This is a genomic window from Roseomonas indoligenes, assembly GCF_017813365.1.
Classification (GTDB): Bacteria; Pseudomonadota; Alphaproteobacteria; order Acetobacterales; family Acetobacteraceae; genus Roseomonas; species Roseomonas indoligenes.
This window is the reverse complement of sequence record NZ_JAGIZA010000004.1, coordinates 220,040-273,150: the sequence shown is the minus strand read 5'-3', so window position 1 is coordinate 273,150 and position 53,111 is coordinate 220,040. Positions and strand designations below refer to the sequence as shown.

At 70.0% G+C, this 53,111-nt stretch carries 61 protein-coding genes and 4 tRNA genes (2 of these 65 running past the window's edge); 29 read left to right on the top strand and 36 right to left on the bottom strand.

Features of this window, described 5'->3' with window-relative positions; all coding sequences use genetic code 11:
- A protein-coding gene (locus J5Y10_RS08700; RefSeq protein WP_209372708.1) for a hypothetical protein crosses the window boundary here: on the bottom strand, positions 1–323 show its 5' portion. 322 nt of this gene lie to the left of the window's left edge; 323 of the gene's 645 nt are visible here — the first part of the coding sequence; it begins with the start codon at positions 321–323; the stop codon falls past the left edge of the window.
- Positions 324–487: 164 nt separating this feature from the next.
- On the opposite strand from J5Y10_RS08700, the gene J5Y10_RS28890 reads away from it, so the two are divergent.
- The 13 genes from J5Y10_RS28890 to J5Y10_RS08635 all read left to right on the top strand — a co-directional run bounded on the left by J5Y10_RS28890 (position 488) and on the right by J5Y10_RS08635 (position 7,028).
- Complete coding sequence (locus J5Y10_RS28890; protein ID WP_209372706.1) at positions 488–994, top strand: helix-turn-helix domain-containing protein; 507 nt, start codon at positions 488–490, stop codon at positions 992–994.
- An 88-nt stretch (positions 995–1,082) separates the two neighbouring features.
- Positions 1,083–1,328, top strand: a complete 246-nt coding sequence (locus tag J5Y10_RS08690) for a hypothetical protein (protein ID WP_209372704.1) — start codon at positions 1,083–1,085, stop codon at positions 1,326–1,328.
- Entirely contained in the window at positions 1,328–1,849 is a 522-nt protein-coding gene (locus tag J5Y10_RS08685; protein WP_209372703.1) for a hypothetical protein, read from the top strand. The genes J5Y10_RS08690 and J5Y10_RS08685 overlap by 1 nt, the downstream gene beginning before the upstream one ends.
- Entirely contained in the window at positions 1,846–2,217 is a 372-nt protein-coding gene (locus J5Y10_RS08680; protein WP_209372701.1) for a hypothetical protein, read from the top strand. The genes J5Y10_RS08685 and J5Y10_RS08680 overlap by 4 nt, the downstream gene beginning before the upstream one ends.
- Positions 2,214–2,588: a ProQ/FINO family protein gene (locus J5Y10_RS08675; protein ID WP_209372699.1), complete on the top strand. Its 375-nt coding sequence runs from the start codon at positions 2,214–2,216 to the stop codon at positions 2,586–2,588. The genes J5Y10_RS08680 and J5Y10_RS08675 overlap by 4 nt, the downstream gene beginning before the upstream one ends.
- Positions 2,581–3,231, top strand: coding sequence for an MT-A70 family methyltransferase (locus J5Y10_RS08670; protein WP_209372697.1), 651 nt, complete (start codon positions 2,581–2,583; stop codon positions 3,229–3,231). Before J5Y10_RS08675 ends, J5Y10_RS08670 begins: the two co-directional genes overlap by 8 nt.
- Positions 3,224–4,054: a DUF5131 family protein gene (locus J5Y10_RS08665; protein ID WP_209372695.1), complete on the top strand. Its 831-nt coding sequence runs from the start codon at positions 3,224–3,226 to the stop codon at positions 4,052–4,054. Before J5Y10_RS08670 ends, J5Y10_RS08665 begins: the two co-directional genes overlap by 8 nt.
- Positions 4,051–4,377, top strand: coding sequence for a DUF4031 domain-containing protein (locus J5Y10_RS08660; RefSeq protein ID WP_209372693.1), 327 nt, complete (start codon positions 4,051–4,053; stop codon positions 4,375–4,377). Before J5Y10_RS08665 ends, J5Y10_RS08660 begins: the two co-directional genes overlap by 4 nt.
- Positions 4,370–4,597 (top strand): hypothetical protein, encoded by a 228-nt coding sequence (locus J5Y10_RS08655; protein WP_209372691.1) that lies wholly within the window; start codon positions 4,370–4,372, stop codon positions 4,595–4,597. The genes J5Y10_RS08660 and J5Y10_RS08655 overlap by 8 nt, the downstream gene beginning before the upstream one ends.
- A gap of 317 nt (positions 4,598–4,914) precedes the next feature.
- Positions 4,915–5,283, top strand: coding sequence for a DUF4326 domain-containing protein (locus J5Y10_RS08650; protein ID WP_209372689.1), 369 nt, complete (start codon positions 4,915–4,917; stop codon positions 5,281–5,283).
- Complete coding sequence (locus tag J5Y10_RS08645) at positions 5,276–5,608, top strand: hypothetical protein (protein ID WP_209372687.1); 333 nt, start codon at positions 5,276–5,278, stop codon at positions 5,606–5,608. Before J5Y10_RS08650 ends, J5Y10_RS08645 begins: the two co-directional genes overlap by 8 nt.
- An 80-nt stretch (positions 5,609–5,688) precedes the next feature.
- Positions 5,689–5,928, top strand: coding sequence for a transcriptional regulator (locus J5Y10_RS08640; RefSeq protein WP_209372685.1), 240 nt, complete (start codon positions 5,689–5,691; stop codon positions 5,926–5,928).
- A 122-nt stretch (positions 5,929–6,050) separates the two neighbouring features.
- Positions 6,051–7,028 carry a tyrosine-type recombinase/integrase gene (locus J5Y10_RS08635; protein WP_209372683.1) on the top strand — a complete coding sequence of 326 codons (978 nt, stop codon included), beginning with the start codon at positions 6,051–6,053 and terminating at the stop codon, positions 7,026–7,028.
- Between the two features lie 13 nt (positions 7,029–7,041).
- On the opposite strand, the gene J5Y10_RS08630 is transcribed toward J5Y10_RS08635, so the two are convergent.
- From J5Y10_RS08630 to J5Y10_RS08560, 15 genes are all read right to left on the bottom strand, one after another.
- The gene (locus J5Y10_RS08630; RefSeq protein ID WP_209372682.1) at positions 7,042–7,674 is read right to left on the bottom strand and encodes a hypothetical protein; all 633 of its coding nucleotides are present in this window, start codon (positions 7,672–7,674) and stop codon (positions 7,042–7,044) included.
- Positions 7,675–7,678: 4 nt separating this feature from the next.
- A complete protein-coding gene (locus J5Y10_RS08625; protein ID WP_209372680.1) occupies positions 7,679–8,281 on the bottom strand; it encodes a hypothetical protein in 603 nt (200 codons plus the stop codon).
- A gap of 151 nt (positions 8,282–8,432) precedes the next feature.
- Positions 8,433–8,509, bottom strand: a tRNA-Arg gene (locus tag J5Y10_RS08620).
- Positions 8,510–8,531: 22 nt separating this feature from the next.
- On the bottom strand, positions 8,532–8,843 hold the full coding sequence (locus tag J5Y10_RS08615) for an ETC complex I subunit (protein ID WP_209372678.1): 312 nt from the start codon (positions 8,841–8,843) through the stop codon (positions 8,532–8,534).
- A gap of 47 nt (positions 8,844–8,890) precedes the next feature.
- Positions 8,891–8,964: transfer RNA gene (locus J5Y10_RS08610), tRNA-Pro, on the bottom strand.
- A gap of 61 nt (positions 8,965–9,025) precedes the next feature.
- Entirely contained in the window at positions 9,026–10,300 is a 1,275-nt protein-coding gene (serS, locus tag J5Y10_RS08605) for a serine--tRNA ligase (RefSeq protein ID WP_209372677.1), read from the bottom strand.
- A 10-nt stretch (positions 10,301–10,310) separates the two neighbouring features.
- Positions 10,311–11,060 (bottom strand): twin-arginine translocase subunit TatC, encoded by a 750-nt coding sequence (tatC, locus tag J5Y10_RS08600; RefSeq protein ID WP_209373004.1) that lies wholly within the window; start codon positions 11,058–11,060, stop codon positions 10,311–10,313.
- Positions 11,061–11,120: 60 nt separating this feature from the next.
- Positions 11,121–11,765 (bottom strand): Sec-independent protein translocase protein TatB, encoded by a 645-nt coding sequence (tatB, locus tag J5Y10_RS08595; protein ID WP_209372676.1) that lies wholly within the window; start codon positions 11,763–11,765, stop codon positions 11,121–11,123.
- A gap of 147 nt (positions 11,766–11,912) precedes the next feature.
- Positions 11,913–12,728, bottom strand: a complete 816-nt coding sequence (gene scpB, locus J5Y10_RS08590; RefSeq protein WP_209372675.1) for an SMC-Scp complex subunit ScpB — start codon at positions 12,726–12,728, stop codon at positions 11,913–11,915.
- Positions 12,718–13,479 (bottom strand): segregation and condensation protein A, encoded by a 762-nt coding sequence (locus tag J5Y10_RS08585; protein ID WP_209372674.1) that lies wholly within the window; start codon positions 13,477–13,479, stop codon positions 12,718–12,720. The genes scpB and J5Y10_RS08585 overlap by 11 nt, the downstream gene beginning before the upstream one ends.
- Positions 13,476–14,165, bottom strand: a complete 690-nt coding sequence (locus J5Y10_RS08580) for a site-2 protease family protein (RefSeq protein ID WP_209372673.1) — start codon at positions 14,163–14,165, stop codon at positions 13,476–13,478. The genes J5Y10_RS08585 and J5Y10_RS08580 overlap by 4 nt, the downstream gene beginning before the upstream one ends.
- Before the next feature lie 31 nt (positions 14,166–14,196).
- Positions 14,197–15,210 carry a beta-N-acetylhexosaminidase gene (nagZ, locus tag J5Y10_RS08575; RefSeq protein ID WP_209372672.1) on the bottom strand — a complete coding sequence of 338 codons (1,014 nt, stop codon included), beginning with the start codon at positions 15,208–15,210 and terminating at the stop codon, positions 14,197–14,199.
- A complete protein-coding gene (locus J5Y10_RS28715; RefSeq protein ID WP_209372671.1) occupies positions 15,207–16,130 on the bottom strand; it encodes an SPOR domain-containing protein in 924 nt (307 codons plus the stop codon). The genes nagZ and J5Y10_RS28715 overlap by 4 nt, the downstream gene beginning before the upstream one ends.
- Positions 16,127–17,896: an arginine--tRNA ligase gene (argS, locus tag J5Y10_RS08565; RefSeq protein ID WP_209372669.1), complete on the bottom strand. Its 1,770-nt coding sequence runs from the start codon at positions 17,894–17,896 to the stop codon at positions 16,127–16,129. Before argS ends, J5Y10_RS28715 begins: the two co-directional genes overlap by 4 nt.
- An 8-nt stretch (positions 17,897–17,904) precedes the next feature.
- Positions 17,905–19,110, bottom strand: coding sequence for a deoxyguanosinetriphosphate triphosphohydrolase (locus tag J5Y10_RS08560; protein ID WP_209372666.1), 1,206 nt, complete (start codon positions 19,108–19,110; stop codon positions 17,905–17,907).
- 114 nt (positions 19,111–19,224) lie between these two features.
- On the opposite strand from J5Y10_RS08560, the gene J5Y10_RS08555 reads away from it, so the two are divergent.
- Together J5Y10_RS08555 and J5Y10_RS08550 are read left to right on the top strand one after the other, a co-directional pair.
- Positions 19,225–19,566 carry a HesB/IscA family protein gene (locus tag J5Y10_RS08555; protein ID WP_209372664.1) on the top strand — a complete coding sequence of 114 codons (342 nt, stop codon included), beginning with the start codon at positions 19,225–19,227 and terminating at the stop codon, positions 19,564–19,566.
- Between the two features lie 8 nt (positions 19,567–19,574).
- Entirely contained in the window at positions 19,575–20,345 is a 771-nt protein-coding gene (locus J5Y10_RS08550) for an exodeoxyribonuclease III (RefSeq protein WP_209372662.1), read from the top strand.
- On the opposite strand, the gene J5Y10_RS08545 is transcribed toward J5Y10_RS08550, so the two are convergent.
- From J5Y10_RS08545 to J5Y10_RS08495, 11 genes are all read right to left on the bottom strand, one after another.
- Positions 20,342–21,052 carry a 2OG-Fe dioxygenase family protein gene (locus J5Y10_RS08545; protein WP_209372660.1) on the bottom strand — a complete coding sequence of 237 codons (711 nt, stop codon included), beginning with the start codon at positions 21,050–21,052 and terminating at the stop codon, positions 20,342–20,344. The genes J5Y10_RS08550 and J5Y10_RS08545 overlap by 4 nt on opposite strands.
- A complete protein-coding gene (locus J5Y10_RS08540; protein WP_209372658.1) occupies positions 21,049–21,780 on the bottom strand; it encodes a pyridoxine 5'-phosphate synthase in 732 nt (243 codons plus the stop codon). The genes J5Y10_RS08545 and J5Y10_RS08540 overlap by 4 nt, the downstream gene beginning before the upstream one ends.
- The gene (pdxA, locus tag J5Y10_RS08535) at positions 21,777–22,787 is read right to left on the bottom strand and encodes a 4-hydroxythreonine-4-phosphate dehydrogenase PdxA (protein WP_209372656.1); all 1,011 of its coding nucleotides are present in this window, start codon (positions 22,785–22,787) and stop codon (positions 21,777–21,779) included. Before pdxA ends, J5Y10_RS08540 begins: the two co-directional genes overlap by 4 nt.
- Before the next feature lie 69 nt (positions 22,788–22,856).
- Positions 22,857–24,581, bottom strand: a complete 1,725-nt coding sequence (gene ilvD / locus J5Y10_RS08530) for a dihydroxy-acid dehydratase (protein WP_209372654.1) — start codon at positions 24,579–24,581, stop codon at positions 22,857–22,859.
- An 81-nt stretch (positions 24,582–24,662) separates the two neighbouring features.
- On the bottom strand, positions 24,663–25,223 hold the full coding sequence (locus J5Y10_RS08525; RefSeq protein WP_209372653.1) for a 3'-5' exonuclease: 561 nt from the start codon (positions 25,221–25,223) through the stop codon (positions 24,663–24,665).
- Entirely contained in the window at positions 25,220–26,545 is a 1,326-nt protein-coding gene (locus J5Y10_RS08520; RefSeq protein WP_209372651.1) for an MFS family transporter, read from the bottom strand. Before J5Y10_RS08520 ends, J5Y10_RS08525 begins: the two co-directional genes overlap by 4 nt.
- A gap of 144 nt (positions 26,546–26,689) precedes the next feature.
- Positions 26,690–26,875, bottom strand: a complete 186-nt coding sequence (locus J5Y10_RS08515; protein WP_209372649.1) for a hypothetical protein — start codon at positions 26,873–26,875, stop codon at positions 26,690–26,692.
- Positions 26,875–29,571: a valine--tRNA ligase gene (locus J5Y10_RS08510; protein ID WP_209372647.1), complete on the bottom strand. Its 2,697-nt coding sequence runs from the start codon at positions 29,569–29,571 to the stop codon at positions 26,875–26,877. The genes J5Y10_RS08515 and J5Y10_RS08510 overlap by 1 nt, the downstream gene beginning before the upstream one ends.
- A 74-nt stretch (positions 29,572–29,645) precedes the next feature.
- Positions 29,646–30,203 carry a DUF2497 domain-containing protein gene (locus J5Y10_RS08505; RefSeq protein ID WP_245214452.1) on the bottom strand — a complete coding sequence of 186 codons (558 nt, stop codon included), beginning with the start codon at positions 30,201–30,203 and terminating at the stop codon, positions 29,646–29,648.
- Between the two features lie 9 nt (positions 30,204–30,212).
- Entirely contained in the window at positions 30,213–31,676 is a 1,464-nt protein-coding gene (locus J5Y10_RS08500; protein ID WP_209372645.1) for a TolC family outer membrane protein, read from the bottom strand.
- Between the two features lie 150 nt (positions 31,677–31,826).
- Complete coding sequence (locus J5Y10_RS08495; protein WP_209372642.1) at positions 31,827–32,489, bottom strand: protein-L-isoaspartate O-methyltransferase family protein; 663 nt, start codon at positions 32,487–32,489, stop codon at positions 31,827–31,829.
- A 182-nt stretch (positions 32,490–32,671) separates the two neighbouring features.
- On the opposite strand from J5Y10_RS08495, the gene J5Y10_RS08490 reads away from it, so the two are divergent.
- Positions 32,672–32,745, top strand: a tRNA-Cys gene (locus tag J5Y10_RS08490).
- Between the two features lie 109 nt (positions 32,746–32,854).
- Positions 32,855–32,930: transfer RNA gene (locus J5Y10_RS08485), tRNA-Asn, on the top strand.
- A 2-nt stretch (positions 32,931–32,932) separates the two neighbouring features.
- On the opposite strand, the gene phnF is transcribed toward J5Y10_RS08485, so the two are convergent.
- Positions 32,933–33,721, bottom strand: a complete 789-nt coding sequence (gene phnF, locus J5Y10_RS08480; protein WP_209372640.1) for a phosphonate metabolism transcriptional regulator PhnF — start codon at positions 33,719–33,721, stop codon at positions 32,933–32,935.
- A gap of 100 nt (positions 33,722–33,821) precedes the next feature.
- On the opposite strand from phnF, the gene J5Y10_RS08475 reads away from it, so the two are divergent.
- The 6 genes from J5Y10_RS08475 to J5Y10_RS08450 all read left to right on the top strand — a co-directional run bounded on the left by J5Y10_RS08475 (position 33,822) and on the right by J5Y10_RS08450 (position 40,468).
- Entirely contained in the window at positions 33,822–34,961 is a 1,140-nt protein-coding gene (locus J5Y10_RS08475) for an alpha-D-ribose 1-methylphosphonate 5-triphosphate diphosphatase (RefSeq protein ID WP_209372638.1), read from the top strand.
- The gene (locus J5Y10_RS08470) at positions 34,958–35,656 is read left to right on the top strand and encodes a DUF1045 domain-containing protein (RefSeq protein WP_342452871.1); all 699 of its coding nucleotides are present in this window, start codon (positions 34,958–34,960) and stop codon (positions 35,654–35,656) included. Before J5Y10_RS08475 ends, J5Y10_RS08470 begins: the two co-directional genes overlap by 4 nt.
- A 59-nt stretch (positions 35,657–35,715) precedes the next feature.
- On the top strand, positions 35,716–36,876 hold the full coding sequence (locus J5Y10_RS08465; protein WP_209372637.1) for an acyl-CoA dehydrogenase family protein: 1,161 nt from the start codon (positions 35,716–35,718) through the stop codon (positions 36,874–36,876).
- Complete coding sequence (locus tag J5Y10_RS08460) at positions 36,876–38,003, top strand: CaiB/BaiF CoA transferase family protein (RefSeq protein WP_209372635.1); 1,128 nt, start codon at positions 36,876–36,878, stop codon at positions 38,001–38,003. The genes J5Y10_RS08465 and J5Y10_RS08460 overlap by 1 nt, the downstream gene beginning before the upstream one ends.
- Positions 38,000–38,782, top strand: a complete 783-nt coding sequence (locus J5Y10_RS08455; RefSeq protein ID WP_209372634.1) for an HpcH/HpaI aldolase/citrate lyase family protein — start codon at positions 38,000–38,002, stop codon at positions 38,780–38,782. Before J5Y10_RS08460 ends, J5Y10_RS08455 begins: the two co-directional genes overlap by 4 nt.
- Before the next feature lie 96 nt (positions 38,783–38,878).
- Entirely contained in the window at positions 38,879–40,468 is a 1,590-nt protein-coding gene (locus J5Y10_RS08450) for an ABC transporter substrate-binding protein (protein WP_209372633.1), read from the top strand.
- A gap of 42 nt (positions 40,469–40,510) precedes the next feature.
- Here J5Y10_RS08450 and J5Y10_RS08445 read toward each other — a convergent pair whose 3' ends face one another.
- From J5Y10_RS08445 to J5Y10_RS08430, 4 genes are all read right to left on the bottom strand, one after another.
- Positions 40,511–42,190 carry a thiamine pyrophosphate-dependent enzyme gene (locus J5Y10_RS08445; protein WP_209372632.1) on the bottom strand — a complete coding sequence of 560 codons (1,680 nt, stop codon included), beginning with the start codon at positions 42,188–42,190 and terminating at the stop codon, positions 40,511–40,513.
- A gap of 95 nt (positions 42,191–42,285) precedes the next feature.
- On the bottom strand, positions 42,286–42,837 hold the full coding sequence (locus tag J5Y10_RS08440) for a DUF2937 family protein (RefSeq protein ID WP_209372631.1): 552 nt from the start codon (positions 42,835–42,837) through the stop codon (positions 42,286–42,288).
- 56 nt (positions 42,838–42,893) lie between these two features.
- On the bottom strand, positions 42,894–43,367 hold the full coding sequence (locus J5Y10_RS08435) for a nucleoside deaminase (protein WP_209372630.1): 474 nt from the start codon (positions 43,365–43,367) through the stop codon (positions 42,894–42,896).
- Between the two features lie 5 nt (positions 43,368–43,372).
- Positions 43,373–44,413 carry an ABC transporter substrate-binding protein gene (locus tag J5Y10_RS08430; RefSeq protein WP_209372629.1) on the bottom strand — a complete coding sequence of 347 codons (1,041 nt, stop codon included), beginning with the start codon at positions 44,411–44,413 and terminating at the stop codon, positions 43,373–43,375.
- 251 nt (positions 44,414–44,664) lie between these two features.
- On the opposite strand from J5Y10_RS08430, the gene J5Y10_RS08425 reads away from it, so the two are divergent.
- The 3 genes from J5Y10_RS08425 (at position 44,665) to J5Y10_RS08415 (ending at position 45,557) form a co-directional block, all read left to right on the top strand.
- The gene (locus J5Y10_RS08425; protein WP_209372627.1) at positions 44,665–44,919 is read left to right on the top strand and encodes an Lrp/AsnC family transcriptional regulator; all 255 of its coding nucleotides are present in this window, start codon (positions 44,665–44,667) and stop codon (positions 44,917–44,919) included.
- A 129-nt stretch (positions 44,920–45,048) separates the two neighbouring features.
- Positions 45,049–45,300, top strand: a complete 252-nt coding sequence (locus J5Y10_RS08420) for a hypothetical protein (RefSeq protein WP_209372626.1) — start codon at positions 45,049–45,051, stop codon at positions 45,298–45,300.
- Complete coding sequence (locus J5Y10_RS08415) at positions 45,297–45,557, top strand: YMGG-like glycine zipper-containing protein (protein ID WP_209372624.1); 261 nt, start codon at positions 45,297–45,299, stop codon at positions 45,555–45,557. Before J5Y10_RS08420 ends, J5Y10_RS08415 begins: the two co-directional genes overlap by 4 nt.
- A gap of 1 nt (position 45,558) precedes the next feature.
- Here J5Y10_RS08415 and J5Y10_RS08410 read toward each other — a convergent pair whose 3' ends face one another.
- From J5Y10_RS08410 to J5Y10_RS08395, 4 genes are all read right to left on the bottom strand, one after another.
- The gene (locus J5Y10_RS08410; RefSeq protein ID WP_245214451.1) at positions 45,559–46,548 is read right to left on the bottom strand and encodes an alpha/beta hydrolase family protein; all 990 of its coding nucleotides are present in this window, start codon (positions 46,546–46,548) and stop codon (positions 45,559–45,561) included.
- 7 nt (positions 46,549–46,555) lie between these two features.
- Positions 46,556–48,052: an amidase gene (locus J5Y10_RS08405; RefSeq protein WP_209372622.1), complete on the bottom strand. Its 1,497-nt coding sequence runs from the start codon at positions 48,050–48,052 to the stop codon at positions 46,556–46,558.
- Between the two features lie 65 nt (positions 48,053–48,117).
- The gene (locus J5Y10_RS08400) at positions 48,118–49,728 is read right to left on the bottom strand and encodes a gamma-glutamyltransferase family protein (RefSeq protein ID WP_209372620.1); all 1,611 of its coding nucleotides are present in this window, start codon (positions 49,726–49,728) and stop codon (positions 48,118–48,120) included.
- A gap of 111 nt (positions 49,729–49,839) precedes the next feature.
- Positions 49,840–51,759 carry a bifunctional sugar phosphate isomerase/epimerase/4-hydroxyphenylpyruvate dioxygenase family protein gene (locus J5Y10_RS08395; RefSeq protein WP_280855176.1) on the bottom strand — a complete coding sequence of 640 codons (1,920 nt, stop codon included), beginning with the start codon at positions 51,757–51,759 and terminating at the stop codon, positions 49,840–49,842.
- Between the two features lie 57 nt (positions 51,760–51,816).
- Between J5Y10_RS08395 and J5Y10_RS08390 the strand changes: the two genes are divergently transcribed.
- The 3 genes from J5Y10_RS08390 to J5Y10_RS08380 all read left to right on the top strand — a co-directional run.
- Positions 51,817–52,188, top strand: coding sequence for a tRNA-binding protein (locus tag J5Y10_RS08390; protein ID WP_209372618.1), 372 nt, complete (start codon positions 51,817–51,819; stop codon positions 52,186–52,188).
- Positions 52,189–52,214: 26 nt separating this feature from the next.
- A complete protein-coding gene (gpt, locus tag J5Y10_RS08385) occupies positions 52,215–52,724 on the top strand; it encodes a xanthine phosphoribosyltransferase (RefSeq protein WP_209372617.1) in 510 nt (169 codons plus the stop codon).
- Between the two features lie 108 nt (positions 52,725–52,832).
- Positions 52,833–53,111, top strand: partial view of a DoxX family protein gene (locus J5Y10_RS08380; RefSeq protein ID WP_209372616.1) — the 5' portion only. It continues 141 nt past the right edge of the window; 279 of the gene's 420 nt are visible here — the first part of the coding sequence; the start codon lies at positions 52,833–52,835; the stop codon falls past the right edge of the window.

Sequence of the window (53,111 nt, the reverse complement as noted above, 5' to 3'; positions counted from 1 at the left end):
AGGATCGTGTATCCGCACATCAACGCAATCTCGCGCAGCAGAGACGGATCGGATGCGCGCACGACGAGGTCCACCAACACGTCCACAGGCATGTAGATGTCCGGCTTGTGGGGATTGGCGTAGTCGGAGAGTTGCGACTTGCCGACGCGGGTCACGGAATTCGATGCGAGACCGCCGCCGACGTAGTGGATCAGGTTGCCGGTTGCCGTCTTCAACGCGGCGAGACGTTCGGACGTGCAGTGACGGACCGGATTAGTTCCGGGTGCATTGCGGCCCTGCAGCGCGCAGCATCGGGAGCGCAATTGCGAAAAGCCGGGCATCATGCCGCCTTCCTTGAACTGCCACTCCTGCGTCGACGTGCTCTCGGCGGTTCGAATGCCTCCAAGATTTCCGCTGCGCTGACCTGCCCATCGGTCAAGCGCGATATGCCGACCGCGAGCCGCAAGCTCGCTCGCTTCTTTCCATTCACCACCCGGTAGATGGTCGAATGATGCACGCCCAGATCCGAAGCCAGATCGAGCGGCGCGGTCTTCGTGGCGCGAAGCCATTGGAGGAGCGTCATACAACGGTTGTGCCTAATGGGCACATTGGTAGTCAAGACCCGCGTGCCTTGCAGGCCATGGAGAGTTACAGCCGCCGCAGCGACATTGTGCCTATGCCTGCTCGCTCCCCCTCTGCCCCTGCGGCATTCCAGACTCTCACGCAATGGCGAGAATACCGTGGATTGACCCAAGAACAAGTGGGGAACAAACTTGGGGTCGGCTCACAGGCGGTCCACAAGTGGGAGGCTGGCAAAGTGCTTCTAACGGTGGATAGGCTCCGCCAACTCGCTGAAATTTATGACACGACTGCTGATGCGCTCCTGTTTCCACCTCAGGAGGAGGACCAAGCAACTCGTTTACGGCGTGCGAATCGGATCTTGCATGGCATGACGCCAGAGCAGGCCGAGCGTTGGCTCAGCTTCGCAGAGGAGATGCTGCCCAAAAAGGGCTAGCACAGAATCTTTGCCCAATGGGCACATTTGCACTTGATCGGCTTGTGCCTGATGGGCACACATATCCCGTCCAGCACGGGAGGCCGATGTGCCGAACATTCCGCACCAACTCACCAGGGCGTGCAACGCACGCCGTGTCAGCAGTTCACGGCTAAACGACAAGCGTACTGAGCCGGTCCGGGAACTAGACCACGACCTGCGCGTCGAGAACGGCGGCGGCGGCTCCGTCCGCCTCGTCATCAACGGCACCGTCGAGGCGCTGACCGCGAACGAGGCCGCCCGCTTCGGCGCGATGATCGTCGAGACGGCGCGTCGCGCCGGGGCGGTCGGCTGATGCGCCTGACCTGTTCCACCACGGCCCGGGACGAGTTCCTGAAGGCCAACTGGTCGAATCCCGAGCTCACGCTCGGTGATCTCGCCGATCGCATGAACGCCATGGTGGGGCCGCCGATCGCCGGCGGCACCACCGTCAACTCCATGCGCAAGCGGCTCGGCCTGCCCGCCTGCCGTCGTCTCGCGCCCTCGGCGCCGCGCCCCTCGCAGATCCGCGCCGAAGTCGCGGCCGCGCCCGGCCCCTCCCTGCACGGCGTGAAAGGCGTGCAGGGTACTTCCCTCGCCACTCCCGACGGCGGCGCCTACCTGCCGGCGGACAACGGCGACCGCACGAAGGCCGAGGAGCTCTTCGCTGAGGGCATGTTCACCCGCGCCGTGGCAGCCACGCTGCAGGTGGACGTCGGGCTGGTCAGCTGCTGGTACTTCGCCTGGAAGAAGCGGCAGCCCGCGCCGGCGGCCAGCCTGATGGACGGAGGCGCCCTCCCCGGCGCCGCCCCGGCCAGCGGGAGCATCGCCGCATGATCGCACAGGACCTCGTCCAGGCGGCCGAACTGGCGCTCTCGATGCTCAATCACCGGCCCAACCTGCTGCCCGTCGCCCTCGACCGCCTGGCGGATGAGACCGACCGGCTCCTCGAGTTCGAGGGCTCCCCCGCCGCGCCCTTCCGGGATGCTGGCAAGCGCATCGCCAACCACCTCATCGTGGCTCGTGCCTATCTCCGGGTGTCGCCGGATCAGGTGCTCGGCGCCCTGGAGGACTGCCTCCGACAAGCCACGCTGGTCCTGCGGCTCACCGAGGTGCTGCCGCTCCTGCCGCCGCCTCCCCTCCCCGCCGCCTGGTGCACCCCGGCGCGGCCGCGCCTCGCCGTCATCCAGGGGGGCCGGCCATGAGGAAGCGCTTCCACGAGGAGTGGAGGGCCGACCGCGCGCGCCTCACGGCGGCCTATCCCATCGCCTTCCCGGCGCGGAACAAGCCCCGCCCTGCGCTTTCGCGCAGGATCCGTGACCAGCTCGTGGCGGCCGGCATTATGGACCGCCGCCAGGCCGGCCTCTTCCTCTCGGCCTGGACCTGCCGCCCCCGGTACCTGCAGGCGCTGGTCGAAGGCGGCAGGCGCGTCCACCTGGACGGCTGCCCGGCCGAGCACATCACTGCGGGCGACCAGCGATACGCCGCCCGCGCCCTCGAGCAGCTCCAGGGCGGCGCGCTGGCCATGGTCCGCCCGGGCCGCGCCGCGCCGGCGAGGGAGGCAGCCCATGCTTGAAGGACACGCCTCCGACAGCCGCGCCCTGGCCTACACGCCCGATCTGCTGAACGAGTCTGGCCTGGGGACATGGCCCTTCGGGGAACTCCGCCGCGGCTGGTACCGCACCATCCTCGCGGACCCGCCCTGGGCCTATCGTCTCTACTCCGAGGCCGGGACGCAGAAGAGCCCGCAGCAGCACTACGCCTGCATGGACCTGGGCGACATCCAGGCCCTGCCCGTCGCCGAGCTCGCCCACCCGGACGGCTGCGCCCTGGTGATGTGGGCGACGGCGCCGATGATGCCGCAGGCCATCGAGACCCTCGCGGCCTGGCGCTTCGGCTTCAAGACGATGGGCACCTGGGCGAAGCAGAGCCGGACCGGCAAGGCCTGGGCCTTCGGCACCGGCTACGTGTTCCGCAGCGCGGCGGAGTTCTACCTCGTCGGCACGCGCGGCCGGCCGGAGCTCGGCGCCCGCAACGTCCGCAACCTCCTCATCGCCCCTACTCGGGAGCACAGCCGCAAGCCCGACCAGCTGCGCGCTGACGTCGAGCGACTCTTCCAGGCGCCGCGTGCCGAGCTCTTCGCCCGTGAGGCAGCGCCCGGTTGGGACGCCTGGGGCGACCAGCTCGGCAAGTTCAGCCCGGAGGCAGCCCATGGCTGAGGAAACCGGCATCAGCTGGGCCACCAGCACCTTCAACCCGTGGATTGGCTGCACGAAGGTCAGCCCGGGCTGCGACAACTGCTACGCCGAAACCCTGGCCACCACTCGCCTGGGCGCTGAGTGGGGCCCGCGCGCGCTCCGCCGCCGCACCAGCCCGGGCAACTGGGCGAAGCCGCGCGCCTGGAACCGCAAGGCCGAGAAGACGGGTCAGCCCTGGCGCGTATTCTGCAGCAGCCTCGCCGACGTTTTCGACAACCGGGCGCCGGAAGGCGCGCGCGAGGACCTCTGGGAGCTGATCCGCGCCACTCCGGCGCTTACCTGGATGCTGCTGACGAAGCGGCCGCGGAACATCCCCGGCATGTTGCCGGCGGACTGGGGCGACGGCTGGGCGCACGTCTGGCTGGGCACGAGCGTCGAGAACCAGGTCGAGGCGGAGCGGCGGATCCCGGCTCTCCTCGATGTGCCGGCCGCCCTGCATTTCCTGTCCTGTGAGCCGCTCCTGGCGCCGGTGGACCTCTACCGCGTCGCCGAGGGGAATGGCTGGATCCGTGACGCCCTGGTCGGGATGCGCTGGCACCCTGGCCGGACGGCCGATGTTCGCCAGGGCTGCCGCTCGGAGGGACACCGCCGAATCGGGTGGGTGATCGCCGGCGGCGAAAGCGGGAACTGTGCCCGGCCGCTCGAGGCTGCCTGGGCTCTCACCCTCCGGGACCAGTGCGACGCGGTCGGCATCCCCTTCCACTTCAAGCAGTGGGGTGGCCCCAGCCCGAAGCTCGCCGGGCACCTACTGGACGGCGCCGAGCGCCTGGCGGTGCCGGCATGACCGTGTACGTGGACGACATGCGGGCGCGGCTGGGGAAGATGATCCTCTGCCACATGATCGCCGACACCGACGCCGAACTCCACGCCATGGCGGCCCGAATCGGCGTCTCCCGGCGCTGGCACCAGGCGCCGCCGGAGCACGACAGCCACTACGACATCGCGCTCAGCAAGAAGGCGCTCGCCATCCAGGCGGGTGCCGTTCAGGTCCCCATGCGCGAGCTGGTGGCCATGCTCATCGAGCGCCGGAAGACAGGCCAGCTGACCCGCCAGTCTGCCGCGCCCCTGCGGGATCCTCGCACCCGGGAGCACTCCGCCCATGTCTGATCGAATCGGCGAGTACGCCCCGACGCCCGTCACTGTTCCCAGCGCGCCCGCGTGGCCCGAGGCTGCAGTGCAGGGCCTCCTGGACGAGATCGGCCTCTCAGCCCTCACCCCGACGCACACGCACGAGCAGCGGGTGGAGCTGGTGAAGCACATCGGCGCGCGCTGCCAGGCCGTGCTGTCCACCCTGCCCCAAGCGACGGAGGCCACGACCAATGGCTGAGCACCTGACAGGGGGGGAACACGCTGATCGGGACGTGCCCACTCAGGCGGCGCCCTTCAATTGCCCCTCCCCCCGCATGTCCTGGCCTGCTGCGGCTCTCCGCATTGGCCTCCTCTCCATCGCTGGCTGGACGCCGATCGTCCTCGCCGTCCTGTGGGTGTCGGGCCGATGAACCCCGATTGGTACCGCGACAGCCGGCGGGCGGCCCAGGGCCTGAGCGCGCACGAGATTACGCAGGGCTGTGTGCTGGGTGTCAGCAGCGGGGTGCTGCTAGCCGTGCTGCTGACGGCCATCTGTGTCATCGCGGGGAGCGGCGCATGACACCTTCCCGCATCCGGCTCTCCCGGCGCCCGGGCTGGACCATGCCGCCCCAGAGCAGGTCCGTGGCGCGCCCGCACCGCTGGGGAAACCGCTACAGCGTCGGCCCGGTCTTCTCGGCGGCCGAAGCCGTCAGCCTGCACCGACAGGACGTGGAGGAGCGTCTGAACGGCCCCTACGCCGCCCGCATGGCCGAAGAGCTCGAGCAGCTCCGCGGCTGGAACCTGGGATGCTGGTGCGCCCTCTGCCCAGACCACCAGGCCGGGAAGCCCTTCAGCGCGGCCTGCGCAGCTTGCGCTCCCTGCCATGCCGACACCCTCGGGGAGCTGGCGAACGCGCCCCTGACCTGCGAGGCCGTCCATGCCTGATTTTAGCGCCCAGATGAGGGAACGCGAAGATTCGGAGAGCGAGCTGTTCAATCAGCTCGTCCCGATCCTGGCACGGGGCCCATCCCCGACCATCAATGCGACAGTGCTGGCCAAGCTTCTCGGCGCGGCCATCGGCGGCTTTTACCGTCCCGAGGCTCACGACGCCGTAGCGCAGACCCTGTTCGAAGTAGCGCGCCGGGCGATGAAGCGCGCCCACGACTGCCGGGAAGGGCTGCCGGCAGCGATTGCTCTGCTGCGCGCGACTGGCCTGCCCGAGAGCGAGATCAACGCCATCCTCAGGCGGGGGCCTAGTCCATATGGCTGATCGGCCAGACGCTCGCTGGGGCGTACTTGCGGCCTCCAGGATGAACACCGGAACGGCCCGAGCTCAATCGGAGCTGCCACATGCCTGATGGCGGGCGCATGCCGCACTGGCCGCCACTGATGAGCGAGCAGCTGGCGGCCGACTACTGCGGGCAGCTTTCGGTTGGAACCTTCCGGACCGTCGTTGTGCCGGAGTGCCCGGCCGTCGCGCTCTCAGCCCGACGGGTGGCCTGGGCGAAGGAGGACCTGGATGGCTGGATTGCTCGGCGGCGGGGCGTCGTGGCAGCGTCTGAGGAGAAGAACCCCTGGGACCCCGCGTGACCGTCTTCCGCCTCAAGCACGTCCAGCGTTTTAAGGACAGGCACGGAAAGGTCCGCCATTACCTGCGGCTCCCAGGGTTTTCCCGGGTGCCCCTCCCCGGCGTTCCCGGGTCCGAGGAGTTCATGGCCGCCTACAATCGCGGCTTGGCGGAGGCGAAGACGCGCCTGCCGGCCGGTGCGGCCAAGGTTGTCCCGGGCAGTTTCGATGCCCTCGCGGTCATCCTCTACGATTCGCCGGACTTCCGCGCGCTGCGCCAGAGCACGCAGCTCACCTACCGCCGCATCATCGAGAGCCTCCGCGAGAAGCATGGTACCAAGCCGGTGCGCCTCATGGAGCCGCGCCACATCAAGCCCATCATGCTGGGGGCCAAGGGACCCACGGCTGCGAACCATCGCCTGAAGGTTCTGCGCCTCCTCCTCCGATTCGCCGTCGAACTCGGCTGGCTGAAGGCGGATCCCACCCGAGACGTGAAGCGGGTGAAGCACAAAACGAAGGGCTACCCGGCCTGGACCCAGGAGATGGTGGATGCCTACCGGGCGCGCTGGCCAAGCGGCACCATGCAGCGCCTCGCGCTGGAGCTGCTCTTCCACACCGGCCAGCGCAAGTCGGACGTGGTGCTAATGGGTCCCGAGCACCTTCGGGACGGTGTCCTGAGCCTGACGCAGGTGAAGACGTTGGAGGACGTTACGATGCCCCTTCATGCTGAGGCTGCAAAAGAGATTGCCCTCCTCCCGGTCGCTGAAAGGAAAACCTTTCTTCAGACCGTTTATGGCCAGCCAATCTCGGTGAAAGGCTTCTGGGCATGGTTCCGGAAAGCCTGTGACGCAGCCGGCATCCCTCCGGGGTTCAGCGCGCATGGAATCCGCAAAAGCATGGCCGCGCGGGCGGCGGAGCACGGTGGGTCAGTGAAGGAAATTGCCGCGTTCACGGGACATCGATCGCTGGGTGAAATTCAAAGATATACTGAGAGTGCCGATCGGGTGAGAATGGCCGAGCGTATGGCAGCTAAAATGAAGGGCAGTTCGCGCAAAAGGACTAAGGGTATGGCTGCGCGAACTAAGTCGACCGCGATCAGGCGACGCACTCGGGAAATTTTTTAGAAAATGTTTGTATTCAGCTTGCGATACTTCCAATCGGGACGATCGGTGAGGGATTCTCAAGCGAAAGCAAATTTCCGTAAACCCAACTCCAGTCCTTGACGAGAATATTGGCGGCTTTGTACAAATACTGATGTCTGGCGTGCATAGAAATCTGATAAAGCCGCTTTAGCTCGTCCAGGCTCTTTCCCTGACCAAGCCTACCTTTCTTCACCAACGTCTTCTCACTGCCGATAATTATCCCGGCCGGGATGACTTCCGCCAAGTCATTTAAGTCAAAGTAATGACGAAAGCTTCTGGAACTTTTGAACTCCTCAACGTAATGGAATAGTTGGGTTTCAGCTTTGACAAGCTCCATCGTAGGACGAAGACGGAGGCTGTGGTCATCAAACTCGAGGATATGCGATTGTGGAGACTTCACCTCCCAAACGTAAGCACACCTCTTGTCAGTACTTCCGTCGGAAACAACAGCCGAGACACAGAAATCGTTTGAGCCATAGCGATTCGGCTCCTCGCGGCCGACTTGAAGGATATTTCGAGGAATCTCACGGCAAAGGAATTGCTTAATCAGCAAGAGAGCTGGCTGGCATTCCTTCTCTCTGTGGCCCGTATCGTCATGAATGAGACTAAGTAGATCAACTGCTCGCATGAACTCAGACTTCGCCGCGAGCCACAGTCTGCTCAACGAAATATCGGGAGACTTGATCCTCAATGCGCTCAACAACGTTGAATCGGTTTGTCCTCTCGCCGAACGACAACAAAAAAGTTAGGAAAACTCGATAATCATATCTAAAACGGCTGCCTCGAGGCGACCTGACGGTCACGTTGACAACATTCAATGAGGCACCCTTCGCAAGATTAAAGGCGCACTCACCCTGCAAAACCGATCCTCCTGCTGCTGCTCCTAATACCGTAGATGTTAGGTCAGCGGCTGGTATATTTACGGCGCCCACATGTTCCAGAAGCCCGATTGGCCGCCCTGCCACGGAGTAGAGGCCAGGAAAGGGCGTCCCGAATTTCCCAAGTCGTAACATGTAGTGCGTTTTTTCGTGCGTAGGAAAGACCGAGAAGCAAAGGTGATTGGCATCCGCAAAGACCTGGGTTGTGAGCTTAGGTCCAAAGTCGCTGATTATCTTCTGGATAACGAAGAGGCCACTCTGCACACGGCTAGACAGAACACGGTCGACCAAAGGCGGTAGTTCGGCGATGGCGCTGTCGTCGACCTGTTTGTCCATGACGTCCTCGCTAAGCTTCAATTCAGGTTCATCCTAACACGCCGAGCCTCGACGACTGTCGAACATCACCAGGGTGCCCGGCCTAGCCGGTACGACTTCCCTGTCAAACCTAAGCCTGGGCGTCTGTCAAACTTAGCAATATGCAAGTAGGAACAATGCTTTGGAACGATGATGGCGCACCCTGAGGGACTTGAACCCCCAACCAACCGGGTAGAAGCCGGTTGCTCTATCCAGTTGAGCTAAGGGTGCCTCACCGGGCGGACCGGCTTGTTCAGTGCGTCCAGTTGGACAGCCGGTCCGTGCGGAAATTGTCGGCATAGGCCTTGGGCCGGATAGCCGGGCGCTGGCGCCTTGCCTCCACCTCGTAGGTCAGGCCCTGCGCCTTGGCATAGGCCTCGGCATCCTCCAGCGTGTCGAAGCGCAGGCGGACCTGGCGGTTGGTATCGCCCGAGCCGTACCAGCCGGTCTGCGGATCGATCAGCTTGCGCTCGCCGGGCGCGTATTCCACCACCCATTCGTCCGTGCGGCCCTGGCCGGACTGCATGGCGCTCTTGGGTGGCGAGTAGATGCGGGCGATGCTCATGCCAGGCACTCCAGACGGCGGACAACGCCAAACCAGGTCTCGTCAATTCGGGGCGGCGGGATTCGAACCCACGGCCTCCTGTACCCAAAACAGGCGCGCTACCAGGCTGCGCCACACCCCGCGAGACCGCCGCAACCTATGGTCGCCCGGCCCCGGAAGCAATCCCAGCCTTGGCGGAGAGGTCAGCCCGCCGGGATGACCTCGGCACCGCCCATGTAGGGCCGCAGCACCTCGGGCACGGCGATGGAGCCGTCCGCCTGCTGGTGGGTTTCCATGACCGCGATCAGGGCGCGGCCCACCGCCACGCCGGAGCCGTTCAGGGTGTGGAGAAACAGGTTCCCCTTCCCCTCCTTCGGCTTCATCCGGGCATTCATCCGCCGGGCCTGGAAGTCCCGGCAGTTCGAGCAGGAGGAAATCTCCCGCCAGGCCCCCTGCCCGGGCAGCCAGACCTCCAGGTCATAGGTTTTCGTCGCACCGAAGCCCGTATCGCCGGCGCAGAGGAGGATGCGCCGCCAGACCAGGCCCAGCTCCGTCAGCACCCGCTCGGCACAGCGCGTCATCCGCTCGTGCTCCTCGGCGGAAGCGTCCGGGGCGGTGATGGAGACCATCTCCACCTTGCTGAACTGGTGCTGGCGGATCATGCCGCGCGTGTCCCGCCCGGCCGAGCCCGCCTCGGACCGGAAGCAGGGAGAGAGCGCGGCCATGCGGAGGGGCAGCGCGGCCTCCCCCATGATCTCGTCGCGCACGGTGTTGGTCAGGGGGACCTCGGCCGTCGGGATCAGCCAGCGGTCGTCGGTGGTGCGGAACAGGTCGTCCGCGAACTTCGGCAGCTGGCCGGTGCCGTACATGGTCGCGTCGTTCACCAGCAGCGGCACCACCGTCTCGGTATAACCGTGCTCGTCCACGTGAAGATTCAGCATCCACTGGCCGATGGCCCGCTCCAGCCGGGCGAGCGGCCCGCGCAGCACGGTGAAGCGGCTGCCGGCCAGCTTCACGGCGGTGGCGAAGTCCATGCCGCCCAGTGCCTCGCCGAGCTCGAAGTGCTGCTTCGGCGCGAAAGGCAGGTTCGGGACGTTGCCGTGCTGATGGAGCACGACGTTGGACGATTCGTCTCTCCCCTCCGGCACATCGGCGTCCAGAATATTCGGCAGGGCCTCCAGGATGCGGGTCTGGGCGGCCTCGGCCGCCTTGGCCTCCGCGTCTAGCCCCTCCATCCGGGCACGCAACTCGGTCGCCTCTGCCTCGAGAGCGGCAGTATCGGCGCCGGCCTTCTTCCCCTGGCCGATCTCGCGCGCCAGGGCATTCCGGCGCGCCTGAGCCTCCTGCGCCGTGGTCTGGGCGGCGCGACGGGCCGAGTCGAGGTCCAGCAGCTCCGCGGAGACGGCTGCCAGGCCGCGGCGGGCGAGCGCGGCGTCGAACGCGGCCGGATCGGCGCGGACGGCCCGGATATCGTGCATGGGGGTCGCCTTACGTGACGGGAGGCTTGGGCTTCGGCGTCATCCAGACGGCGGCCAGGATGGACAGCTCGTACAGGGCGAGCAGCGGCACCGCGAGGCCGATCTGGCTGATGATGTCGGGTGGCGTGAGCACCGCGGCCGCCACGAACATGCCGACTATGGCATAGCGCCGCCCGCGCCGCAGCTGTTCCACGCTCACGATACCCACCCGTGCCAGGAGGGTCAGCAGGACCGGCATCTGGAAGGCCACGCCAAAGGCCAGGATCATGTGCATGACGAGGGAGAGGTACTCGGAGACCTTCGCCTCCAGCTGCACGGGAAGTCCCCCGCCGCCCGAGGGCGTCTCAAAGGAGATGAAGAACTTCCAGGCCAGCGGGAAGATGAAATAATAGGCCAGCGCCGCGCCCATGACGAAGAGCACGGGGGAAGCGATGAGAAAGGGCGTGATGACCTTCTTCTCGGACTTGTAGAGACCCGGCGCGATGAACAGCCAGAGCTGCGTCGCCCACATCGGGAAGCTGAAGAACACCGCCCCGAAGAAGGCCACCTTCAGGTAGGTGAAGAAGGCCTCGTAGAGCGCGGTGAAGATCATCCGCCTCTCGCCGCCGCCCTGCTGCATCAGGATCTCGGCCAGGGGTCGGGCAAGGAAGCCGTAGATCTGGGTGGAGAAGTAGTAGCAGAGGGCAAAGGCGATTCCGAAGGCGCCGATCGACCACAGGAGCCGCGTGCGCAGCTCAAGCAGGTGGTCGATCAACGGCATGGGCTTGTCGTCGATCGTGTCGTCCGGTTCGCGGGGCACTGGCGGTCGGGCTTTTCTTCGTCAGGCGGTGTGGGCGGCGGGGCGCGGCGGTGTCTCCGCCTCGGGGGTCGCCGCAGGGGCCAGCGCGGGGTCCGGCCGGGGAGTGGCCGGAGCAGAGACGGCGGCCGAGGAGAGCGGCTCCGGGATGGGCGAAAGTCCGGAAGCCTGGACCACCTGCCCATTGGCCGGGATGGCGGCCGGAGTGCCCGAAGGCTCAGGTGCCGGCGGCGTGGCATCCGGCGTGTCGGCCGCTGCCTCCGCCGCGACGACGGGCGCGGGCGGCTCCGTGGCGTCCACCGGGGGCGGCGCGTCGGGCAGCACCGCCTCCGTTCCGGCCGCGGGCGCGGCGTCGGAGGTGGGCGGCGGCGGGGCACGGAAAGGATCCTCCCGCATGGTGCGGGTCAGGGTGCCGTCCTCGTCCACCGCCTTCTCGATGGTGGACTTCAGGTCGAAGTTACGGATGTCGCGAATCTGGTCGCGCACATCCTCCAGCTTCGCCTCGCGCACCACCTCGTCCAGGTGGCCCTGGAACTCGCCGGCCATGCGGCGCAGCTTCTGGATGCCGCGGGCAACGCCGCGGACAGCGTCGGGAAGGTCCTTCGGACCGATCACCACCACTGCAACCACGGCAATCAGGGCGATTTCGGACCAGGCGAGGTCGAACATGTCTCTCCGATCACCCGGTGCGGGATTCCGGTGAACCGGTCCCTCGCGGGGGTCGCCTCCGTTAGCAGAACTCGCCCTCACGACAAATGGGGCGGGAAACCGAAGATGGGCCCGCGCAGGCCCGGATGGAAGCCGCCTCGCGCGCCGTTACGAAGCGGAAGGTTCCGCAGGGGTCTCGTCGGGGGTGTCCTCCGGCACGTCCTCGGCCTCCCCGACCGGTGCGTGCAAGGCGTCCGGCGCGGGCAGCGGCAGGCCGGGGTCCGGCATCAGCTCCTCCCGCTTCGGCAGGTCGCGCAGGGAGGTGAGGCCGAACTGCTCCAGGAATTTCGGCGTGGTCCCCCAAAGAGTCGGACGGCCCGGCGCCTCCTTCTTGCCGCGCGGGGCGATCAGGGCGTTCTCCAGCAGGATCTCCAGCGTCGTCTGCGACAGGGCCGTGCCGCGGATCTCCTCGATCTCGCCGCGCGTTACGGGCTGGTGCCAGGCAATGATGGCCAGCGCCTCCATCGCCACGCGCGGCAGGCGGCGCGGCACCTCCACCACGCGGGTGAGGAGCGGCGCGAGATCCTCGGCGGTTCGGAAGGCGAAGCCGCCGGCCACGTTCACCAGGGTCACTCCCCTGCCCTCATAGGCGGCCGCGAGGGCCGCCAGGGTCTCGGCCGCCCCCACGCCAGAGGGCAGCAGCGGCGAGAGCCGGGCGGCGGTGACGGGTGTGGCGGAGGCGAAAACCATGGCTTCGGCGAGCCGGATCGCTTCGGCAGGCACCGGAGATGGCCCTTCCGTCACGACCGGCTCCAGCGGCGGAGGCTCCTCCCCGGAATCGGCGGACAGAATCCCGGCATAATGGCCATCGTGCGAATCGACCGTCACGGCCGGCGCGTCGTCCGGATCCGCTTCGGTGGGACCGTCCGGGGTGGTGTCGGCCTGGACTGGACCGGTTTCGGGGGCGTCGGGATCAGGCGGCATCGGAGGTCTCGGCACTGCCGGGGCGCAGCAGGATCGGGGCGAAGGGCGCGTCCTGGCGGAGCTCGGCCAGGCCGGTCTTTGCCATCTCCAGCCCGGCGATGAGGGTGCTGGCGAGGGCGGCACGTCGCTCCACGGCGTCCATCTCGGCTTCCGGGAGGAAGAGGGAGAGCTCAGCCCAGCCCGGGGTGGCGCCGACCAGCCCGCGCAGCCGGGCCAGCGCGTCCTGCACGGTCCAGAGCCGGCGAGGCCGGGGGCGGTAGGGCCGGCGGGCGGCAGCGCGGCGCAGGATGCCCTGATAGGCGCGCAGCAGCCCCGGAAGATCGGCCGCGAGGGCGGAGCGGTCCTCCAGCACCAGGTTCTCCGGCGCGCCGCGGGCCATGACGTCGCGGCCAAGGAAGGGGCGGCGGTGAAGCCAGGCGGAGGCCTCGCGCATCCGTTCCAGCTCGCGCAGGCGATCGGCCAGGGCCTCCGCCAGCGCCTCCGCATCCTCCTCCTGCGTGGGGTCGTCGGGGAGGAGGAGGCGCGATTTCAGCCAGGCAAGCCAGGCCGCCATCACCAGCCAGTCCGCCGCGATCTCCAGCCGCACGCGCCGTGCGCCCTCGATCACCGCGAGGTACTGATCCACGAGGGAAAGGATGGAGATCCGGGCGATGTCCACCTTCTGCGCCCGGGCGAGGTCCAGCAACAGGTCCAGCGGCCCCTCGAACCCATCGAGCGTGACAACGAGGGCCGGCTCGGCCGCGCCGCTCATCCCGAATGCCCGGTGATATCGAGGATGCCGCGGGCCACGGGAAAGACGACCCGGGCGACGAGGCTCCGCAGCGGGTCGAAGCCAGGAACCAGCATTGGCAGAAGGAAGAGGAGGCCCAGCACGATGAACAGCCCGAACCGCTCCAGCCGCAGGTAGGGCAGGCCAATGGCCGACGGCAGCAGGCCGCCGACGATGCGGCCGCCGTCTAGCGGCGGAATCGGCAGCAGGTTGAAGGCGGCGAGGACGAGGTTCCCGATGAGGGAGAGGAGGAGGAATTGCTCGACCCAGTCCATCACGTTGTCCGTCCCCGGCCCCTGCAGGGGATGCAGCAGGATCGCGGCGGCGAAGGCGATCACCACGTTCATCGCCGGCCCCGCCGCGGCCACCAGCACCATGCCGAAGCGCGGGTTCCGCAGGCGGCTGACGTCCACCGGCACGGGCTTGGCCCAACCGAACATCACGTCCACCCGCCCGACGGCGAGGAGTTGGGAGACCAGAAGGAACCCAGGGATCAGCAGCGTTCCCACGGGATCCACGTGCCGCAGCGGGTTGAGGGAAAGCCTTCCCAACCGGGCCGCCGTGTCGTCGCCCAGCGCGCGGGCGGCGTAGCCATGGGCGGCCTCGTGTAGGGTGATGGCGAGGATCGCGGCGAGCGCGGCCGCCGCGAAATCCGGGAGCCAATCCATGAAGGGGTCCGTCCGGGGCTGCGCCGAGCCGTCAGGCGTCGGTCAGGGCATGGGGCGCGGCGGGGACGGGATTGCCCGCCGCCGCGGCGCGGGCGGGGGGGCGGGAGGCGAGCATCGCCGCGCGCGCCACCGCCATCCGCTCCTCCGCACGGTCGGACAAGGCCGGGCAGTCCCGCAACAGGGCCGCCGTATCCGGGAGCACGCCGTTGCAATGGAGCACGAGGTCGCAACCGGCATGGATCGAAGCCGCCGCCAGATCCGGGCCGAAGCCGCCCAGGGCGCCCATCATCAGGTCGTCCGAGACGAGAGGGCCATCGAAGCCGATCTCCTCGCGGATCGTGCGGCCGATCACGGCGGGGGAAAGGGTGGCGGGCAGCATCGGGTCCAGCGCCGTGTAGGTGACATGGGCCGTCATCGCCCAGAGGTGCCGCCCGGCGTCGCGGGCGCAGACGGCGCGGAAAGGGGCGATGTCCGCTTCCAGCACCGCCCGGTCCGCCTCGACGCGGGGCAGCGACTCGTGGCTGTCCGCGGTGGCGCGGCCATGGCCGGGGATGTGCTTGATCACGGGGATGCAGCCGGCGGCCATCAGCCCCTCGATCCAGGCCTCGCCGAGCCGGGCCACCTCCGCCGGGTCGGCGGAGAAGGAACGGTCGCCGATCACGTCGTGCGCGCCGGGAAGGCGCAGGTCCAGGCAGGGGGCGCAGACCACGTCCAGCCCCATGGCGGCGCAATGGGCGCCGAGAAGGGCGGCGTTGGCGGCGGCCCGCGATTCCGGCCAACCCTCGAAGACCGCGGGCGGCGGATAGGACGGCCAATAGGGCGGGCGCAGCCGGGCCACCCTGCCCCCCTCCTGGTCCACCAGGATCGGCGCCGCCTCACCCAGGATGTCCCGGACGGAGGCGGTAAGGTTCGAGAGCTGGGAGGGGTTGCTGACGTTGCGGCGGAACAGGATCACGCCCGCGGGCGGGGTGGCGCGCAGCAGCGCTGCCTCCTCCGGCGTGAGGGAGAGGCCGGAGAGGCCGGTAACGGCCGCACGCGCCCTCATCCGCCGATCACGGCGCAGGGCGCGCCCTTGGACTTGGCGGACGTGCAAAGGGCCTGCGCCGCCCGGTCATCCGGCAGCCCGCCGGTGCGGATGCGCCACATCGGCGGGAGGTCGCCGCGGTCCACGCGGGTGATCTGGGGCTGGCGGCCGGCCAGCTCGGGGATGCGTCCCTGCAGCCGGGCCCACTCGCCCTGCGCCGCCTCCTCGGAGGTGACGGCGCCGAGCTGGACGACGAAGCGGCCACCGCGGGCGGGCGCGCCGGCCGGCATGGGCGGCGGCGTGATGGGCGGAGCGGCCGGAGCCGGGGCCTGCTGCTGAACCGGTGGCTGCTGGGCCGGCTGCGGCGCCGCTGCCGGCGTTGGCTGCTGCGCTGGCGTAGCCACCCGGGCCGCCAGTTGCTGGCCGACGCTGGGGTTGAGGAGCGGCGGCCGGGCCGATTCGGCTTCTGGCTGCGGCGCCAGCGCGGCGGGCTGCCGCGCGGCCTGGGCCTGGGCCTGCGCTTGGGCGGTGGCCGCCTGCGCTGCTGCCGCCTGGGCCGCGGCGGCCTGGGCCTGCTCCGCCTGCTGAGCACGGATCGCCGCCTGGCGGAGCGCGTTCACGTCCGGCCGCTCGGCCTCTGGCGAGAGGCGCGCCGGGCCGTTCGCGGTCGTGCCGCCGCGGCGCTGGCTTTCAAAAATCCGCTCGTCCTGGTTCGCCACGCGAAGCCCGCCCGGGTCTTCCGGCTTGATGCGGATCGGCCGGGCATCGGCCTCGATCGTCGGCACGCTGCGGTTCACGGCGCGGGAGATCCCCCAGACCACGCCGCCCCCCACCGCCGCCGCGGCCAGCACGCCGCCCGAAAGGGCCAGCATGCGCCAGGGCACCTGAAAGCCGGCCCGCTGCTGGCGGACCCGGTAGCTCGGAACCGTGAAATCGCTCACCGCATCTCCTCGACGGGCGTCACCCCCATCACCGCGAGGCCCGAGCGGATAACCGTGGCCGTCGCTGCAACAAGGGCAAGCCTCGCGCGCGTGGCCTCGGGCTCATCCTCCCGGATAAAACGCAAGGTCGTGTCCTCGCGCCCCTTGTTCCAGAGTAGATGAAAGTCGGCCGCCAAGTCATGGAGAAAGAACGCGATCCGGTGCGGTTCCCGCGCCAGGGCCGCGGCCTCCACGGTACGGGGCCAGGCGCTCAGGCGGCGGATCAGGGCCATCTCGGTCGGATCGTCCAGGGCCTCGAGCGGCACAGCGGCGAGATCGGTCCCGGCGGGGTCCCCGGCCTGGCGCAGGACGGAGCGGCAGCGGGCATGGGCGTATTGCACGTAGAAGACCGGGTTGTCCCGGCTCTGCTGCACCACCGCGTCCAGGTCGAACTCCATCTGGGCGTCGGCCTTGCGCGTCAGCATGGTGAAGCGCACGGCGTCGCGGCCCACCTCGTCGATCAGGTCGCGGAGCGTCACATAGGTGCCGGCGCGCTTGGACATCCGCACGGGCTGGCCGCCCTTCACCACCTTCACGATCTGCGTCAGCACCACGTCGAAGGAGACGGGCTTGTCCGTGGAGAGTGCGGCGACGGCGGCCTTCATGCGCGGCACGTAGCCGCCATGGTCGGCGCCCCAGACCTGCACCAGCTCGTCGAAACCGCGCGCGATCTTGTCCGCGTGATTGCCGATGTCGTTCGCGAAATAGGTGTTGCTGCCGTCGCTCTTGCGGAGCGGGCGATCCACGTCGTCGCCGAACTCGGTGGAGCGGAAAAGGGTCTGCTCCCGCGCCTCCCAGTCGTCCGGCAGCTTGCCCTTTGGCGGCTCCAGCACGCCCTCATAGACGAGGCCGCGCGCGGTGAGCGCGGCGATCGCCTTGTCGGCCTCGCCGCTCTTCACCAGCGCCGCCTCGCTGATGAAGACGTCGTGCCGCACGCCCAGTGCGGCGAGGTCCTCGCGGATCTCGTCCATCATTGCCGCCACGGTGAACTCTCGTACCGTCTCGAGCCAGAGCGAGGGATCGGCGGGCCTGCCGCCGGGCGCCAGCGCATCGCCGTGCTTCTGCTGCAACGCGTTGCCGACGGGAACCAGGTACTCCCCGCGGTACTGCAGCCCGCCGGGGATGCCGGCGGAGAACTCCTCCTCCGTCATAGGGGTGCCCAGGGCCTGGAGGTAGCGCCAGTAGGCCGCCCAGGCGAGCGCCTGCACCTGCGCGCCGGCGTCGTTGATGTAGTACTCCTTCGTGACGTCCCAGCCCGCCTTGTGCAGCAGGTTCGCCAGGGCATCCCCGACCACCGCGCCGCGGCAGTGGCCGACATGCATCGGACCGGTGGGATTGGCGGAGACGTACTCCACATCTGCCTTCCGGCCGCCGCCCGTGGTGCCGCCGCCAAAGGCCTCGCCCGCTCGGAGCACCGCGGGCACCTGGGCGCGGATGGCGGCCTCGGTCAGCCGCAGGTTCACGAAGCCCGGTCCGGCCGGCGCGGCCGCGGCGATGTCGTTCCGCGCCACCAGGCGCGCGGCAAGGTCCTGCGCCACCTTCTGCGGCGCCATGCGGGCGGGCTTGGCCACCAGCAGCGCGGCGTTGGTCGCCATGTCGCCGTGTGACGGGTCGCGCGGCGGCTCCACCAGCACGCGGGCAAGGACCCCTTCGTCCAGCCCTGGGATCAGGCCGCGGAGCTCGTCCACGACCGCTTCGCGGATCGTGCGGAAGATGTCGTCTGTCATGGGTCAGGTCAGCCGGGAGTGTGGGGGTCCGTCAGGCGACGGTGCTCTTCGAGCGCGAACTTGTCGGTCATCCCCGCCAGCCAGTCGCACACGGTGCGGGCGGCCTCGGGGGAGCCCGCCTCGCCGGCGCGGCGCGCCCAGCTGGGGGGCAGCATGTCCGGCTGGCCGTGCAGAAGCGCGAACATCACCTGCAGCACGCGCTTGGACTTCAGGGTGGTGCGGTTCACGCGCCAGTGGCGGTACATCCGGTCGAACAGGAAATCGCGCGTCTCCTGGTTCAGGGCGCGCATCCGGTCGGAGAAGAAGACCACGGGGCGGTCCGCGCGGCGGATGTCCGAGACGTCCTTCGGCTTCAGCGCGGCGATGCGGCGCCGCGCCTCCTCCGTCACGTCCACGATCATCAGGTTGATCACCCGGCGGATGATCTCGCTGCCCAGCCGGTCCGGCGGGGTGTCGGCCGGCACAGCCGCCATGGCTAGGTCGCGCGCCTCTGCCACCAGGGGAAGCTGGCAAGCCTCCTCCAGCGTGAAGATGCCGGCACGCAGGCCGTCATCCAGGTCGTGGTTGTTGTAGGCGATGTCGTCCGCGATCGCCGCAGCCTGCGCCTCTGCGCTGGCATGGCAGTTCAGCTCCAGGTCGTGCCGGGCAGAGTACTCGGCGATGTAGGGCGGCGGGCGGCGGAGCGGGCCGTTGTGCTTGGCGAGCCCCTCCAGCGTCTCCCAGGTCAGGTTCAGCCCGTCGAAACCGGCGTAGCGGTGCTCCAGCAGCGTCACGGCCTTCAGGGACTGGGCGTTGTGGTCGTAGCCGCCGAAGGCGCGCATCACCCCGTTCAACGCCTCCTCCCCCGCATGGCCGAAAGGGGGATGGCCGAGGTCATGGGCCAGGGCCAGCGCCTCGGCCAAGTCCTCATCGAGGTGAAGCTGGCGGGCGAGGGAGCGGGCGATCTGCGCCACCTCGATGGAATGGGTCAGGCGGGTTCGGAAGGCATCGCCCTCGTGGTAGATGAAGACCTGGGTCTTGTACTGAAGGCGCCGGAAGGCGGTGGAGTGGATGATCCGGTCTCGGTCCCGCTGATAGGGGGACCGGCCCCCTCCCCCATCCTCCGGATAGAGGCGACCGCGCGAGGCCCCCGGCTGCACCGCCCAGGGCGCCAGGTCCTGGCGGGCCTGCTCTTGCGGGCCGCTCGGGGCGGCTTTGGGGATGGGGGCGTCCATGGCGTCCGGCGGGCCGTAGCACCCGCCCCGCGAGGGCGGCAAGGCTGGCGCGCGTTGGAGAAGGCGGGCAGAGGGCCTATCTAAGTGGGGAATCGCCAGTTCCCCGAGGTTTCCATGCCGGACGGTAGCCACCAGCCCTCCCCTTTCTCCGTCAGCCCCTCCGCCCTGGCGCAGGTGATGGAGATCGCCGCATCCCAGTGCCGCCCCCATGCGGGGCTGCGCCTGGCGGTGGAAGCCGGGGGATGTTCAGGCTTCCAGTACAAGTTCGACCTGGCTGACGCGCCGGAAGCGGACGATCTGGTCGTGGAAGGCCGGGTCTTTATCGACCCCGTATCCCTGGACCTGCTGCGCGGGGCGGAGTTGGACTGGGCCGACGAGCTAATCGGCGCCCATTTCCGGGTCCGGAACCCCGTCGCGGCCTCCGGCTGCGGCTGCGGCGTCTCCTTCTCGGTCTGATCGCCCCTTTGCGCCTCTGCACCTTCAACGTGAACTCGGCGCGGAAGCGGATGCCGCATCTGCGCCGGTTGATCGAGCGTCACTCGCCCGACCTGATCTTCCTTCAGGAACTGAAGTGCAAGACGGAGGAGTTCCCGGGCATGGAGGTGGCCGACCTCGGCTACCAGGTCCATGCCGTGGGCCAGCCGGGCGGGCGGAACGGCGTGGCCGTCGTTGCCCGCATCCCCTTCGAGGTTGTGGACGAGGCCCTGCCGGACGGGGAGGACGACACCCATGCCCGCTTCGTCGAGGTGAAGGCCGGGGGGATGAACATCGCCGGAATCTATTTGCCCAACGGCAATTCCGGCGGCGATGCGGGCTACGCCTATAAGCTGGCCTGGATGGCGCGGCTGCGGGCTCGGGTGGCGGAGCGGCTGGACTCCCTCACCCCCTATGCCGTGCTGGGCGACTTCAACGTCTGCCCGACCGATGAGGATTTCTCGCCCGGCGCCCTGCCGCCGACCGACGCGCTGGTGCGGCCCGAGAGCCGGGCGGCCCTTCGCGCCATCACCCATCTCGGCATGATGGACGCGCTGCGGGCCCTGCACCCGGCCGATGCGCCCTGGACATACTGGGACTACGGCCCGGCATTCGAGCAGAACCGGGGCTTGCGGATCGACCATGCCCTGCTGAGTGCCGAACTCGCGGAGCGGCTGACCGGGGCTTTCGTGGATCTCGCCGCGCGGTCGGAGGAGACCCCTTCCGACCACGCGCCGGTGCTGTTCGACTTGGCCGACTAGGCTTTCCGGAAGGTCAGGACCAGCACGTCGCGGTGGCCGGGATGGCCGGGGTCGATGGGGCGGATCGGCGTGACGCCGTGCTTCACCCGGTTGTCGTCCAGCAGCACGGCGTCGCAGGGTCCGGACAGGGTGAAGCTGGCTGCCTCCCGCCCGTCGATCTCGATGCCCGTGACGCCGCCCTCGACGTTCTCGCGGCCGATCATCATCACCATGACGTAGTCCACGCCGTCCGAGTGCATCCCCTCCGGCGTCGGCTTGCCCGCCTCCTCCGGCCGCGCCTCGATGCGGAACTGGTGGACCTCCACATTCCACGCCGCACCCGGGGCCAGGCGCTCGAAGACCGCCCTCGCGCCATCGAGCAGCGCAGGCAGGGCTGGCCCTTCACCCACCTCGGGCGTCACCGGATCGAACCAGCGATCGATTCCGCCATTCAGCGTATTGTAGTGCGTGGCCTGGAAATGCGGGCCGTGCGGCGCGCGGACGAGTGGCGCACCCGACCTTGCCTCATAGATGGCGTGGCGACGCAGCCGGTAGCGGCCGCCATCGGCCATGTAGGTGTCGGGGCGCAGATCGTCCCAGCTGGCCGCGAACGCCGCCCAGGCCGTGCCTGACAGGGCAGTCCCGGCCGGGTCGAAGCGGCGGCGTGCCTCATCCCCGGACAGGGAGACGTAGCCGGCCTCGGCAATGGTCGCGTCGGGGGCGGTCATGGCCGCGCAGCCTCCATCACCTGCCGCATGCGGGTCACGGCCGGGCCCAACCCATGGAAGAGTGCCTGACCCATGAGGAAATGGCCGATGTTCAGCTCCACCACCTCCGGAATGGCGGCCAGCAAGGGCGCGGTCTCGTAGTCCAGCCCGTGGCCGGCGTGGCATTCCATCCCGAGGGCCGCGACCTGCTGCGCGGCGGTGCGGAGCCGGGCGAGCTCGGCATCCCGTGCCGGGCCGGGCTCGACCTCGCAGAAGGTGCCGGTGTGAAGCTCCACGGCCTTCGCGCCGAGACGGGCGGCGGTCTCCACCTGGTGCCGGTCAGGGTCGAGGAAGAGGGAGACGCGGATGCCCGCCGCAACCAGCGCGGAGACCACGGGCGCCAGGGCCGCCTCCTGCCCCGCCGCGTCCAGCCCGCCCTCGGTCGTCAACTCGGCCCGCTTCTCCGGTACCAGGCAGCAGGCATGGGGTCGCAGGGCGAGCGCGATGGCCTGCATCTCCTCCGTCGCGGCCATTTCCAGGTTGATCGGCGCGCCGGTGCCGGCCTTCATCGCCGTGCAGTCGGCGTCCCGGATGTGCCGCCGGTCCTCCCGCAGGTGAATGGTGATGCTGTCGGCGCCGTTCGCCAGCGCCAGCCGCGCGGCCGCCACGGGATCGGGATGCACCCCGCCGCGGGCGTTGCGGAGGGTGGCGACGTGATCGACGTTTACGCCGAGGCGGATGGGGGTCATGCGGCGGCCTTGGGAAAGCGGCGGGCGGCCATGTCGGCCGCGAGGCGGAGGGCGGCGACGAGGCTGCCGGGATCGGCGATGCCCTGGCCGGCAATGCCGAAGGCGGTACCGTGGTCCGGCGAGGTGCGGACGATCGGCAGGCCGAGCGTGACGTTGACGCCGCCATCCATGTCCAGCGTCTTGATCGGGATCAGCGCTTGGTCGTGGTAGAGGCAGAGGGCGGCGTCATAGCCCGCGCGGGCCCTGGCGGTGAACATGGTGTCCGGCGGCAGGGGGCCGAAGGCGTCCACGCCCTGGGCCCGCAGCGCCTCGATGGCCGGAACGACGAGGCGCGGCTCCTCATCGCCCATGGCCCCCTCCTCCCCGGCATGGGGATTCAGGCCGGCTACCGCGATGCGCGGGCTCTCGATCCCGTAGCCCTCACGCAGGCCGCGGTGCAGGGCAAGGCCGGTGCGGACGATTTCCGCCGTGGTCAGCGTGTCCAGCGCGCGGCGGAGGGAGACGTGGATGGTGACCGGCACCACCCGCAGCATCGGTGAAGCGAGCAGCATCACCGGCGGCTCCGCGGTCCCGGTCAGGGCGCCCAGGAACTCGGTATGGCCGGGGAAGGCGAAGCCGGTCCGGTAGAGCGTGGCCTTGCTGATGGGGTTCGTCACGACGCCCCCCACCTGCCCAGCCTGGGCCAGGGCGACGGCGCGCTCGATGGAGCCGAGAACCGCCGGCGCATTCACCGGGTCCGGCGTGCCGGGCACGGAGGGAGCCGGCAGCCGGACTGTCATGACGGGAAGCCGGTCCGTAAAGACCGCGGCCGCCTCCTCCGGCCCCGAGACGGGGGTGACCGGCACGTCCCAGCCCAGTCTCGCCGCGAGGGCGGAGAGGCGAGCGGGGTCGTCCAGCGCCAGGAAGGCCGGGCCTGAGGTGCGCAGCCGCGCCCAAGCGGCGAGGGTCAGCTCCCCGCCGATCCCGGCAGGGTCCCCCATGGTCAGGGCGAGTGGCGGCGTGCTCATCCCCGGGAGACTGGCACGGCGCGGCCGGGGACCGCACCGCGCCAGCCGGTCATGGCTGCCCCGTGCCGATCAAATGTCGGCGTAGACGTGGGTCTCAGCCTCGCCACCGGGATGGGTGACGGCGCCGAGATGGGCCGGGCCGACGAGCTGGGCGTATTTCCACAGCGCGCCGGAGTTGTAGTCCGTCCCGCGCGGCTTCCACTCGGCCCTGCGGCGGGCCAGCTCCTCCTCGGGCAGGTCCACGTCTATCGTGCCCTTGCCGGCATCGATCACGATGCGGTCGCCGTCCTTCAGCAACGCGATGGGGCCACCCACCGCCGCCTCCGGCCCGACATGGCCGATGCAGAAGCCGCGGGTGGCGCCGGAGAAGCGGCCATCGGTGATCAGGGCCACGTCCGCCCCGGCGCCCTGGCCATAGAGGGCCGCGGTAGTGGAGAGCATTTCCCGCATGCCCGGGCCGCCCTTCGGCCCCTCGTAGCGGATGATGATCACGTCGCCCTTCTTGTAGGCGCGGGCATCAACCGCGGCGAAGGCGTCCTCCTCGCAGTCGAAGCAGAGCGCCGTGCCCTCGAAGCGCAGCTCCTTCATGCCGGCGATCTTCACAATGGCGCCGTCCGGGGCGAGGTTGCCCTTCAGCCCGACCACGCCGCCCGTCTCGGAAAGCGGGTTGGAAACGGGGCGGATCACGTCCTGGTCCTTCGGGAAGATCACCTCACGGTGGTTCTCCGCGAGCGTCTTGCCGGTCACCGTCATGCAGTCGCCCCGCAGAAGCCCGGCCTCCAGCAGCGCCTTTACGATTACGGGGATGCCGCCGACCTTGTAGACGTCGAAGGCCACGTAGCGGCCGCCGGGCTTCAGGTCGCCGATATAGGGCGCCTTCCGCATGATCTCCGCCACGTCGTGCAGGGTGAACTTGATCCCCGCCTCATGCGCCATGGCCGGCAGGTGCAGGCCGGCATTGGTGGAGCCGCCGGTGGCGCCCACGATCAGGGCGGCGTTGTAGAGGCTGTCCATGGTGACGATGTCGCGCGGGCGAATATTCTTCCGCAGCAGGTCCATCACGGCCTTGCCGGATTCCACCGCCCACTTGTCGCGGTCCTCATAGGGCGCGGGGGCGCCTGCGGAGCCGGGGAGCGCGAGGCCGATGGCCTCGGAAACGGTGGCCATGGTGTTGGCGGTGAACTGGCCGCCGCAGGCGCCGGCGCTGGGGCAGGCCACGCATTCCAGCTCGTGCAGCTCCTCGTCCGACATGCGGCCGGCGGCGTGCATGCCCACCGCCTCGAACACGTCCACGACCGTCACGTCCTTGCCCTTGTAGGTCCCGGGAAGGATGGAGCCGCCATACATGAACACGCTCGGCACGTTCAGCCGCAGCATCGCCATCATCATGCCCGGCAGCGACTTGTCGCATCCGGCCATGCCGACCAGCGCGTCGTAGCAGTGGCCGCGCATCGTCAGCTCCACCGTGTCGGCGATAGCGTCGCGGCTGGCCAGCGACGACTTCATGCCCTGGTGACCCATGGCGATGCCGTCCGTCACGGTGATGGTGGTGAACTCGCGCGGGGAGCCATGGGCCTGCTTCACGCCGGTCTTCACGCTCTGCGCCTGGCGGCTCAGGGCGATGTTGCAGGGGGCGGCCTCGTTCCAGCAGGTGGCGACGCCCACCAGCGGCTGGGCGATCTCCTCCTCCGTCATTCCCATGGCGTAGTAGTAGGAGCGGTGCGGCGCCCGCTCCGGCCCGACGGTCACGTGGCGGCTGGGGAGGCGGGACTTGTCCCAGGTATTGTCGGGCATTGGCATTTTCCTCTCGCGCCGGGCTGTATCGCGCAACGAACCACCTGCCGCAACGGCGCGGCGCGCAACGCGGCCATTCCTCTAGGTGTTCAGGCCCGCGATGGCCGCCTCGGTCCGGCGCTTCGCCTCACGCCATAGGGCCAGTTCCCGGCGGGCATCGTCCAGGGCGCGGTGGGCGGGGGTTCCGTCCTCGGCCTCGCGGGTCAGCGTACCGAGAAGGCTGACCAGCAGGCCGCTATGCTCCGCCGGGTTCAACCCGGCCTGCCGCATGGCGGAGAGCGCCGCGACCTGCCGCGCCTCCTCAGTGTCCCGCAGCCGAAGGGCGTGGCGCGGCTGTCCCGCTGCCCGGAGCAGGCGGGACAGCCACTGGCCGTCCCAGGACGGGGCGGAGGCGTAGAGGTCGTGCCCCGTCAGAACCTCCACCATCCGCTTCGCCACCGCGTCGTGCGGCTCGCCCTCCCGCTCCAGGCGATCCCTGCTGATGCCGTGGATCGTCTCAGCGCTCTCCTCCCACTCCTCCCAGCCCGGGGCGGGGCGGATGAGGTGCTTCTCCTCGGTCCCGTCCTCGGCTGCCCAGCCGACCTCAATGGGGAAGCCGTGCTTTCCTAGGCCGCTTGCCTCAAAATCGAGGAAGACGATCAACGGATCATCCCCTCCGCCTCCTCCCGCGCGAGGTGTCCGTGCACGCGCGTGTCGCGCATGGATAGGGCCGCGAGCAGGGAGAGGATGCAGAAGCCGGAGACGTACCAGTAGAACGTGCTCTCAATGCCCTGCGACTTGAACCAGAGCGCCACGTATTCCGCCGTGCCTCCGAACAGGGAGTTGGCGATAGCGTATCCCAGGCCCACGCCGAGGGCCCGGATCTCCGCCGGAAAGAGCTCCGCCTTCACCACGCCGGAGATGGAGGTGTAGAGGCTGACGACCGCGAGCGCGCCGAGGATGATCGCGAAGGCGCCGAGCGAGGAGGTCACGCCCGCGAGAAGCGTGAGCAGCGGCACCGTCATCACGGCCCCGCCCAATCCGAAGAGAATGAGGCAGATCCGCCGCCCCACCCGGTCCGAGATGGCACCGAAAAGGGGTTGGAGGCACATGTAGCAGAACAGCACGAAGGTCATGGTCACGCTCGCCCGCTCAGCCGTGAAGCTGGAGGTGTTGACCAGGAATTTCTGCATGTACGTGGTGTAGGTGTAGAAGGCGAGGCTGCCGCCTGAGGTGAGCAGGATGACCTGCAGCAGCGGCCTGGGATGCTTCAGCAGCAGGCCGATCGTGCCCGTGCCCTGCTTGGAACGGCTGGCTTCCGTGGTCGTCTCGTGCAGCGCCCGGCGGAGGAAGAGGGCGACAATCGCGGCCAGCGCGCCGATGAAGAAGGGGATCCGCCATGCCCAGGCCCGGATCTCCGCCGGCTCATAGATCCCCTGGAGGATAACCAGGACCAGCAGCGCCAGCAGCTGCCCCCCGATGAGGGTGACGTACTGGAAGGATGCGAAGAAGCCGCGGTGCTTCTGTGCGGCCACCTCGCTCATGTAGGTGGCGCTGGTGCCGTATTCCCCACCGACCGAGAGGCCCTGGATCAGCCGCGCCACCACCAGCAGGACCGGCGCCGCCACGCCGATGCTCGCATAGCCCGGCAGCACGGCGATCATCAGGGAGCCGAAGCACATCATCAGCACGGAGATCATCATCGAGCTGCGGCGTCCGTAGCGGTCCCCGATCATCCCGAAGAGCCACCCGCCGATGGGGCGCATCAGGAAGCCTACCGCGAAGACCGCCGCCGAGTTCAGGAGTTGGGTGGTGGGATCGCCCGAGGGAAAGAAGCTCGGCGCGAAGTAGAGCGCTGTCGCGGCATAGACGTAGAAGTCATACCACTCGACGAGATTGCCGGATGAGCCGCCGACAATAGCCCAGACCCGCCTGCGGGTATCGGCCCTCTCCTCCGCCGCGCTGAGGGTGGTCGCATCGGGCATGGAGACCTCGCCAGTCCAGGGATGTCACCAAGGTAAGGCGCGGTTCGGCGCCATGTGACAGACGCCCTGGACCCTGGCTGGGTTGCCGAGAAAGCGGGGCTGGGCCGCATCGCCGGACGGCGCGAACCGTCCGGCGGTCCCGGCTCAGCGGTACAGCACGTAGCGATAGACGTAAAAGCCCGAGAGCAGGGCGGCCACGAAGCAGCCGATCGTGACCGCCTGCCGATCGGTAATCGGCGGCTCCCGGTTGAGTTGGGGCAGGCGGGACCGGCACCAAAGGATGGGCACGGCCACCAGCACCGCCAGGGCAAAGAAGTCGAAGAAGCGCATCAGGCCGCGATTCGCGAGAGAGCGGCCGCCAGCCGCGCCGCCTCGGCCTCGGCACCGGCGAGGCGCCCGCGCGTCTCCTCCACCACCTCCTCCTTGGCGCGGTTGGTGAAGTCCGGATTCGCCAGCTTCTGGGCGATCTTCCGGGCCTCCGCCTCGACCTTGGCGTGCTCCTTCGAGAGGCGGGCGCGCTCCGCGGCCAGATCCACAACGCCCTCCAGCGGCAGCATCACCGTCGCCTCGCCCACCACCGCCTGGGCCACGCCGGCAGGAGCGGGCCCCTCATGCGCCAAGACCTCGGTCGCACGCGCCATTCGGCGGATCGGCTCGATCCAGCGCGCCGCACGGGCCATCGTCTCGGCGGAAGCGCCCTGCAGCAGCAGCGGCACGGTGACCGAGGGCGGCACGTTCACCTCGGCCCGCACAGTACGAACCTCGGAGATGAAGCCCACCAGCCAGTCCAGCTCGGCCCGCGCGGCGTCTGCGCCGACCACGGCAACCGGCTCCGGCCAGGCGGTGCGGATCAGGCTGCCCTCCGGCCCGTAGCCGAATCGGTCCCACAACTCCTCCGTGACGTAGGGCATCACGGGATGGGCCAGCCGCAGGATCAGCCCCAGCACGTGCTGGGCTGCACCCTTCACCTCGTCCTTCTCCGCCCCGTCCGGCCCAGTCAGGGCGGGCTTGGCGAGTTCCAGGAACCAGTCGCAGAAGCTCCCCCAGGTGAAGCGGTAGAGGGATGCGGCATAGTCATCCAGCCGGAAGCTCTCCAGGGCAGACGTCGCCTCCGCGATGGCCGCGTTCCCCGCATCGATGATCCAGCGGGCCAGTGGCGTCGTCGCCTGCATGGGGTCGAAGGCGCGGTCGGGCGCTATCCCGTTCATCTCGCAGAACCGGGCGGCGTTCCACAGCTTCGTGACGAAGGCGCGGTTGCTCTCCACCTTCTGTCGGCCCAGCCGGACGTCCCGCCCTGGGCCCGCGAAGGACGCCAGGGTGAAGCGCAGGGCATCGGCGCCATAGGCGTCCGCCAGTTCCAGCGGGTCCATGACGTTGCCCTTGGACTTGGACATCTTCTGGCCGCGCTCGTCCCGCACCAGCCCGTGGATGTTCACGGTCTTGAACGGCACGTCGCCCATGAAATGGATGCCCAGCATCATCATGCGGGCGACCCAGAAGAAGATGATGTCGAACCCCGTCACCAGCACGTCGCCGGGGTAGTAGCGGGCCAGCTCCGGCGTCTGCCGCGGCCAGCCGAGCGTGGAGAAAGGCCAGAGGCCGGAGGAGAACCAGGTGTCCAGCACGTCCGGGTCGCGGGTCAGTTCCCGCTCGTCGCCGTAATGCACGCGGGCGGCAGCCTTCGCCTCCGCCTCGGTCCGCTCGACGAAGATGTGCCCGTCCGGCCCGTACCAGGCCGGGATCTGGTGGCCCCACCAGAGCTGGCGGGAGACGCACCAGGGCTGGATGTCGCGCATCCAGGCGAAGAAGGTGTTCTCCCATTGCCGCGGCACGAAAACGGTCTTCCCGGTCTCCACCGCCTCGATGGCCGGCTTGGCCAGGGTCGCGGCGTCCACGTACCACTGCCAAGTCAGGCGCGGTTCGATCGGCACGCCGGAGCGGTCGCCGTGCGGCACGGCATGGGTGTGGGGCTCGATCTTCTCGATCAGCTCCAGCCGCTCCAATTCCGCGAGGATCGCCTTGCGCGCCTCGAACCGTTCCATCCCTGCGAGGGAGGAGAGAAACGCCGGGTCGGCCATGCCGGGCTCAGCCCGCGCCTGTCCCTCGACTTCCGCGAGGAGGACGCGCCCCTCCTCGTCCAGCACGCTCGGGGAGGGCAGGTTGTGGCGCTTCCCGACCTCGAAATCGTTGAAATCATGAGCGGGCGTGATCTTCACGGCGCCCGAGCCCTTCTCCGGGTCGGAATAGGCATCGGCCACCACGGGGATGCGGCGTCCGACGATCGGCAGGATCACGGACTTGCCGACGAGGTCGCGGAAGCGCTCATCCTCCGGGTTCACGGCTACGGCCGTGTCGCCCAGCATCGTCTCCGGCCGGGTGGTCGCCACGACGAGGAAGCGGCCGGGCTGGCCTTCCACGGGGTAGCGCAGGTGCCAGAGGCTGCCCTTGACCTCCTTGCTCTCCACCTCGAGGTCGGAGATGGCGGTCTGGAACTTCACGTCCCAGTTCACGAGGCGGCGGTCGCGGTACATCAGCCCCTGGCGGTGCAGGGTCACGAAGACCTCCCGCACGGCCTCCGACAGGCCCTCATCCATGGTGAAGCGCTCGCGCGTCCAATCCAGGCTGGCGCCCATGCGGCGGAGCTGGCGGGTGATGGTGCCGCCGCTCTCGCCCTTCCACTGCCAGACCCGCTCCAGGAAGGCCTCACGCCCCATCTCGCGCCGGTCCACCCCCTCGGCGGCCAGCAGGCGCTCCACCACCATCTGGGTGGCGATGCCCGCGTGGTCCGTGCCGGGTTGCCACAGCGCGTCCCGGCCCTGCATGCGGCGGAAGCGGACCAGCGTGTCCTGGATCGTTACATCCAGTGCGTGGCCGACATGCAGGCTGCCCGTCACGTTGGGCGGCGGAATCATGATGGTGAAAGGGCTGGCGTTCGAGGCCGGGTTGGCCGTGAAGGCGCCGGACCCCTCCCATCCCTCGTAGAGGCGCGGCTCGAAGCCGGCGGGCGAGAGCGTCTTGTCGAGCATGGGCGGAGGCGTGGCGCAGGGCCCGCCCCTACGTCAAGGGCCGATCACCGCTGCCCTGCCCTGCCCTTCGGCGATCAGCCCAGGGACCGGCTGACCACCCGCTCGATCTCCGTCCGCACCAGCCGCTCCACGAGGGTGGGCAGGTGGGCATCCATCCAGGCCTTCAGCATCGGCCGGACCTCTTCCCGCACCACGTCCTCGATCGAGGGGCCGCCCCGGTGGACGGGGGCGGTACGCTCCGCGGCGACCGTGCGGGCGAGCTGCCCGATTAGCGCCGCGGCGGCCGCGGCCGTAGCCGGCGCAACCAACCCGTCATCCCGCATCTCCGGAGAGGGTTCCGGAAGCGCCGCCTGCACGGGTGGGGGTGGAAGGGCCGGGTTGACGGCTGGCTCGGGCGGGCGCTCTGGGAGCGCGAGGGCCGCGGCGTCGGCCGGCGGCGCCACCAGCATCGCCTCGGTCAGCTCCAGCGGTTCCGGATCGGCATTTGGTGCTGGCTGTGGCGCGGGTACCGGCCGGGCCGTTGGCGCCGCCTCGGACGGAGGCGCGGCCTCCTCCTCGTTCAGGATCTTGCGGATGGAGGCGAGGATGTCCTCCATCGACGGATCCTGGCCGGGTGGGGCAGCGCCGGACATGCGGGGCTCCTACTGCTGGACGGGCTGCGGCGCGCTGTAGTCACCCAGGCCGGCCCAGCGGTCGCGCACCGCCTTGTAGTAGGCCTCCGTGTCATAGAGTGCGACGGGCAGGCGCAGGTCCCGCGCCGTCAGCCGACCCACAGCCTGGGCAAGGGAGTGGCTGGCCGTGACGACGTTCGCCAGGGCGCGAACGAGAGAGACGCGGGCATTCAGCAGCTCCTGCTCTGCGTTCAGCACGTCGAGCGTGGTGCGGCTTCCCACCACGGCCTCGCGCTGCACGCCGTCCAGCGCGATCTCGGAAGCGCGGATCTGGGCCCGCACGCTGTCCACCGTGGCGCGGGTGCTCTGCAGCGTTTCCCAGGCCTGCACGGCCTGGGCGGAGGCGGTACGGCGCTGGTCGTCCACCACCTGCCGCAGCCGGGCGGCGTCCTGCCGGGCCTGGCGCACCACCGCGTACTCCGCGCCGCCCTGGTAGATCGGCACGGTCACGGTGGCCACGATCTGCTCGCCAGTGGTCCGGACACCGGGCAAGGTCTGGTTGTCGCTGCGAAGCGCCTGGCCCTGCAGGCTGGCCTGGGGCAGCAGGGCGCCGATCTGCACGTCGACGAAGTCGCGCGCAGCCGCTTCATCGAACAGGGCGGCGACGACGGCGGGGTTGTTCAGCGCCGCCACCTGGGCCGCGTCCTGGTTGGTGCGCGCCGCCGGCGAAAGGGGTTGGGGCGCCGTCAGCCGGGTCGGCGCGGCGCCGATCACCCGCTGGAAGACCGCGCGGGAGTTCTGAAGCTGTCCCTCCGCATCGGCGCGGGAGGCGCGGGCACCGGCCAAGCGGCTCTCGGCCTGCGCCACGTCCGTCCGGGTGATCTCACCGACCCGGAAGCGCTCGTTCGTCGCGTCCAGCTGGCGCTGCAGCACCTGCGCGTTGTTCAGGTTGAGGCGCACCTCCTCCTGGAAGCGGATGACGTTGACATAGCCGGTGACGGCGTCCTGCAGCACTTGCTGCTCCGTCGCCAGGAGGCGGGCGCGCTGGGCCATCACCTGGTTTTCCGCCCGCCGCGTCGCGGCCACGGTGCGGCCGCCGCGGTACAGCGGCTGTGTGACGGTGGCCTGGACGGAGCCGATGGTGCGCTCCACGTCGGTCGTCACGCCGATCCGCTGGCCGAAGGCGGTCTGGCTGCGCTGGCGATAGCTGCCGTCGCCGTAGCCCACGCTGCCGGAAACGGAGACGGTGGGGCGCCAGCCGGCCAGGGCCTGGGGCACGTTCTCATCCACCACGCGGAGCTGGGCGCGGGCCGTCGCCAGGGTGGGGTTGTTGGCGTAGGTCTGGGCCAGCGCCTCCTGCAGCGTCTGCCCACGGGCGACAACCGGCGCGGCGAGCACGGCGAGGCCGAGGGCCGGCGCGAGCCAGCCACCTGTCCGGCGGCCGCGCGCGCCTGCGGCAGGTTTCTGGCGGCACGGGACGTGGCTGCGAGTCATCGGCTGCTTTCCCTCATGGCCGCCCGCGCTCCCCCCGGGAGCCGGGCATGCCACCCTGTCCTGGTTCCCTTGAAACTGCCCCAGTCTTGCGGCGGGGTCAGGATGGCGGGGGAACCCTTTCCGCCTCCTGAACCCCGCAGGGCCGCCCTTTCAGGCCAACATGAAGCCCAGCTTCGGCGCGAAGGCCGGAATGGCCGTCCCGCGCAGGTCGAAGGCTTCCTCGATCCGCAGCGCGGCGCCGGCGCGGCGGCCGACGATCGCCGACCCCGTCTCGCCCGGCGCCATGCGGATGGTGACGACGCGGCCACCCTCCGTCAGCTGCTCGACCAGCGAGGGCGGCACGGCGGGAACACCGCCTTCCAGGAAGATCAGGTCGTAGGGACCGCCGGCGGGAAAGCCCGCCGCGGCGGCGCCCGACTCCTGCCGCAGCGATCCCGGCGGCAGGCCGGAGGCAGCGATGGCAGCGGCGCCGAGGGCCGCAAGCCCGGCATCCTCCTCCACCGCGATCACCTGCGCGCCCATATGGGCCAGCACCGCCGCGGCGTAGCCGGTGCCGGCGGCGGGCACGAGCACCCGCTCCCCCACGCGCGGCGCCGCGAGCTGGAGCAGCCGCGAGAGGCTCAGGGGCTGCATCATTGCGCGCCCCTGGCCCAGCGGCAGATCCTCATCGGACAGGGAACGCACGCGCAGAGCCTCCGGCGCGAAGAGCTCCCGCGGGATCTCCTGCATCGCCAGGAAGATCCGCGGATCCGTCACCCGGTTGGGCTTTACCTGCCCGTCAACCATGCGCCTGCGCGCCTCGGCGAAGTCCATGCCGCCCGCTGCCCCATCAACTGAACCGATCGGTTTTATAGGCGCGTCGCCCCCGCCTTGGAAGCGCGCTCACGGTCCCGCGCGCGGGATGGTGGTCCGCTGTGGCCGGAGGGACGCCGGCCGGGCCGGCCGGATGCGGGTTGACCGGGGCAGCCGGGGAGGCGATATGCGGCGGACGTGCCGGCCTGATGGCAGAATGGTGATGCAACGGACTGCAAATCCGTGAATGTGGGTTCGATTCCCGCTCAGGCCTCCACCGCCTTTTTCCTTTGCCTTCCTCCGGGAAGGCCTCTTGCAAAGGGATGGCGGAGGCGGTATCCGGCGCGCCCCGCCACTCCTCACCAGGGGGTGGAGAACGGGTCTGATCCTCGATAGCTCAGCTGGTAGAGCACGCGACTGTTAATCGCTAGGTCGTTGGTTCGAGTCCAACTCGAGGAGCCATTTCAGGAGGGGGAGGTGCCGAAGGGCGCCTCCCCCTTCGCCGTTTCTGGCGCCACCAGAGGCACGGTTTCCTCCACCAGCACCTGAACCCGCCCGGCCGCGTAGCACGCCAGGGTGAAGTCCACGGGCCGCCCTTCCATGTCGAGGTTCAGCGCCTCGCTCGCCAGCACGGGGCGCGCGCGTGGCTGCCGAAGGCGTGCTGCCTCCTCCCCCGTCGGCAGGCGGGCGGCGATGCGGGTGCTGGCCCGCCGGTAATCCGGGACGCCGCAGGCGGCCATCGCCGCGGTGATGGAAGGCGCGGCGCGCAGCGCGATGTCGGCACGGGCGAAGCGCGGCAGCGGAAGGTGGTGCGTCCCGACCACCAGCGGCCGCCCGTCCGCCAGGCCCAGCCGCTCCACCCGCAGCACCGGCTGGCCGCGCCCGATTCCCAGAGCCGAGGCCACAGCGGGCGCGGCGGGCATGGCGCCCACGCGCAGGATCCGGCTGTCCGGCTCCCGCCGCTGCGCGCGGATGGTCTCGAAGAGCCGGGTTCTGCCGTGCAGGGGGTAGTCCATCACCTCGCCCGCGACAAAGCTGCCCCTTCCCTGCTCCGTGCGGATCAGGCCGCGCCGGGCGAGCGACTCCAGCGCGCGGCGGACGGTGTGGCGGTTCACCCCGAAGCGGGCGGCCAGAACGCCCTCGCTCGGCAGGCGGTCCTCCGGCGCGTGCTCCCCGGACAGGATAGCCGCTTCCAGCGCCGCGGCGATCTGCCGCCACAGCACGATGCCTGCCGCCTTGCCCGCCTCCGCCATGCCGCCCTCCCCAAACCAATGCTGCGCCGCCGGCACCTGTATAGACAAGTCCGGCAGGTCATGGGCTTGCCCTCGGCCGCGGCTCGGGCAGAAGGGGGCGATGAACAACGAGACGATCTTGACCAACGCCCGGCTGGTACTGCCCGACCAGGTGCTGGACGGCACCCTTCTGCTGCGGGACGGCCTGATCGCCGAGCTGTCGCCCGGCCGCAGCACCGCCCCCGGGGCGCTCGACCTGGAGGGCGATTACCTCATCCCCGGCGTGGTGGACGTGCACACGGACAACCTGGAACGCCAGGTCCTGCCGCGCAGCATGGCCCGCTGGCCATCGGTCTCCGCCTTCCTGGCGCATGACGGGCAGGTTGCGGTCGCCGGGGTGACCACGGTGCTGGACGCGCTGTGCCTCGGCGACCTCGGATTCGACGAGAGCCGGCTGCAAACGGCGCGGGACGGCATCCGCGACCTCGGCAGCCTCACCGCCGCCGGGGTGCTGAAGACAGAGCATTTCCTGCACCTGCGCTGCGAGCTGCCGGCCATCGACATGCTGGCGATGCTGGAGGAGTTCCACGACGACCCGCATCTGCGGATGGTCAGCCTGATGGACCACACTCCCGGCGTCGGCCAGTACGTGAATGCCGAGCATTACAAGAAGATGCGCGTGAAGGCCGGGCGCACGCCGGAGGAGGTGGACAACCGCATCGCCGTGCTGACGGTGCAGCGGGAGCGCTACGCGGAGGCGCATCGGCGCGCCGTGCTGTCCCTCTTCGAGGGGCGGGGCATCCCGGTGGCCATGCACGACGACTGGGACGCGGCGGTGGTCGCCCGCAACGCGGCGGACGGCATCGAAATCAGCGAATTTCCCGTGAATTTGGAGGCGGCGCGCGCGGCCAAGGCGCATGGCATGGCCGTGATCGCGGGGGCGCCGAACCTGGTGCGCGGGGGCAGCCATTCCGGCAACGTCTCCGTGGCCGATCTGGCGCGGGAGGGGCTGGTGGACATCATTGCCTCCGACTACGTGCCGCCCGCGATGATTGAGGCCGCCTGGCGGCTCACGGACGTGGCGGGGATGTCCCTGCCGGCGGCGGTGGCGACCGTCACGGCCAATCCCGCCCGGTCGCTGCACCTGGATGACCGCGGCCGGATCGCGCCGGGGCTGCGCGCGGATCTCGTGCGGGTGCGGGAGTTCGGCGGCATGCCGGTGGTGCAGGCCGTGTGGCGCGGCGGGGCGCGGATCGCGTGAGCGGGACGCGACAGGCCGGGCCGATGCGCGCCGCCCTCTACTGGGCGCCGGAGCTGGACGACCCGCTGCACCGGCTGGGAAGCGAATGGCTGGGGCGAGATGCCGAGACGGGCGCGACGGTTCGCCAGCCGGCGGTGCCCGGACTCGACCTGGCCGCGCTGACGGACGATCCGCGCGGCTACGGGCTGCATGCCACGCTGAAGCCGCCATTCCGGCTGGCTGCCCCCTTCCCGGCCATGCTGGACGAGGCGGCGGCTCTGGCGGCGGGCACGGCGCCTTTTGACCTGCCGCCGCTGGAGCTGGTCTCCCTCGGCGGCTTTCTGGCCCTGCGCGAATCCGCCCCCTGCCCCGCCCTGCAAGGCTTGGCCGACGCCTGCGTGGCGACGCTCGACGCCTACCGCGCCCCACCCACCGAGGCCGAGATCGCCCGCAGGCGCCCGGAGCGGCTGGACGCGGCCGGGCGCTACAACCTGCATCGCTGGGGCTACCCGCAGGTCTTCGGCGCCTGGCGCTTCCACGTGACCCTGACCCGGCGCCTGACCCCGGAGCAGGATGCGGCGATCCGCCCGGCCCTGCTGGCCCATCTCGGCGATGTCCCGGCCCGGCCACGCCGCGTGACCTCGCTCTGCATCTTCACCCAGGCCGCGCCCGGCGCGCCCTTCCTGATCGGGGAGCGGCTGCCTCTCGGCGGTTAGCCCCTTCCGCCCGGCGGGATCCGGCGGCAAGAGTGGGCCAAGACCCGGGAGGACGCGCGATGCAGGTCGGCAGCGACGAGTACCAGGAGCTGCGCGACGCCGTTCGCGCCCTCTGCGCCGAGTTCCCCGCCGAGTACCACCGCAGGATCGACGCGGAGCGCGGATATCCGGAGGCCTTCGTCGATGCGCTGACGAAGGCTGGCTGGCTCGCCGCCCTGATCCCCGAGGAGTATGGCGGCTCCGGGCTGGGGCTCACCGAGGCTTCCATCGTCATGGAGGAGATCAACCGCTCCGGCGGCAATTCCGGCGCCTGTCATGGCCAGATGTACAACATGGGCACGCTGCTTCGGCACGGCTCCGCGGAGCAGAAGGCGCGCTACCTGCCGAAGATCGCGAGCGGCGAGCTGCGGCTGCAGTCCATGGGCGTGACGGAGCCGACCACCGGCACCGACACCACGAAGATCAAGACCACGGCGGTCCGCCAGGGCGACCGCTACGTGGTGAACGGCCAGAAGGTCTGGATTTCCCGCGTCCAGCACTCCGAGCTCATGATCCTGCTGGCCCGAACCACGCCCCTGGCCGAGGTGAAGAAGAAGTCCGAGGGGATGTCAATCTTCCTCGTGGACCTGCGGGACGCGATCGGGAACGGGATGACCGTGCGCCCGATCGAGAACATGGTGAACCACGAGACGAACGAGATCTTCTTCGACAACCTGGAGATCCCGGCCGAGAACCTGATCGGCGAGGAGGGCCGTGGTTTCCGGTACATCCTCGACGGGCTGAACGCGGAGCGCACACTGATCGCGGCGGAATGCATCGGGGACGGCTACTGGTTCATCGACAAGGTCGTGCCCTACGTGAAGGAGCGCACGGTCTTCGGCCGCCCGATCGGGCAGAACCAGGGCGTGCAGTTCCCGATTGCGGAGAGCTACATCGAGATCGAGGCTGCCAATCTCATGCGGTTCGAGGCCTGCCGGCTGTTCGACGCGAACCAGCCCTGCGGCGCTCAGGCGAACATGGCGAAGTACCTGGCGGCCAAGGCGAGCTGGGAGGCGGCGAATGCCTGCCTGCAGTTCCACGGCGGCTTCGGCTTCGCGCATGAGTACGACGTGGAGCGCAAGTTCCGGGAAACGCGTCTGTACCAGGTGGCGCCGATCAGCACGAACCTCATCCTCTCCTACGTCGCCGAGCACATCCTCGGCCTGCCGCGCTCCTTCTGATGGCCGGGTCCAAGCCGCTCGCGGGGCTGCTCGTCGTCGCGATGGAGCAGGCAGTCGCAGCCCCCCTTTGCTCCGCGCGTCTCGCCGATGCCGGGGCGCGGGTGATCAAGATCGAGCGGGCCGAGGGCGATTTCGCGCGCGGCTACGACGCTTCCGCCAAGGGGTCCTCCAGCTACTTCGTCTGGCTGAACCGCGGGAAGGAGAGCCTCGTCCTCGACATCAAGAAGGCGGAGGACCTGGCCCTGCTGCGGAGGCTGGCGGCGCGGGCGGACGTGTTCATCCAGAACCTCGCCCCGGGCGCCGCGGCGCGGGCGGGCTTCGGCAGCGCGGAACTGCGCGCCGCCCATCCCCGCCTGATCACCGTCGACATCTCCGGCTATGGCGAGAGCGGGGACCACGCGGCCATGAAGGCGTATGACCTGCTGGTCCAGGCTGAGAGCGGGCTGGCAAGCGTGACCGGCCGGCCGGAGGGGCCGGGGCGGGTCGGCGTCTCCGTCTGCGACATCGCCTGCGGGATGAACGCCCATGCCGCCGTGCTGGAGGCGCTGATCGAGCGCGGCGCCACCGGGCGGGGAAAGGGCATCGCCGTTTCCCTTTTCGACGGGATGGCGGACATGATGAACGTGCCCCTCGTCTACTTCGAGGGCACGGGGCGGGAGCCGCAGCGGGTCGGCCTCGCCCACCCATCCATCTGCCCCTACAGCGCCTTCGACACGGCGGACGGCGTGGCCGTGCTCATCTCGATCCAGAACGAGCGGGAATGGTCCGATTTCTGCGCCCGCTTCCTGCTGGAGCCGGACCTGCCGGGGCGCGAGGGCTACCGCAGCAACGTGGAACGCGTGGCGAACCGCGCCACCGTGGACGCCCACATCGCCGCCGTCTTCGCCACTCTCACGCGGGAGAGGTGCGCGGAACGGCTGCGGGAGGCGCGGACGGCCTATGGCTTCGTCAACGACGTCGCGGGCCTCGCGCGGCACCCGGCCCTGCGGCGCGTGACGCTGGACACGCCCGGCGGCCCCGTCCCGGTCGCCGCCCCCGCCGCGATCTTCAGCGACGGTCCGCGCGAACTGGGACCCGTCCCCGCCATCGGCCAGCACACAGACGGCATCCGCGCGGAGTTCGCATGACCCCCATCGCCCCGCTCTTCGTCCCCGGCCACCGGCCGGATCGCTTCCCCAAGGCGGCCGCCGCCGGCGCCGATGCCGTGATCATCGACCTGGAAGACGCCGTCCCGCATGAGGAGAAGGCGGCCGCCCGCACGAATGCAGCGGCGGCAAGGCTGGAAGGCATCCCCGTCTATGTCCGGATCAACCCGGCGGGAACGCGCTGGTACTCGGAGGACCTTGCGGCCCTGGCCGATGCGGACCTGGCGGGCATCCTCCTGCCCAAGGCGGACAACCCGGCGACCATCGATGGCATGCGCCGCCTGATCGGCGCCATGGACGTGATCGCGCTGATCGAGTCCGCACGTGGTCTCGCTGCGGCGCGGGAGATCGCAGCGGGCGGTGCGGCAGGGCTGTGCTTCGGCTCGCTCGACTTCGCCGCCGATCTCGGCTGCGCCCATACGCGGCAGGCGTTGCTGTCCGCGCGCGCGGAACTGGTGCTGGCATCCCGCCTCGCCGGGATCGAGGCGCCGCTGGACGGTGTGACGGCCCAGATCGGCGACGACGCGCTGACCGAGGACGATGCGCGCCACGCGGCGGAACTGGGCTTCGGCGGCAAGCTCCTCATCCACCCCCGGCAGGTGGCGCCGGCGCTGCGCGGCTTCGCCCCTTCCGCGGAGGAGGTGGCCTGGGCGGGGAAGGTCATGCAGGCCGGCGGCAGCGGCGCGGTCTCCGTGGATGGCATGATGATCGACGCGCCGGTGCGGATGCGGGCCGAGCGGATCCTTGCCCGGGCGCGCTGAGCGGAACCCGGCGGGGTGAAGGCGCTGGCCTTGGGCGGGCAGGCGTGGTGATCTCCAACCCTGGGGGAAAGCGTCGCCGTTTCGAGGAGACTGCGGATGCATCGCCGCACGCTAGTGAAGGCCACCGGCCTTGCCCTTTCCACCGCGGCCGCGCCGGCCATCACCCGCGCGCAATCCGCCAGCACGCTGCGCTTCATCCCGCAGCAGGACCTGATCGTCCTCGATCCCGTCACCACCACGGCCTATATCAGCCGAAACCACGGCTACATGGTCTATGACACGCTCTACGGCATGGACGAGCGCTACCAGCCCGTGCCGCAGATGGTGGAAGGGCATCAGGTCGAGCAGGACGGGAAGCTCTGGACCCTGACCCTGCGCGAGGGACTGCGCTTCCACGACGGCGAGCGGGTGCTGGCGCGGGACTGCGTGGCCTCGATCAAGCGTTGGGCGGCGCGCGACCCGATGGGCGGCACGCTGATGGCCGCGACCGACGAGCTCTCCGCGCCCGATGACCGCACCATCCGCTTCCGCTTGAAGCGCCCCTTCCCGCTCCTGCCGCTGGCGCTCGGCAAGGCCGCGACGCCAGTCTGCGCCATGATGCCGGCGCGGCTGGCTGAGAGCGATCCCTTCAAGCCGGTGACGGAGATCACGGGCAGCGGCCCCTTCCGGTTCAAGACCGATGAGCGCGTGCCGGGATCGCTGAACGTCTACACGAAGTTCGAGGGCTATGTGCCGCGCCCGAGTGGCACCCCCACATGGACCGCGGGGCCGAAGGTGGTGAACTTCGACCGGGTGGAGTGGCACACCATCCCCGACCCCTCCACCGCGACCACGGCGCTGATCGGCGGCGAGCGGGACTGGCTGGAATATGCCTATCACGACCAGCTGCCGCTGATGCGGCGCAACCGCGCGGTGAAGGTCTCTGTCACGGACCCGACGGGCTTCGTCTCCATGATGCAGGTCAACCACCTGCAGGCGCCGTTCAACAACCCGGCCATCCGCCGCGCGCTTTGGGGGGCGATCGATCAGACCTCGGCGGTGCAGGCGGTGGTGGGGCCGACCGACCCTTCCATGTACCACGTGCCGCTCGGCTTTTTCTGCCCAAACACCCCGCTTGCCAGCGAGGCCGGGCTGGAGCCGCTGAACGGCAAGCGCGACCTGGCCAAGGTGAAGCGCGACCTCGCCGCCGCCGGCTACAAGGGCGAGACGGTGCTGCTGATGACCCCTTCCAACTCTCAGGCGCTGGTCGCGCATGGCGCGGTCATGGAGGACATGTTCCGGCAGGTCGGCATGAACGTCGAAACCTACACGGTCGAGTTCAACGCCATGCTGCAGCGGCGCAACCGGAAGGGTCCGGTTTCGGACGGTGGATGGAGCGCCTTCGTCACGACCTGGGTGGGCGCGGACTGGCTGCACCCCGGCAGCCACTTCGCCCTGCGCGGCGCGGGTGAGGCCGGTTACGCGGGCTGGGCGACGATCCCGCGCATCGAGGAGCTGCGGAACGCCTGGTTCGAGGCCGGGGACGAGGCCGCGCAGAAGGCGATCTGCCGGGACATGCAGCTCGAGGCCATGAAGGAGGTGCCCTACTACCCCCTCGGACAGCATCTGCAGCCGACGGCATGGCGCAGCGACATCACCGGCGTGCTGCCGGGCTTCGCGACCTTCTGGAACGTGAAGCGGGCGTGATCCCCGCGCACCGGGCGGGCCTTGCGGCCCGCCCGGCGTCGATCAGGCCTTCGTAGCGGCCGCGCGGATTTGCGTGACGGTCTGGCGGTTGGTGATCTGCTCCGGGCTCATCCGCACCTCGATCACCGCCGGCCTGCCGCTGGCGCGGGCGCGCTGATAGGCGGGCACGAGTTCGTCGGTGGCCGTCACCACCTCGCCATGGCCGCCGAAGGCCTCCACGAAGCGCGAGAAGTCCGGGTTCTTCAGCATCGTGCCGGAGACGCGGCCGGGGTAATGGCGCTCCTGGTACATGCGGATCGTGCCGTACTGGCCGTTGTTCACCACGATGACAATCGGCGCCACTTCGGACTGGAAGGCCGTCGCGATCTCCTGCCCGGTCATCAGGAAGCCGCCATCCCCGACGAAGCTGATCACCTGCCGTCCGCGATAGGTGATGGCGGCGCCGATGCCCGATGGCACGGAATAGCCCATGGCGCCGTTGGTCGGGCCCAGGAACTCCTGCTTCTCCCGCACGGACATGAAGCGCTGCGGCCAGGTCGCGAAGTTGCCGGCATCCACGGTGAAGATCGTGTCCTCCGGCAGCTCCTTCTCCAGCGCCTGCAGGGCACGGGCGAAGTTCAGCGGGCCCTCGTAGTCCGGCGCGGCGACGCTGGCCTCGCGCCCGGCGCGGACCCTCCTCGTCCACTCCCCCCAGGGGCGCGGCTTGGCGGGGGCCGCGGCCTTCAGGGCGACCGCGAAGCCGTTCAGGTCGGCGGTGATGCCGAGCAGCGGGCGGAAGACGCGGCCGATCTCGGCGGGATCCGGGTGGACCTGCACGATCGGGCTCGTCTGGCCTTCGGGGAACAGCGTGTAGCCCTGGCTCGTCGCCTCGCCGAGCCGGGTGCCGACGGCGATGACGAGGTCCGACTCCTTCACCCGCGCGACCAGCCCGGGATCGGACCCCACGCCAAGATCGCCCGCGAAGTTCGGCGAGGTGCCGTCGAACAGGCCGAGGCGGCGGAACCCGACGGCCACCGGCAGGTCATGGGCGAGCGCGAAGTCGCGGATCGCGGCCTTGCCCTCATCCGACCAACCCGTGCCGCCGAGGACCAGTACAGGCTGCTTCGCCCCGTCCAGCAGCTCCAGCAGGCGCGGGATGGCATGGGGCGCGGGGAAGGCCGGAAGCGTCGGCGCGGGGCCGATATCCTGCACCTCCACGACCTGCTTCTGCATCTCCTCGCTGATCGCGACCACCACGGGGCCGGGGCGGCCGCTGCGCGCCACGTCGAAGGCGCGGGCCATCAGCTCCGGCACCCGGCGGGCGTCGTCGATTTGGGTCACCCACTTGGCCAGCGGGGAGAACATGCGGCGGTAGTCCACCTCCTGGAAGGTGTCCCGGTCCGTCTCCGCGAAGGGGATCTGGCCGACGATGAGGACGAGCGGCGTGCTGTCCTGCATCGCCACGTGCACGCCGATGCTGGCATGGCAGGCGCCGGGGCCGCGGGTGACGATGGCGACACCTGGATTGCCCGTCAGCTTGCCGTGGGCCTCGGCCATGTGGACCGCGCCGGCCTCGAAGCGGCAGGTCGTCAGCTCGATCCGGTTCTGGACGTTGTAGAGCCCGTCCAGCAGGTCGAGGAAGGATTCACCGGGCACGTGGAAGGCGTGGGTCACGCCCTGCGCCACCAGCGCATCCGCGAGAAGCTGCCCGCCCGTGCGCCCGGCCACCTTGGTCCCATCCATGCTTCGTGCCTCCCCAGTCATGCGGCGGCGGAGGCTAGAGCAGATCGCCCGGGCAGGACACCGGCCACCCGCCGGAATTTGCGGCGCTCAGTGCGTCATCGCCCCCGCAGCGCCTCCTGCCGGGGCGTCCGCAGACCGCCAAGCAAGGCCAGGAGAAGGTTGGCCAGGAGCAGGCCCATAAGCAGGCCTGCAAGCCCGTAGGTGGCGGCCGCAGTGCCGAGAAGCACCTGCGGCTCATGCCGCTCCAGTGTCGTCCGGAGGAGCGCGCGCTTGTTGCCGATCGGGTCGTCCGTCGCATCCGCCAGGGCGATGATCGGCCGCAGCAGGGCGGAGCTGCCCGCGAGCCGGGCATGAGCGGAACGGAGCAGGTCCTCCCGCGCGACCGAGTTCTCGAGGCCCTGGGCGTTGGATGGCTCGCGCGTCCGCAGCGCGCCGATCACGTCGGGGTCGGAGGTGTCGCTGAGGCCGTAGAAGCCGCGCGCCACCTCCTTTCTCGCGTCGATGTCCCGGCGCAACTCGCCGGCGGACTGCACCAGGGCCAGGTCATAGGCGGCGGTCAGGGCCGGCAGCTGCATGGCGGCGAGCGCGAGTCCGATCCCCAGCGCGAGCCGCAGGAAGTCCGACAGCCATCGTCCCGCCAGTCGCAACCCAGCCTCCCCAACCTCATCAGGAAGGGAAGGCCGGCCCTGCCCCATGGGTTGCGTCAGCGGGTCAGCTCGACCCCGGCGCCCACATAGAGGCCCACGCACTCGTCCGTGAGCACGCCGTCCACCACCTCAAGATCCCAGCCAACCGTCGCGGCGAAGGATTCCACGCTGTAGCCGCCGAAATTGAAAGCCTTGTTCGCCAGCCGCTTCACTTCAGCGTTGCGCGCCCCCAGCACCAGCCGCTTGAAACCGCCGTTGAGGATAGCGCCCAGGCACATCGGGCAGGGCTCGCAGGTGGCGTAGAAGGTGCAGTCCGGCAGCTCCCGCCGGCCGAGGGCGCGGCAGGCCATGCCGACGGCCAGGGTCTCCGAGTGCGCCGTGGCGTCGCAGAGGCCGACCTTCTTGCTCCAGGTCTTCACCACCACCGCGCCGTCCTTCGCCACCAGGGCGCCGAAAGGCTGCTCGCCAAGGGTGGCGCCGTGCTTCGCCTGCTCGATGGCAAGGCGCATCATCGTCTCGTGCTCGGTCATGAGGATCACCCCGCCACCGGGAGGAGTCGCGCCTCGCGGGGCGGCAGGAAGTCGCGCAGGAACACCTCCCGGACTCCGGGAGTGCGTGGCAGCTCGTAGGTTTTCACCACCGTCTCGATCGCGCCCTCCAGCCGCTTGTCGTTGAGGTCGCCGAGGCCGAGCGTGCCCGTCTCGGGCGTCGTCATCTGCGCGCGCAGCATGTAGAGCAGGCGCTGCTTCTCGATGGCGGTGTCGGTCAGCGGCTCCACCCGCTTCAGCTCGGCGATGCCGGCGTCCGGGTCCTTCGCCACCTCGTGGATGGCGCGGTTGATGGCGGCGGTCAGACCGCGCACCGCCTCGGGCTTGTTCTTCAGCAATGCCTGGCTCACCAGCACGCCGTTGGAGTACTGGTCCAGCCCCATGTCGCTGTAGAAGAACCAGCGGAAGTCCTTCTCCGGGTCCTTCCCCATGCCGACGAAGTTCATGTAGCTCGTACCCGAGAACTGGGCGACGGCGTCCACCTGCCCCTGCACCAGCATCTGCTCCACGAGGTTCGGCGCGATCGCGGCCATCCGCACCTTCGTGCCGTCCACGCCGTTGCGCGCGGCGAGTGCCGGGAACATGCGGGCGGTGGCGGAGCCTGCGGGGGCGCCGAGCTGGCGTCCTTCCAGGTCCTTCAGCGCGCGGATCGGCCCGTCGGCGCGGGCTATGATTGCGTAGGGCGCGCGGTTGTAGACGAGGTAGACCATGACTGGCTGCTCGCCGGGGCGCTGCGCGGCGTTCTGGATCACGGCGTTGATGTCGCCGAAGCCCGCGTCATAGGCGCCGGACATGACGCGCGTGACGGCGGCGGCGGAGCCCTCGCCCTGGTCGATCGTCACGTCCAGCCCGGCCTCGCGGAAGTAACCCCGGGACTGGGCAAGGTAGTACCAGGCGTGCGGCCCCTGCGCCTTCCAGTCCAGGATGAAGCGGATCGGCGTCAGGCCTTGTGAATGGGCCGGGCGGATGAAGGGGCTAGCGAGCGCGGCGCCGAGGACGGCGCGGCGGGTGGCCCGGGGCAAGGGCATGGCGACACTCCTGCGCGCCCGGTGGGCGCGGGTGGGAATGCCGCGTGGGGGTGCGGGCGGCCATGCTGCGCGGACTTGCGGCGGCCATCCCCCGCCGGGCGCCCCGGCCCTGAACCGTCGGCGCCTTCCGTGCTGCTTGCTGCAATGCAGCTTCCGTGCCGGTCCGATGGCCCCCGGTCTGATGGCCCGGTCAAGGCTTGGAACCCTGCCCGCCCGGCAGGATACTGACGGGAGAACGGGAGCAGGGCCGCATGAGAGCGATTTTCGTGATGATCAAGTGCGAGATGGGCGCGGCCTATCGCGTGGCGCGAGAGATGGCGGACACGGTCCCCGAACTCTCCGAGATGCATTCCACCAGCGGGCAGTACGACCTTCTCGGGAAGTTCTATCTGGAGCCGGAGCAGGACATCGGCCTGTTCGTGGTGGAGCGGATCCAGACGGTGCCGGGGATCAAGGACACCTATACCCTCCAGACCTTCAACGCCTTCTCCGGCCCCCGGGGCTGAAGGGCGGCGCCTTTCACCAAGGCCGTTGCTGCCACGAAATCACCCCGATCCCGCCGCGCCCCGCCATGGCGCCGCCGCGGGGATGCCACCGGGGGCGCCGATATCAGGTGTCCTCGGAGGTCCCCCAGCATGAAGCCCCGCCTTCTTCCAGCTCTTGCCCTCGCCGCCGCCCTGGCCACGGCCGGGTGTCAGAACCCTGATGGCACGACCGATTGGGGCAGCACCCTCGCCCTTGGCGCCGGGGTTGCTCTCGTGGCGGGGCTGGCGGCGGCCTCGGCCAGTGACGGCGGGCACCACCGGCAACCCCCGCGCCGTGGCGCGGGTTCCTATGGTGGCTCTGGCCGCTCCTATGCCGGCGGCTACGGGAGGAACTGGCGATGAAAACGCGTCTTGCGGTGCTTGCGCTGGCCGGGCTGGCGCTCGGCGGCTGCTACAGCCCCTATGGTGACCCGAACGTCGCGGGCTCGGCGCTTGTCGGCGCCGGGCTGGGCGCGGCGGCGGGGGCAGCGATCGCCTCCTCCGGGCCCGGCTACTACGGCTACGGCTATGGTCCGCGCTACGCCTACGCGCCGCGCTATTACGGCTACGGTTACGGCGGCGGCTATTACGGCCGCCCCTACGGCTACCGCCACTGGTGACCTAAAGCGCCCCGTGGCCCGTCCTGGCCCATTCGGCCAACACGGGCTCGGGCGGCAGGTGTCCATCGAACCACAGGCTCGCCGCGGCCCGCGACATGGCCGCGCCGTCATGCCCGATATGGGGCACGGTGACTCTGCTCCAGGCGAAGGGCAGGCCTAGCCGGGCCGCCTCCGCCTCACCGGCGCGCATGTAGAAGCCCGCCCGCTCGAAGCGGTTCGGGCCCTGCGCCATGGCCACCGGCTCGCGCGGCAGGCTCGCCTGGTCGGTGCGGATGTCTCCCTCGCCCGACAAAACGGTCATCGGGAATGCCAGGAGCCGCGCTAGGTGCGCCGCGGTGACGCCGACGCCGCCGAGCCCTTCGGGGAAGTGGCGGTCCAGCATCGGCAGGGTGAACCAGCCGGGATTCGCGGCGATCACCGCCTCGAAGGCGCCGGTCGGCTCGGTCGAGACCAGGCGCTGCACAAACTGGCCGCCGGCGGAGTGGCCGAAGAGGAAGGCCCGCCCGCGCGTGCAGAGTCCAGCATCCCGCAAAGCTCCCACGATGCGGGCCGGGATGCGATAGCCCCGCCACTCCGGCGGCCTTAGCGAACCGTCGCCCGAGAGGACGCCGCCGTTGTTGAAGGCGGCGGGCCCGGGGAAGAGCTTCGCGGAGAAGGTGGACGCCACGATCAGCAGCCCGTGGCGGTCCGCCGCCTCTACCCAGAAGTCGCGATAGGCATCGCCGTTGCGAGCGGCGCCGTGCAGCACGACCACCACCCGCCCGTCCGCGCGCCAGCCCTCCGGGCGATAGGCATGGAGCGTCACGGGACGCCTGGGATCGCCGGCCGGATCGTTGAAAACGATTTCCGCACGGCCGGGATGAACCAGCGCCTCGGCGAGTTGCGGCTCGTAGGGCATGGAAGGGTCCGGACGGATCGGTTGCGGTCGCGGGGGCGCCGCCCCGGCCAGCAGGGCGGCGGAACCCGCCAGGGCCAGCGCGCGGCGCCGCATTGCGCCCTCAGTCGAAGCCGAGGAAGCCCGGCATGGAGGCGATGGGCAGTGCCGTCCGCAGCGCCCCGATATCCGCCTGCGGCCGGGAGAGCAGCGCATCCCCCGCGCAGGCTGCCTCGATCGCCGCCGCCGCGCGCAGCACCAGCGCGTCGCCCCCGCGCGGCCCGACGATCTGCAACCCGAAGGGCATGCCCAGCGCATCCCGCCCCATGGGGATGGAGATCGCGGGATGGCCCGTCAGCGTCACGATGTAGGCCATGGCGAGCCAGTGGAAGTAGGTGCGGGTCGCCTGCCCGTCGATTTCACGCGGGAAGAGCTCCGTCCAGGGCCGGGGCGAGATGGTGATGGCGGGCGCGATGATCAGGTCCGTGCCGGCGGCAAAGAAGGCCTGCCAGCGGTGGTACAGTTGGGTCTGCAGCGCCCCAGCCCGCGCCACGTCCGCGGCGGAGTAGCCCAGCCCCTCCGCCACGTTGGCGCGCACATTCGGCCCGACGAGGTCGGGCGTCTTCGCCACCTTCTCCTGATGGGCCACGAGGAAGTTCAGGGCGCGCAGGATCTCGAAGGACTCGTTCGCGCCGCGGCAGTCCGGCGTCTTCTCCTCGATGTGGGCGAAAAGGGGCTCCAGGGCCGCCACGCGGGCGCGGAAGGCCTCGCGCACGGTCTTCTCCACCAGCGCCAGGCCGAAATCCTCCGTGGCGGCGAGGCGGAGGGAGGAAAGGTCCAGCGGCGCCAGGGGCGTCCAGCGCTCCGGCTTCGCCCGCACCGCCTCGCCGGGCAGGGTATAGGCCAGCGGGTCGCGCGGGTCGTCGCCCGCCATGGCCGCCAGCAGCAGCGCGGCGTCGGGCGTGTTGTTCGCCATGGGGCCGAGGACGGAAAGGTTCTGCCAGCCCAGTCCCTTGCGCTCAGTCGAGACGAGGCCGGGGCTCGGCCGGTAGCCGACGATGCCGTTGAAGGCCGCGGGATTGCGGAGGGAGCCGCCGGTATCGGAGCCGGAGCAGATCGCGAACATCCCCGCCGCCAGCGCCGCGCCCGAACCGCCGGAGGAACCGGCCGCCGAGCGGGTCGGGTCGTGCGGGTTGCCCGTGGCGCCATAGACGGCGTTGCGCGTGTTGGCGCCCGCGCCGAACTCCGGCGTGTTCGTCTTGGCCGTGATCACCGCGCCCGCCGCGCGGATCCGCGCGACGGAGGAGAGGTCGGCCTTCGGCACGTTGTCGCGGAAGATCGGGCTACCGAAGGTGGTCACGAGCCCTTCCGTCTCCTCCAGGTCCTTGATGCCGATCGGCAGGCCGTGCAGCAGGCCGAGCTTGTCGCCCCGCATCACCGCCTCCTCGGCCTCCCTGGCCCGGCCCCGCGCGCGCTCGTCGATGGCGACCACGGCATTGATGGCCGGGTTGACCTCCTCGATCCGCTTCAGAGTGGAATCGAGAAGCTCCACCGGGGAGAGCTTCCTTATGCCGATCAGCCGGCGGGCTTCGAGGGCGGTGAGGTCGCAGGGCTCGGTCATCGGCGATCCAGGCAGGGTGCTTCAGGAGGAAGGGCCGCGGCCCGTGCCGCGGCCCGGATCCGGGCTCAGTAGCCCATCGCGCAGCCGTCCTTGCGCGGGTCGGAGCCGCCGATCAGCACGCCGCGCTCCCGGTCGATCAGGATGGCCTGGCCACCGCCATGCGGCTTCTTGATCAGCTTCGGCCGGTGGCCCAGCGCGGCCAGGGAGTCCCGCAGCGCGGGCGGCAGGCCGTTCTCGATCTCCACGTCGCGGTGGTTCTCGCCGACGCTGGGGAAGACGCGCGTCAGGTCCATCGCCTCCTGCACGTCCAGGCCGAACTGGAAGTGATTCGTCAGGAACCAGGTCTGCCCCATCGGTTGGAAGTGCCCGCCCATCACGCCATAGGGCATGATCGCCTTGCCGTCCTTCATCACCATGCCCGGGATGATGGTGTGCAGCGGGCGCTTGCGCGGCGCGATGCAGTTCGGGTGCCCCTCCTGCAGGCGGAAGCCGAAGCCGCGGTTCTGCAGCATCACGCCGCAGCCCTCGGCCAGGATGCCGGAGCCGAAGCCCTCGAAGAGAGAATTGATGAAGGAGCAGGCGTTGCCGTCGCTGTCCACCACGGTGAGGTAGACCGTGTCCTTATGCTTCTCCCAGTCCGCATCGCCGGGCGGGGGGAGGTCCACCATCGCCTTTTCGTCGCTGATCATGCCGCGCAGCTTGTCGAGGTACGTGTCGGACAGCAGGCGATCGAGCGGGATCTCGGCCTGGGCGGGGTCGGCAAGGAAGGCGTCGCGGTCACGGTAGACCAGGCGCGCGGCCTCCAGGTGACGGTGCATGCGGACCACGTCCAGCGGGCCGGCCGGCTCGGGGAACCCTTCCAGGATACCGAGCAGCATCAGCACCAGCAGGCCGGAGCCGTTGGGCGGGCACTGGAACACCTCCATCCCCCGCCACTTGCGGGAGATGGGATCGACGAAGTTCGCGGCGTTCATCCCCTCCGCGAAATCCTCCTCCGTGTGCAGGCCCCCGGCCGCGCGCAGGGTCTTCACCATGTCGGCCGCGATGGCGCCGGTGTAGAAGGCGCGGGCCCCGTCCTTCGCGATGGCGCGGAGCGTGGCGCCCAGCTCCGGCTGCACGAAGCGGTCGCCGAAGCTGAAGGCCTTGCCGTCCTTCAGGAAGCGGCGCGCGGTCTGCGGCTGGAGTGAGAGCTTGCCGACGCTGTCCTCCCAGTCCGCCGAGACGCGGGAGGAGACGGCGAAGCCCTGCTCGGCGTAGCCGATGGCGGGCTGCAGGATCTTGTCCATCCCGAGCCGGCCATGCGCCTTGTTCAGCGCCTCCCAGGCCGAGATGGCGCCGGGCACGGTGACGGAATGGGCTGACGTGTTGACCATCTTCGTCAGGCCGGCGGCGCGCAGGGCCTCGGGCGTCGCGGCGGCCGGGGCCTTGCCGGAGCCGTTGATGGCGAAGACCCCGCCGGAGGCCGGGGCGTACAGACAGAAGCAGTCGCCGCCGATGCCCGTGGATTGCGGCTCCGCCACTGCCAGCACGGCGGCCGCGGCGATGGCGCCGTCCATGGCGTTGCCGCCCGCGCGCATCGTCTCCAGCGCGGCCAGCGTCGCCACCGGCATGGAGGTGGAGGCCATGGCGTTCAGCGCCATGGCGGGGCTGCGCCCGGGAAGGTGAAGGTCGCGCATGGTCGTTCCTCGGAGGCTGGTCCTGCTGTCCTGCCGCAATACGCCCCCGACCTCACGCAAGGAAGCGGGGGCCCGGCCGAAAGGAGGGCCAGGGTGAGGAAGGGTCCGCCGTCAGCGCGGCGTCCAAGGGCGGGCGCGGGCCTGGGCGGCCATCCGCACCCCGGCATTCGGGGCGCCATAGCCGTCGTAGCCGCCGCGCCGTTCCACGACCTCGAAGAAGAAGCGGTCCTCGAAGGGAACGGTATAGGCGTGGATGAACTCCCCCCCCTTCCCGTCTGCGTCGTAGAGGAGATGGCCGCGCTCCAGCTCGGCCAGGGCCGCATCCTCCAGCCCGAAACGGGCGGCGAGGTCCTCGTAGTAGTTGCCGGGGATCGTCAGCATCGGCACTACGCCTCGGGCGACGAAGGCGCCTGCGTCCGGCGTGGAAAGGGCGACGTGGTGCACACCGGCGCCCGCAATGGACGAGACGAAGCGCCCCGTGGCGGTTTGCCGGCTCTCCGAGACGTTCAGCGGCATCCGCACCCGCCCGGAGGGATCCGCCATGGCCCGGCTCTGCACGAGCCCTTGCGGGTCCGGCAGGTCCATGGGCGGCGCCGGTTCCAGCCCGAAGACGGCGCGATGGAATAGGACGAAGCCCTCCATCTGGCCCTGGGCGAGGGCATGGGCGACGTGGTCCACCCGTTCCAGCGCGCCCGGCCCGGTGGCCTCGCCGGGCAGCAGGTGGAAGTCGCTTTCCCAGATGCCGCGCCCATCCGCACCCGGCTCGACAAGATAGATCAGGGTGCCGTCGGGCGCGCGCACCGCGGGGATCGGCCGCTCCCCCTCTCCCAGCCTCTCCCGCCAGGTGGAGCAGAGCAGGGCCTCGGCGCGGGAAAGGGCGCGGGAGGCATCGTCCACCCGCAGGGCCGTGGCGCAGATGGAGGCGCCGTGCAGCTCGAAATGCCCGGCCGCCGCGCTGTCCGGCTCGCTGTTGAGGACGAGGTTCACCCCGCCCTGGCGCCACAGCTCCACCGACTTCGACCGGTGCTGCCCGGCGAGGCGGAAGCCGAGATTGGAGAGGAAGTCGCCGAGCTCCCGCCCCTTGGCCTCGTCCACCGCGAATTCCAGGAACTCCACCCCGTCCAGCGCGGGCGGGGCAGGCAGCGGCGTGGCGGGCACAGAGGGCCCGGCCAGCACCGAGTCGAGCCAGATGAGGGAGCGGTGCCCGTCCCGCGCAATACGACGGGCGGGGGCGGCCCGGAACTCGTCGTTGAAGACCTCGAGCGAGAGCGGGCCGCGATAGCCGGCCCGCAGCACCTCCCGCGTGAAGTCCGCGACGGGCAGCTCCCCCTGGCCGGGGAAGTCCCGGAAGTGGCGGGACCAGTTCAGCACGTCCATGGACAGCCGCGGCGCGTCCGCCAGCTGAACGAAGGCGATGCGGTCGCCCGGCACCTCTCCCGCAAGACCGTCCAGCGTGTCGCCAAGCGAGAGGGTGTGGAAGCTGTCGAGGATGAGGCCGAGCGCCGGGTGGTCGGCCCGGCGCACGATGTCCCAGGCCTGGCGCCAGCGGTTCACGTGCCGCCCCCAGGCCAGGGCCTCGTAACCCACGCGCAGGCCGCGCCCGGCGGCGCGCTCCGCCATTTCCCGGAGGTCAGCGGCGGCACGCTCGGGGTCGTCGATCGCGGCGGGCTGGACGTTGCTGCAGACCAGCACGAGGTCCGTGCCGAGGGCCTGCATCACGTCGAACTTGCGCTCGGCACGGTCCATGTTCCGGCTCCGCTGCGGTTCCGGCATGGCCTCGAAGTCGCGGAAGGGCTGGAAGATCGTGATCGACAGGCCGAGGTCCTCCGCCATGGCGCGGACGCCCTCGGGCGGGCCGTCATGCGTCAGCAGATCCTGCTCGAAGATCTCCACGCCCTCGAAGCCGGCGCTGGCCGCCGCCTCCAGCTTGTCCGGCAGGCTGCCGGAAAGGCAGACGGTGGCGATGGACTTGGGGAGCGGCGTTTCCAGCATGTTCGTCCCGGCGTTCGGCCGCAGGCTAGCCGAGCCCATCCCTTCCGGCCACCTCTCCACCTTCCAAGGGGCGCCCCCCTCCGCTAATGGCGCGGGATGGAAGACGCGCCGAACGCCGCATCCGTCGCTAGCCCCTTGGCCACCATCGAGGATTTCGACCGGATCGACATCCGCGCCGGGACGGTGGTGGATGCCCAGCCCTTCCCCGAGGCCCGCAAGCCCGCCATCAAGCTCTGGATCGACTTCGGGGGTGAAATCGGCGTCCGCCGCTCCTCCGCCCAGGTCACCGTCCACTATGCCCCGGAGGCGCTGGTCGGCCGGCAGGTTCTCGCCGTGGTGAACTTCCCCCCGCGCCGAATCGCCGGCTTCGCCAGCGAGGTTCTGACCCTCGGCCTGCCGGACGATGCCGGGGCGGTGGTGCTGCTCCGCCCCGACCTGCCCGTGCCGAACGGCGCCCGAATGTTCTGACCCGGCTATTGCTAGAGGACCAAGGCATGGCTCCCCCGCGCTACTACACCGTCACCTGGGACCAGTTGCACCGCGACGCCAAGGCCCTCGCCTGGCGCCTGCACGGCAAGGGACCGGAGGGCGGTTCCTTCAAGGGCATCGTGGCCATCACCCGTGGCGGCCTGATCCCTGCCGCGATCGTGGCGCGGGAGCTGGACTGCCGGCTGATCGAGAGCGTCTCTGTCATCACCTACGGCAAGGACGGGGAGGAGCAGAACCGCGGGGAGCCGACCGTGGCCAAGCCGCCCGTAGCCGCCGGGGACGGAAAAGGATGGCTGGTGCTGGACGACCTGGTGGACACCGGCACCACGGCCAGGGTGGTGCGGGCCATGCTGCCCGGCGCGCATTTCGCGACCATCTACGCCAAGCCCGCCGGACGGCCCCTGGTGGACAGCTTCATCACCGAGGTGAGCCAGGATACCTGGATCCTGTTCCCCTGGGACACGGAGCCGCAATTCGTCGCCCCCATCGCCCGCTCCGCGGCGGCCAACGGCTGAAACGGAAACTGTAACGACCGTCTGGCGGATCTCCGCCGGGCGAAGCATGGTGCGGGCCGGGGAACCGGCCCCGCCCCGGCTGGGCGGAGCCCATCGGGGAAGTATCGAATGAATGCGACGCCGCGGCCGACCGCCGCCATCCTGGACAGCCGCGCCTTCGGCGTGCTCGCCCGGATCCTCCTCACTTTCCCCTACTGGGGCAGTGGGCTGGCGAAGCTGATCGACTTCTCCGGAGCCCAGGCGGAGATGGGCATGTTCGGCCTGCACCCGACGGCGCCATTCGCCATTGCCGTCATCATCACCCAGCTCGTCGGGTCAGGGCTGATCATCCATGGCCGCCATGCCTGGCTCGGCGCGGGGTGGCTGGCCGTCTTCACGGTGCTGACG

Excerpts from the sequence above, each read along its gene's own strand:
- J5Y10_RS28890 (WP_209372706.1), top strand. The coding sequence starts at position 488 with ATGATGCACGCCCAGATCCGAAGCCAGATCGAGCGGCGCGGTCTTCGT.
- J5Y10_RS08685 (WP_209372703.1), top strand. The coding sequence starts at position 1,328 with ATGCGCCTGACCTGTTCCACCACGGCCCGGGACGAGTTCCTGAAGGCC.
- J5Y10_RS08680 (WP_209372701.1), top strand. The coding sequence starts at position 1,846 with ATGATCGCACAGGACCTCGTCCAGGCGGCCGAACTGGCGCTCTCGATG.
- J5Y10_RS08675 (WP_209372699.1), top strand. The coding sequence starts at position 2,214 with ATGAGGAAGCGCTTCCACGAGGAGTGGAGGGCCGACCGCGCGCGCCTC.
- J5Y10_RS08670 (WP_209372697.1), top strand. The coding sequence starts at position 2,581 with ATGCTTGAAGGACACGCCTCCGACAGCCGCGCCCTGGCCTACACGCCC.
- J5Y10_RS08665 (WP_209372695.1), top strand. The coding sequence starts at position 3,224 with ATGGCTGAGGAAACCGGCATCAGCTGGGCCACCAGCACCTTCAACCCG.
- J5Y10_RS08660 (WP_209372693.1), top strand. The coding sequence starts at position 4,051 with ATGACCGTGTACGTGGACGACATGCGGGCGCGGCTGGGGAAGATGATC.
- J5Y10_RS08655 (WP_209372691.1), top strand. The coding sequence starts at position 4,370 with ATGTCTGATCGAATCGGCGAGTACGCCCCGACGCCCGTCACTGTTCCC.
- J5Y10_RS08650 (WP_209372689.1), top strand. The coding sequence starts at position 4,915 with ATGACACCTTCCCGCATCCGGCTCTCCCGGCGCCCGGGCTGGACCATG.
- J5Y10_RS08645 (WP_209372687.1), top strand. The coding sequence starts at position 5,276 with ATGCCTGATTTTAGCGCCCAGATGAGGGAACGCGAAGATTCGGAGAGC.
- J5Y10_RS08640 (WP_209372685.1), top strand. The coding sequence starts at position 5,689 with ATGCCTGATGGCGGGCGCATGCCGCACTGGCCGCCACTGATGAGCGAG.
- J5Y10_RS08635 (WP_209372683.1), top strand. The coding sequence starts at position 6,051 with ATGGCCGCCTACAATCGCGGCTTGGCGGAGGCGAAGACGCGCCTGCCG.
- J5Y10_RS08630 (WP_209372682.1), bottom strand. The coding sequence starts at position 7,674 with ATGCGAGCAGTTGATCTACTTAGTCTCATTCATGACGATACGGGCCAC.
- J5Y10_RS08615 (WP_209372678.1), bottom strand. The coding sequence starts at position 8,843 with ATGAGCATCGCCCGCATCTACTCGCCACCCAAGAGCGCCATGCAGTCC.
- serS (WP_209372677.1), bottom strand. The coding sequence starts at position 10,300 with ATGCACGATATCCGGGCCGTCCGCGCCGATCCGGCCGCGTTCGACGCC.
- tatC (WP_209373004.1), bottom strand. The coding sequence starts at position 11,060 with ATGCCGTTGATCGACCACCTGCTTGAGCTGCGCACGCGGCTCCTGTGG.
- tatB (WP_209372676.1), bottom strand. The coding sequence starts at position 11,765 with ATGTTCGACCTCGCCTGGTCCGAAATCGCCCTGATTGCCGTGGTTGCA.
- scpB (WP_209372675.1), bottom strand. The coding sequence starts at position 12,728 with ATGCCGCCTGATCCCGACGCCCCCGAAACCGGTCCAGTCCAGGCCGAC.
- J5Y10_RS08585 (WP_209372674.1), bottom strand. The coding sequence starts at position 13,479 with ATGAGCGGCGCGGCCGAGCCGGCCCTCGTTGTCACGCTCGATGGGTTC.
- J5Y10_RS08580 (WP_209372673.1), bottom strand. The coding sequence starts at position 14,165 with ATGGATTGGCTCCCGGATTTCGCGGCGGCCGCGCTCGCCGCGATCCTC.
- nagZ (WP_209372672.1), bottom strand. The coding sequence starts at position 15,210 with ATGAGGGCGCGTGCGGCCGTTACCGGCCTCTCCGGCCTCTCCCTCACG.
- argS (WP_209372669.1), bottom strand. The coding sequence starts at position 17,896 with ATGACAGACGACATCTTCCGCACGATCCGCGAAGCGGTCGTGGACGAG.
- J5Y10_RS08560 (WP_209372666.1), bottom strand. The coding sequence starts at position 19,110 with ATGGACGCCCCCATCCCCAAAGCCGCCCCGAGCGGCCCGCAAGAGCAG.
- J5Y10_RS08555 (WP_209372664.1), top strand. The coding sequence starts at position 19,225 with ATGCCGGACGGTAGCCACCAGCCCTCCCCTTTCTCCGTCAGCCCCTCC.
- J5Y10_RS08545 (WP_209372660.1), bottom strand. The coding sequence starts at position 21,052 with ATGACCGCCCCCGACGCGACCATTGCCGAGGCCGGCTACGTCTCCCTG.
- J5Y10_RS08540 (WP_209372658.1), bottom strand. The coding sequence starts at position 21,780 with ATGACCCCCATCCGCCTCGGCGTAAACGTCGATCACGTCGCCACCCTC.
- pdxA (WP_209372656.1), bottom strand. The coding sequence starts at position 22,787 with ATGAGCACGCCGCCACTCGCCCTGACCATGGGGGACCCTGCCGGGATC.
- ilvD (WP_209372654.1), bottom strand. The coding sequence starts at position 24,581 with ATGCCCGACAATACCTGGGACAAGTCCCGCCTCCCCAGCCGCCACGTG.
- J5Y10_RS08520 (WP_209372651.1), bottom strand. The coding sequence starts at position 26,545 with ATGCCCGATGCGACCACCCTCAGCGCGGCGGAGGAGAGGGCCGATACC.
- J5Y10_RS08515 (WP_209372649.1), bottom strand. The coding sequence starts at position 26,875 with ATGCGCTTCTTCGACTTCTTTGCCCTGGCGGTGCTGGTGGCCGTGCCC.
- J5Y10_RS08510 (WP_209372647.1), bottom strand. The coding sequence starts at position 29,571 with ATGCTCGACAAGACGCTCTCGCCCGCCGGCTTCGAGCCGCGCCTCTAC.
- J5Y10_RS08505 (WP_245214452.1), bottom strand. The coding sequence starts at position 30,203 with ATGTCCGGCGCTGCCCCACCCGGCCAGGATCCGTCGATGGAGGACATC.
- J5Y10_RS08500 (WP_209372645.1), bottom strand. The coding sequence starts at position 31,676 with ATGACTCGCAGCCACGTCCCGTGCCGCCAGAAACCTGCCGCAGGCGCG.
- J5Y10_RS08495 (WP_209372642.1), bottom strand. The coding sequence starts at position 32,489 with ATGGACTTCGCCGAGGCGCGCAGGCGCATGGTTGACGGGCAGGTAAAG.
- phnF (WP_209372640.1), bottom strand. The coding sequence starts at position 33,721 with ATGGCGGAGGCGGGCAAGGCGGCAGGCATCGTGCTGTGGCGGCAGATC.
- J5Y10_RS08475 (WP_209372638.1), top strand. The coding sequence starts at position 33,822 with ATGAACAACGAGACGATCTTGACCAACGCCCGGCTGGTACTGCCCGAC.
- J5Y10_RS08465 (WP_209372637.1), top strand. The coding sequence starts at position 35,716 with ATGCAGGTCGGCAGCGACGAGTACCAGGAGCTGCGCGACGCCGTTCGC.
- J5Y10_RS08460 (WP_209372635.1), top strand. The coding sequence starts at position 36,876 with ATGGCCGGGTCCAAGCCGCTCGCGGGGCTGCTCGTCGTCGCGATGGAG.
- J5Y10_RS08455 (WP_209372634.1), top strand. The coding sequence starts at position 38,000 with ATGACCCCCATCGCCCCGCTCTTCGTCCCCGGCCACCGGCCGGATCGC.
- J5Y10_RS08450 (WP_209372633.1), top strand. The coding sequence starts at position 38,879 with ATGCATCGCCGCACGCTAGTGAAGGCCACCGGCCTTGCCCTTTCCACC.
- J5Y10_RS08445 (WP_209372632.1), bottom strand. The coding sequence starts at position 42,190 with ATGGATGGGACCAAGGTGGCCGGGCGCACGGGCGGGCAGCTTCTCGCG.
- J5Y10_RS08435 (WP_209372630.1), bottom strand. The coding sequence starts at position 43,367 with ATGACCGAGCACGAGACGATGATGCGCCTTGCCATCGAGCAGGCGAAG.
- J5Y10_RS08430 (WP_209372629.1), bottom strand. The coding sequence starts at position 44,413 with ATGCCCTTGCCCCGGGCCACCCGCCGCGCCGTCCTCGGCGCCGCGCTC.
- J5Y10_RS08425 (WP_209372627.1), top strand. The coding sequence starts at position 44,665 with ATGAGAGCGATTTTCGTGATGATCAAGTGCGAGATGGGCGCGGCCTAT.
- J5Y10_RS08420 (WP_209372626.1), top strand. The coding sequence starts at position 45,049 with ATGAAGCCCCGCCTTCTTCCAGCTCTTGCCCTCGCCGCCGCCCTGGCC.
- J5Y10_RS08415 (WP_209372624.1), top strand. The coding sequence starts at position 45,297 with ATGAAAACGCGTCTTGCGGTGCTTGCGCTGGCCGGGCTGGCGCTCGGC.
- J5Y10_RS08410 (WP_245214451.1), bottom strand. The coding sequence starts at position 46,548 with ATGCGGCGCCGCGCGCTGGCCCTGGCGGGTTCCGCCGCCCTGCTGGCC.
- J5Y10_RS08405 (WP_209372622.1), bottom strand. The coding sequence starts at position 48,052 with ATGACCGAGCCCTGCGACCTCACCGCCCTCGAAGCCCGCCGGCTGATC.
- J5Y10_RS08400 (WP_209372620.1), bottom strand. The coding sequence starts at position 49,728 with ATGCGCGACCTTCACCTTCCCGGGCGCAGCCCCGCCATGGCGCTGAAC.
- J5Y10_RS08395 (WP_280855176.1), bottom strand. The coding sequence starts at position 51,759 with ATGGGCTCGGCTAGCCTGCGGCCGAACGCCGGGACGAACATGCTGGAA.
- J5Y10_RS08390 (WP_209372618.1), top strand. The coding sequence starts at position 51,817 with ATGGAAGACGCGCCGAACGCCGCATCCGTCGCTAGCCCCTTGGCCACC.
- gpt (WP_209372617.1), top strand. The coding sequence starts at position 52,215 with ATGGCTCCCCCGCGCTACTACACCGTCACCTGGGACCAGTTGCACCGC.